This is a genomic window from Saccharopolyspora sp. NPDC050389 (assembly GCF_040655595.1).
Lineage (GTDB): Bacteria > Actinomycetota > Actinomycetes > Mycobacteriales > Pseudonocardiaceae > Saccharopolyspora.
Map to the genome: position 1 here is coordinate 1 of NZ_JBFAKG010000086.1, position 41,878 is coordinate 41,878.

Sequence of the window (41,878 nt, forward strand, 5' to 3'; positions counted from 1 at the left end):
CCTCTGCCGCGCGGCGCTCGGCCGGCGCGCGGCCTAGCGTTGCGGCCCCGACACCCCCCACACCAATTCCTCACGGCCCCGTGCTTACAGGAACGCTGCCGCTCCGGCCCCGTGCTTACAGGAACGCTGCCGCTCCGGCCCGGTTGCGTCAGTTGACGCAGGGGATTCCGCCGTCGGAGGTGATCGGCTGCTGGGCGTGCGCGGTGCCGTCCAAGCGCAGCCGGGCCGTCGGCGCCAGGCGCGGCGGAGCCGGGACGGTCAGCTGGCCGAAGAAGTTCTGCGCCGCCGCCGGATCGATGTTGATGATGTACTGCCCGCGGTCGTCCCGGGTGCCCGTGTCGGACACCGGCAGCGTCATGAACGTGACCCGCCCGGCGGCCAGTTCCTGCATCTGCTGCACGAAACCCAGCGGTTCCCAGCCCTCGTCGAGCACCACCGCGCGGCGGGTGGCCTGCACCAGGTCGTTGATCATCCCCGGGTCGGTGAGGGTGCCGGTGGACAGCACCTTGTTCGCCAGCCCGGCCATGAACACCTGCTGCCGCACGATCCGGTCCAGGTCGCCGCGCGGCAGGCCGTGCCGCTGCCGGACGAACGCCAGCGCGTCGCCGCCGGTGATGGTGTGCCGTCCGGCGGCGAAGTCGGCGCCGGAATCCTTGTCGCTGGTGGCCTGCTGCAGGCAGACGTCGACCCCGCCGACGGCCTCGGTGAGCTCGTAGAACCCGACCAGGTTGATCTCCGCGTAGTGGTCGATGCGCACCCCGGTGAGGCCTTGCACGGTCTGCACCAGCGCGCGTTGCCCGGCGAGCTGCGCGGTGTGCTCGATCTCCGCGTCCGGCACGCCGTCGCCCCGCAGCTTCTCCGCGGTGGCGCGCTTGGTCAGCCCGTAGACGGCGTTGATCTTCTCCAGGCGGCCGCCGGGCACCGCGGTGTAGGTGTCGCGCGGGATGGACACCGCGGTCGGCTGCGCGGTGTTGTGCGGGATCCGGATCACCACGAGGCTGTCGGTGTTCAGGCCGTCGGCCGCCTCGGTGCGCAGCTGCTTCAGCACTTTCTCCGGCAACGGATTGCCCTGCGCATCGTTGCGGCTGTCGCTGCCGACAAGCAGCACGTCCGTCGCGCCGTCATCGGCGGGCGGCCCCTGCGGCGCGTCCGCGAGCACCTTGGCCGAGCTGACGTCGCTGAGCCGGTCCACCACGATCCAGCCGATGGCGGTGAGGGCGAGCACGACGGCCGAGACCAGCGCGAGCAGGCTGCGCCCGGCGATGCGGATCCCGGCCCGCTGCGGACCGGCCGATGCCGCAGCTTCCGGTTCCTGTTCCGGTTCGCCCACTTCGTCTCTCCCCCAACCGTTGCCGCTACGACGAACAAGGTTAACTGCCTTGGGAACCCGTGAGTGGCAGCCAGGCGGTTAACCGTGGTCGAAACCTCGCGGGGGAGACGCGCTCACGTCGCCTTCGTGACGCCGGTCATCGCACGCAGGGCACGCCGTCCGCGGTGATCGAAGGCTCCTCGTCGGATGCCGTCTGAGCCGGCAGCGGGGCGGCCTGGCGCAATCCGTCGAGCTGGACGGTCTGGGCACCGGCGAAGTTCTGCGTGCCCGGGCCCTTGTAGTCCTTGCCCAGGTAGACCTGCACGCTGCCGGCTTTGACGCTGGAGCGCGCCTCTGTTGGCACGCCGCCGAGGGCGTCCGCGACCTGCTTCGCGGCCGCCTCTTCGCCGGCCGCGAAGTAGACGACCGAGCTGTCCATGGTTTCGGCGTTGGAGCTGCCGCCGGCCTTGAAGCCCTGTCCGGAGAGCTCGTCGAGCACCCGCCCGGCCAGACCGCTGACCCCGGAGGAGTTGTAGACGCTGACCGAGATGTCCGCCCGGGCCTGCATCGAGACCTGCTTCTGCTGCCGCTCCTGCGGCGACAGCAGCAGATCCGCGGCGAACTGCTTGAGCTCCGGGATGTTGATCGTGACGTCCTCCGAGCCCGACGAGCCGACCAGGTGCACCGGGGCGGTGAAGAACTGCACGTTGCCGCCCGAGAGGCCCTGCATCTGCTGGGCGAAACCGAGGACGTCGCTGGCCAGCGCGGGGTCCAGGATGACCGACTTCTGGACGGCGTTGACCAGGTTGGTCAGCTTGGCCGGGTTGGTCAGTGTGCCGGTGGACATGACCTTGCCGACGAGCGCGGACATGAAGACCTGCTGGCGCTTGCCGCGGTCCAGCTCGTTGATCAGGCCCTTCCGCTGGCGCACGAAGGCCAGCGCGTCGGCGCCCTCGATCGTCTGCGTGCCCTTGTGGAAATTCGCGCCGGAGTCCTTGTCCTTGGTGTCGTCGAGCAGGCAGACCTCGACGCCGCCGATGGCCTTGGTGACGTCGTAGAAGCCGAGCAGGTTGACCTCGGCGTAGTGGTCGATGCTGACGCCGGTGACGTTCTCGATGGTGGTCAGCAGCAGCTGCTTGCCGGCGAGCCGGGACTTGTCCTCGAGTTCCTTCGGGTCGGTGACGCCTTCCTTCCTCAGCTTCGCCATCTCGGCGTGCTTGCCGCGGTTCATGGTCTCGGTGAGCTTGGTCTTGCCATCCCCGAGGCCGATGTCGACGAGCGTGTCGCGGGGGAAGGAGATCGCGCTGGCGCTCTGCCCGCCGTTGGGGATGCGGACCAGGATCATCGCGTCGGTGAGGTCACCGCCGTCGAAGCTGGTGCGCAGCTCGCGCAGCACGTTCTCGGGCAGCGGATTGCCGTAGGCGTCGGTGCGGCTGTCGTTGCCGATCAGCAGGATGTCGGTGGCGCCGTCCGGGGCGCTGAGGCCCTTGCCGATGACGTCGGCGGTGGAGGTGCCCCCGGCCCCGGGCCGGAACATCGCCCAGCCGAACCCGGTGGTGCTCAGCACCAGCACGGACAGCAGCGCGAACAGCACGCGGCCGAAGGTGCGCGCGCCCCGGCGGTTGTGCCGCCGCTGCCAGACGTCGCCATCCGGGGGAACCTCCGCATTCCCCGAACGGGTGGAAGAACGGCGTCGTGCGTCACTCTGAGCAGGCCTGCGGCCGGGGCCGCCGGGTGGTGGCGCCGCTCCGCCGCGACGGCTGCTCGACGGGGTGCCGCCGGCTCCGGGCCGGCCCTGGCCGCCGGGTCCGCGGGGCGTAGCGGATCTGCCGGGCTGACCCTGCGGGCCGCCTGGCCACCTCGGCCGGTCCTCCACGAATCCTCCTTGGCCTGCCGGCGAGCGTTACACGTTGGCGAAGTGATTTTGCTCGTGTTCCGGTTGCAGGCTAGCGGTGAACCTGGGGCGGTTGGGCAGGTCCCAGTAACAGGGGTGATATCACTCATAAGGGTGAAGCCAGTTTGTAACGCTGCGTAGCGAGGGATCCTGCTTCGTAGCGCGGCGTGTCATGCCAGACTGCGGACACGGGCCTGCTGCGGGCCGCGGTAAACCCGGCGAGGAAGGGCGCAATGCGGATTCTGGTCACCGGTGGGGCCGGCTTCATCGGCTCGCACTACGTTCGGCAGCTCCTCAGCGGCGCGTATCCCGCGTTCTCCGACGCCGACGTGATCGTGCTCGACAAACTCACCTACGCGGGCAACGAGGCGAACCTGGCACCGGTCGCGGACAACCCGCGGCTGAAGTTCGTCCGCGGTGACATCTGCGACCGCGAGCTGGTCGGCGGCCTGCTCACCGACGTGGACGTGGTCGTGCACTTCGCCGCCGAAAGCCACGTGGACCGGTCGATCACCGGCTCGGACGCCTTCGTGGTCACCAACGTCGTCGGCACGAACGTGCTGCTGCAGGCCGCGCTCGACGCCGGTGTCGGCAAGTTCGTGCACGTGTCGACCGACGAGGTCTACGGCTCCATCGACGAAGGCTCCTGGCCCGAAAACCACGCGCTGGAGCCGAATTCGCCGTACTCGGCGGCGAAAGCGGGCTCGGACCTGCTGGTCCGCGCCTACCACCGCACGCACGGCCTGCCGGTGTGCATCACGCGCTGCTCCAACAACTACGGGCCCTACCAGTTCCCGGAGAAGGTGCTGCCGCTGTTCATCACGAACCTGATGGACGGCGTCCAGGTGCCGCTCTACGGCGACGGGCTCAACGTGCGGGACTGGCTGCACGTCAGCGACCACTGCCGGGGAATCCAGCTGGTGGCCGAGTCCGGGCGGCCGGGCGAGATCTACAACATCGGCGGCGGCACCGAGCTGACCAACAAGGAGCTGACCGAGCGGCTGCTGGCCGAGCTGGGCGTGGACTGGTCGATGGTGCGACCGGTGGCGGACCGCAAGGGCCACGACCGCCGCTACTCGGTGGATCACGGCAAGATCGTCCAGGAATTGGGGTACGAGCCGCAGGTCGACTTCGAGACCGGGCTGCGCGAGACGGTCCGCTGGTACCAGGAGAACCGCGACTGGTGGGAGCCGCTGAAGGCCCGCGCGGAGGCGGCGAAGTGAGCCGCCTCGCCGTGCTGGTCCCGGGCGGCCGCGGCCAACTGGGCTCGGAGCTGGCCCGCATCCTCACCGCGCGGTCCGGCGCGCTGGTGCACGCGCCCGGCTCCAAGGAACTGGACATCACCGACGCCGAGGAGATCGCCGACGCGGTGGGTTCGTTCGCGGAGACGGCGAAGGACGCCGAGCTGGAGCCGGTGGTGATCAACGCGGCGGCCTACACGGGAGTGGACGCGGCCGAGTCCGACCCGGATCGCGCGGCCCGGATCAACGCCGAAGGCGCCGCCGACCTGGCGAAGGCCTGCCGGACCAGCGGCCTGCCCCTGCTGCACGTGTCAACGGATTACGTGTTCCCGGGCGACGGGACCAGGCCGTACGAGCCGACGGACCCGACCGGCCCGCGCTCGGTGTACGGGCGCACGAAGCTCGAAGGCGAACGGGCGGTGCTGGAATCCGGCGCGCGCGCCTGGGTGGTGCGCACGGCGTGGGTGTACGGCGCGCGCGGCGGGAACTTCGTGAAGACGATGATCCGCCTGTCCGGCGAGCGCGACTCGCTGTCCGTTGTGGACGATCAGATCGGCTCGCCGACCTGGGCGGCGGACCTGGCGAACGGCCTGCTGGAACTGGCCGAGCGGGTCGCCGACCGCCAGGACCCGAAGCAGAAGGTGTTGCACTGCACCAATTCGGGCCAGGCGAGCTGGTGCGAGTTCGCCCGGGCGATCTTCGCGGAACTAGGAGCGGACGAGAACCGGGTTAACCCGTGCACGACGGCGGACTACCCGCTCCCGGCGCCCCGGCCGGCCTACTCGGTCCTATCCGACGCGGCCTGGCGAGAGGCGGGCCTGACGCCGATTCGCCCCTGGCGAGAAGCCCTGAAGGCGGCGTTCGAAGCAGACGGCGAAGCCCTCCGAGGCAGGTGACGAAGTCACCTGAGCCGGTGAAGTCGACCTTGAACGCCTGCTCCAGTGGCTTATCGGCTGGTGAGGGCTTCGTCCCTGTGCGTAATGAGTATTGCTGAGCCCCGTGGAGGCGAGGAAGGAAGGCCAGGTGGCCCGGGGCATTACCGGGAGCCTGGCCTGGCGCATTTCTGGGGTGCGTTCAGGTCGTTGCGCGTTGGTATGCCGTGATCGTGGCTTCCGCACAGGTTCGCCAGGTGAAGGTTCTTGCTCGGGCGCGGCCGTTTTCCGCGTTCGGCGGGTCGGTCAGGGCTCGGTGCAGGGCTTCGTTCAGGGTCGCCGGGTCGCCGTGGGGGACGAGGATCGCTTGGCTCGCCGTGACTTCGCGGAGGGCCGGGATGTCCGAGCACACCACCGGGGTTCCGCAGGCCATGGCTTCCAGCGCCGGTAGGCCGAATCCCTCGTCGCGGGAGGGCAATACGAGCGCGCTCGCGCCGGCGACCAGGCGGCGCAGGTGCTCGTCGGGGAGGTAACCGGTGCGGATCACGCCGTTGCGGCTGCCCGCCTCGCCGGGGCCCGCGATGACCAGCGGCGGCAGGTCGGGGCCGTGGGCTTCGAGCAATCCCGGCAGTCCCTTGCGAGGGCCTTCGGCGCCGACGAACAGCAGGTAGTCCGAAGGCATTCCATAGTGAACTCGAAGATCGGAATCCATTGGTGTCGCGGAGAACCACTCGGGATCGACGCCGAGCGGAGTGACCACGATCTTCTCGGGAGGAACTTCGAGGCGCGCGCTGACTGCGTCGGCTACCGCGGCCGTCGGCGTGCACACCACCCGCGCCCGCCGCGCGGAACTCAGCACGAGTTCGGGCAAGTCGGGTTCGGCCAGCGACGGATCGTCCAGGAACGCCAAGTCGTGCACGGTCACCACACCGCCCGCTCGAATCGACGGCGGCAGCACGAAGTTCGTGCCGTGCACCACCTGCGCCGACCCGGCGAGCAGTTCGACGGGCGGGAAAGCGCCGCGCTGCCAAAGCTTCCGCAGGATCCGCGCCGGGATCGGCGGCCCCACCGCGCGCGTTCCGGCCGGTGCCAGCGAACGCAGCTCCCGCCAGCCGCGGGTGGTGAACCCGATCAGCCGAACGTCCACAAGGGACGCGAGCTCGCCGACCAGGGACGTGGTGTAGCGCCCGATTCCGGTGCGCCGGCCGAGCAGCGGCGTGCCGTCCAGCAGGACGCGCAGGTCAGCGGCCACGGAACCGCTCGCCGGCGATCCGCCGGAGCCGCCCGGTCGCCCGCTTCGCGACCTCCAGCGGGCCGCCCGCGTCGAGGTATTCGCGCAGCAGCGCGATGTCGCGGCGCGCCGTCTCGACGCGGTTCAGCTGCGGGCTGCGCACGAGCGGCGCGCTCGCCTTGAGCCGGTCGGCGGCCGGGCGCGGGTCGCGGCAGAACTCGGTCAGCGACGCCAGCACGGATTCCCAGGTGAACCGCTCGCGGACCGGGGCGATCCGGCGGCGGCACTCGGCGGCGAACTCCTCGTCGTAGAGCACCTTTTCCAGCGCGGCGGCCAGCGCGTCCGGATCCTCGGCCGGGACCACGACCCCGATGCCCTCCTCGCGCACCAGGTCGGCGAACGAGTCGCCGTCGGTGGTCACCACCGGCAGCCCGGACCACAGGTAGTCCAGCACGCGGGTGCGGAACGCGAACGTCGTCTCCACGTGCTCGAAGTGCGTGGTGACGCCGCAGTCCGCGTCGAGCAGGTAGTTCTGCCGCTCGCCGTAGGGCACCCACGTCTCGTTGAAGAACACGAACTTGTCGGTCAGTCCGAGCCGGCGGGCCAGGCCGCGGGTCTGCTCGGCCATGCCCATCTCCGGCACGTCCGGATTCGGGTGCTTCATGCCGAGGAAGAACAGCCGGACGTCGTTGTGCTGGTGGGAAAGCCGGTGCACCGCGTGCAGCAACGTCAGCGGGTCGAACCAGCTGTAGACGCCGCCGGCCCACAGCACGACCTTGTCCTCGGCCGCGATGCCGGACCGGTTGCCCTTGATCGCCGGGCCGGTGCGGCGCGGCGCCACCGACGGCAGGCCGAACGGCACGACCGAGAGCAGCGAGCGGACCGTCGGGTCGTTGTCGTACAGGCCCGGGGTCAACCGGCCCAGCGATGCGAGGTGGCCCAGCCAGAAGTGCCGCTGCCGTTCCGACGCGCAGAGGAAGAAGTCGCCGCGCTGCAGTTGGGTATTGAGCACCTTGGTGACCCCGGCCAGGTCCTTCGCGCGGCGCTCGTCGTCGGTGTCGCGACCCTGCTCCAGCAGTTCCAGGTGCATCGGGTCGTAGACGTCGCACACCACGATCTTGGTGGAGTCGACGTGCTTGAGCGCCGGCACCATCTCCAGCACATGGCCCTGCAGCACCACGACGTCCGCCCAGTCGACGTGGGCGCCGAGCTCGCGCGGTTTCGCCGCGATCACGGCGAAATCCGACTCCGGCGGGCTGACGAGCGCGTTGACGCTGACCAGCCGCACCTCGTGCTCGGCGGAGAGCACCTCGGCCATGTGCCACGCGCGGATCGCCGGGCCGGCCATCCGCTCGGTGACCGCGTCGCCGGTGATCACCACGACCTTCCGGGGGCGGCCGAAGACCTCGTCCAGCCCGAACGCGTCGACCAGCGCGTCGTGCGCGGCGAGGTAGCGCGGCAGCGGGTAGGCGGGCTCCATCGCCTTGCGCATCAACGGCACCAGGTCGGCGTCGGTGCGCACCCGCGCCTGCTGCTCCTCTTCGCGGGACTGCTTCAGCGACGGCAGCAGCTCGACGAACTGGTCGATCGCCAGCATCCCGGCCAGCGCGGATCGGTCGATCGGAACCGGGCTGTCGTCCTCGCGGTCGCCGCGCCGGGTGATCTCCAGCTGCGTCGGGTCGATCTCGCCGCGCGCGGTGGCCCGCCGCACGGCCAGCGCCATCGCGGCAGGCAGCGCCTTCGCCAGCGTCTCGTCGGAGACGTTCTTGTACAGCGCGGCGAGCGCGTTGCGCTCCAGCAGGTAGTACTCGCGGGCCGAGGACACCTCGGCCATCGAGGCGTGGTGACGGTGGAACGTCAGCGAACCCGGTTCGTAGCGGACCCGCCAGCCGCGCAGGTTCAGCCGCCAGCCGAGGTCGACGTCCTCGTAGAACATGAAGAAGCGCTCGTCGAAGCCATCGAGCGCGGCGAACAGCTCGGCCCGCACGAACAGCGCCGAACCGGTGCCGAACAGCACGTCCCGGGCAGCGTCGTGCGAGCCGTCGTCGACCTCGCCAGCGTGGCGCTTGTAGCCCATCCCGAACCAGGTCAGCCCGCCGTCGACGAAGTCGATGTGGCGGCCCTCCCAGTCCAGGACCTTGCTGGCGACCGCGCCCACCGTCGGCTCCGACCGCAGCACCGCGACGGCCGCGCGCACCCAGGCGCGATCCGGTTTGGCGTCGTTGTTGAGGAAGGCCAGCACCTGGCCGGTGGCGTTGCGGGCGGCGAGGTTGCAGCCACCGGCGAAACCGAGGTTGGTGTCCGACTCGATCAACCGCACCTCCGGAGCGGCGGCGCGGATCCGCTCGGCGCTGCCGTCGCCGGAGGCGTTGTCGACGCAGATCACCTCCAGCCGGTCGGCCGGATAGTCGAGCTCGTCGCGGAGCGCGCGCAGGCAGGTGATGGTGTCGTCCGCGCCGCGGTAGTTGACCACGATCACCGACACCACGGGCAGGTTGCTGCGGTCGGACAATTCAGCCACGCCCTAAAGCGTGCACCATCACCCGGCGCAGCCTGCGGGGTGTTCGGGAAAACGCGGCCGACCCGACACCTGCGGCAGCCCGGCGCTGGGCGACCGACACACCGGGGCGAGCCGGTGTGGGTGGGTGTGGTGGGTGGAGTGAACGGCCTGTCGACTCCGTCTAGCGAGGTGAACGGGCCGTTCGCCTCCCCCAACAACGCGGTGGCGCTCGCGCAGGTGGCTCGGATCGCACCTGTCCCAACGTCCGGTGGGACCCGGACACGCCGGGGCGCGTCGGTGCCGTTCGGTGTGGTGGGTGGAGTGAACGGCCTGTTGACTCCGTCTAGCGAGGTCAACGGGCCGTTCGCTCCAACCCGCCTGCCGGCAGGAACTCGGGTGCGGGATTCAGGCTCCTGCCCAGGTCTCCCACACTTCGCTCCGCGGAACCCGCGCAGTTCGGCCGATCTGCCGCCGGGTGCGGAGCGCCGCCGGTAGACCGGCCACGACCTCGCCCAGCACGCGGAGCCGCAAGGCGACGTGGAAGTTCGCCGCGTCGGGAACGGAACTCGCCCGCGCCGCCCGGCGCAACGGCAAGGCGAGGGTGATCGCGGCGAAGCGGGCGAGCTCTCGCGCCGCGACCAGGGCGGGAGCGCAGCGAAGCAGAGTGAGCAGGCGGTTCCGCTCGTTCCAGCGGTGGAACAACGCCGAACCCGGCAACGTCGTCGCACCGTGCAGGTGAGACGCGCCGGCGTCGGCTGCCGGGACGATCCGGTGCCCTGCGAGGCGGAGCCGCCACGCGGTGTCGGTGTCCTCGTAGTAGCAGAAGAAGTGAGCCGGAACACCACCGACGGAACGGAGGTGCGCGGTGCGCAGCAGCACTGCGCCGCCGCAGAAGCCGAACACGCCGCCGGAGGCATCAGGCGCGTCAGCGCCGTGGCCGTCGGCCGTGAGGCGAACGCCGACGGACTGCACCCGGCCGTCCGGCGTGCGGAGCACGGAGGACGCCGCAGCGGCGGAGCCGTCCGCGTCGAGCGCGGCTTCGAGCGCCGCGAGCCAGCCGGAGGATGGCGCAGCGTCGTCGTTGAGCCACGCGACGTAAGGAGTGTGGATTCGGTCGAGCGCAGCGGTGATCCCGCCGGCGTAGCCGGTGTTGCGGCGCAGCCGCAGCACTTCCGGCGCCGATGGGTGCGCGGCGATCAGGGCGGCCGTGCCGTCGTCGGAGGCGTTGTCGACCACCAGTGTCCGATGTGGATGGTCTTGGGCCGCCAGTGCGTCCAGGCATGCCTCGATGTGGTCCCGCCCTCGCCAGGTCACCACGATCACGGTGCTGCGCACCCGTTCCGACGCCGTCACGCCCGAAGACGTTACGCACCAGCGGCCTCGGGGCGCTCGCAGTACCCCGCTGAGCCGGCACCATCCCGCTCGCGCTCCTCGCACAGCCTTGGCTACCTGCGGTAACGCGCCGTTCGGCGCCTCGCTGAACGCCGCCGTTCGGCGAGGCGTGCCGGTGCGGGAAGCTGGTCGGGTGCCCGAGCTAGTCACGATCGCCGAGCAGCTGCTCGCACCGGTTCCCGGCGGAACCGGCCGCTACACGCGGGAGCTGCTGCGCGCGATGGCCGAGACCGCGCCGAGCGGGTGGGAGCTGAGCAGCGTGATCAGCCGCGGCGGCGATCCCGAGGCCGCGCGAGTTCCCGGCGTGCCCGGGCCTCGGGTGCTGCCGCTGCCGCGTCGCGCGCTGATCGCCGCCTGGGAACGCGGTCTCCCGTTCTGGCCGGGCGGTGACTCGGTGCACGCCATGACGCCGCTCGCGCCGCCCGCGAAGCGCGGGCGCGGCCTGGTGGTGACGGTGCACGACACGGTTCCGTGGACGCATCCGGAAACCCTGACGCCGCGCGGAGTTTCCTGGCACCGGCGGGCGATCGGCCGGGCCGCGCGGCACGCCGATGCGCTGGTCGTGCCCACCGCCGCGGTGGCCGCCGACCTCGCGAAGCGCATCCCGATCAACGCGAGGCTGGAGGTCATCGGTGAAGGCGTCACGCCGACACTGCTGGCCGAACCCGATCCGGCCATCGCCGCGCGGCTGGCGCTGCCCGAGCGGTACGTGCTGGCGATAGGCACGATCGAGCCGCGCAAGGGCTACGAACACCTGGTGCGGGCGATGGCCGAGCCCGCCGCCCCGGACGTGCCGCTGCTGATCGTCGGCCGCCGCGGATGGGGCGACGTCGACGTGCTGCGGATCGCCGCCGAGTGCGGTGTGGAGCACGTGCGGGTGCTGGAGTCGGTGTCCGACGCCGAACTCGCGGCCCTGCTGCGGAACGCGACGGCGCTGGCCGCGCCGAGCCTCGCGGAAGGCTTCGGCCTCCCGCTGGTCGAGGCGATGGCGCTCGGCGTGCCGATCGTGCATTCCGACGCACCGGCTCTGGTGGAGGTCGCGGGCGGGGCAGGCGTGACGGTGCCGCGGGCCGACCCGGCAGCGCTCGCCGCCGCCCTGCGCTCCGTCGTCGACGATCCCGTGCGCCGGGCCGAACTGATCGCCGCGGGTACTCGGCGGGTCGCGAATTTCACTTGGTCACAAGCGGCGCGGCAGGTTTGGCGACAGCACCTCGACATCGCCGCCTGATCCGGGCGGCCCAGCGGCGCGAGCCGGCACGCGCACGGGGCGAAGCAGGACAGAACACATTTTCGTCGACTCGACGCAGGTTCGGGCATCCGCACCGTAATCTGCTCAGGTGCACAGAGGCGAGCCGCACATTCTCATCGACGCCACCGCGGTACCAGCGGATCGAGGCGGCGTCGGCCGATACGTCGACTCCCTGCTGGCTGCCCTGGACGTGGACGGCGCCCGGCTCACCGTCACCTGCCAGCCTCGCGACGCGGAGCTGTACGCGGCCATCGCGCCGCACACCGACGTGGTGCCCGCCACCGACGCCGTCGCCACCCGCACCGCCCGGCTGACCTGGGAGCAGGCCACCCTGCCGCTGCTGGTGCGCCGGCTCGGGATCGACGTGCTGCACTCGCCGCACTACACGACGCCACTGGCCAACCCGGCCGCATCGGTGGTCACCCTGCACGATGCGACGTTCTTCACCAATCCCGCGGTGCACTCGCCGGTCAAGGCCAGGTTCTTCCGCGCGTGGACGCGCACCGCGCTGCGCCGCGCGACGCTGTGCATCGTGCCGAGCAAGGCGACCGCGGCCGAGTTAGCCCGCTCCGTCGGTGCCGACCGCGCCCGGATGCCGGTCATGTACCACGGCGTGGACCCGGACCGGTTCCACCCGCCGACGCCGGAGGAGATCAGGGAGGTGCGCGAGCGGCTGAGCCTGCACGACCAGCCCTACGTGGCCTTCCTCGGCGCGCTGGAACCGCGCAAGAACGTGCCCGCGCTGATCCGCGGCTTCATGATCGCCTGCCAGGGCCGCGCCGACTCGCCGGCGCTGGTGCTGGCCGGCCAGCCGGGCTGGGACACGCGCGTCGAACGGGCGCTGGAGGCCGTGCCGCACCGGATTCGGGTGATCCGGGCCGGCTACCTGCCGTTCAAGCAGCTGGCCGGTTTCCTCGGTGGCGCGCACCTGGTCGCCTACCCGAGCATCGGTGAAGGCTTCGGCTTACCCGTGCTGGAGGCGATGGCCTGCGGTGCCGCGGTGCTCACCACGCGGCGGCTGAGCCTCCCGGAAGTCGGCGGCGACGCCGTCGCCTACTGCGGGGTGGGGGCCGGCGAGATCGCGAACGGCCTGACCGAATTGCTGGACGACCCGGCCCGCCGAGCGGCGCTCGCCGCGGCGGCCCAGCTCCGGGCGAAGGAGTTCACCTGGGCGGCCTGCGCGACCCAGCACCGCGAGACCTTCGCCAGGGCCCACCACATCCACGCCCGAACCCGCTGACCGCTCCAGGCTCGTTCTGCTTGGCGGTGCGGGCGGCGGAACCTCAGAAAGCAAACCGGCCTCCACGACAGCCGCCTCAAGTACTTACGAGCGTTGACCAGTGGAAACGGAGCCCCCGCAGCTTCGCTGGCGGCAGTCTCCGCCGGAACTCAGGTCGGGTGGCTGTCCGGTCTGCGCCGTTCGGCAGAATGTGTTGATGTGACCGACGCGCGCACCTACGGCGATGAAGTCGCCGTTGTCACCGTGACCTACTCCCCGGGCGAGACCCTGGAGCGGTTCCTCGACACCTTGAACAAGGCGACGGAGCGCTCGACCCGGGTGATCCTCGCCGACAACACCTCCACCGACGGCGCACCCGAACGGGCCGCCGCGGAACGCGCGAACGTCGACTTCGTGCCCACCGGCGGCAACCTCGGCTACGGCGGCGCGGCCAACCGCGGAGTCGCCGAGCTCGGCGACGAATTCGGCTGGGTCGTGGTCGCCAACCCGGACCTGGAGTGGCAGCCGGGTTCGCTCGACGAACTGCTGGCCGCGGCCAAGCGCTGGCCGCGCGGCGGATCGTTCGGCCCGCTGATCAAGGAGCCCAACGGCGAGGTCTACCCGTCGGCGCGGTTGCTGCCGTCGATCGGCCGCGGCGCCGGGCACGCGCTGCTCGGCAAGGTCTGGCCGAAGAACCCGTGGTCCAGCGCCTACCGCCAGTCCGAGGCGACGATCACCGAGCGGCCGGCCGGCTGGCTGTCCGGATCGTGCCTGCTGCTGCGCCGCGAGGCGTTCGACTCCATCGACGGCTTCGACCCGCGCTACTTCATGTACTTCGAAGACGTCGACCTCGGCGACCGGCTCGGGAAGAAGGGCTGGCTGAACGTCTTCGTGCCGAGCGCGGAGATCATGCACATCGGCGGGCACTCCACCTCGGGCGCCTCCAAGCGGATGCTCGTCGAGCACCACCGCAGCGCCTACCGCTACCTCGCCGACCGCTACCCGGGGCCGGCCTGGGCCCCGCTGCGGCTCGCCCTGCGCGCGGCGCTGACCGCCCGCGCCCGCATCGCAACCCGCTGACGACTGTTCTCGAAAATGGCTTGCGTGGCGGTGCGGGTAGCTGTGAGATCCCCGACATCATGAATGTCGATCCAAGCTGGGAGAACCCCAGCGGGGTGGGCACCGTGAACCCGCGGAGTCCCGCACTTCAAGCGGCTTGCAGAACAGCCCTAGTACTGGGGGTAGTGCTGGCCGGCCTGCGAACCAAGCGGCCCGAACTCGTGCGGGGCGCGCTGCGCGTGGTACGGGTTCGGCGGGAGATTCTGCTGGCCCTGCTCGTAATCCTCGGTCGGCCAGCCGCCGTGCTGGGGCTCGTGCCGCTGCGGCTGCTGCCGGGGGTGACCGCCGGGCAGCACCTGCGTGGTGTCCGGCGAGTCGGCCTGGTTGACGACATCGCGCGGGATGCGCACGGTGCTCGCGGCATCCATCGGCGAGGTGGCATTGTCGGGGGTGACGACGAACGCGCCGCGTGCCCGCGCGCGAGCAAGTGCTTCGTCGGCTCGGAGGCGCGGGTCCATGGGGATGCCCTCTCAGTCGTTCGCAGTCGGTGGTCCGCGTTGGCGGGCGTCGAACTGGGCGACCGCTGCGGGCGGGCCCGGTGTTCATTATGCCGTTGCCCCTGCCAGAGTATTCCCCCCAATGGGTTTTCGTCACTGAAGTCCATCAGGTAGAGGAGGATCAACGCCGATGTCCGCGGATGCGCAGGATCCGGCCGAGTCGCCGACGGCGGAAGCGGTCGTGCTGGTAGGTGGTCAGGGCGTGCGGCTGCGGCCGCTGACCCTGTCGGCGCCCAAGCCGATGCTGCCGACCGCCGGGGTCCCGTTCCTGAGCCACCTGCTGTCCCGGATCCGGGCGGCCGGCATCGAGCACGTGGTGCTCGGCACGTCCTACAAGGCGGAGGTGTTCGCCGAGCACTTCGGCGACGGATCCGACCTCGGCCTGCGGCTGGAGTACGTCGTCGAGCCGGAGCCGCTGGACACCGCCGGCGCGATCCGCAACGTCGCGGACCGGCTCAGCGCCGACGACGTGCTGGTGTTCAACGGCGACATCCTCTCCGGCGTGGATCTGACGGAGCTGCTGGAAACGCACCGCAGCGCCGCGGCGGACGTGACGCTGCACCTGGTGAAGGTCGCCGATCCGCGCCGCTTCGGCTGCGTGCCCACCGACGCGGACGGGCGCGTCACGGCGTTCCTGGAAAAGACCGAGAACCCGCCGGTCGACCAGATCAACGCGGGCTGCTACGTGTTCCGCCGCGAGGTGATCGACACGATCCCGGCGGGGCGGCCGGTGTCGGTGGAGCGCGAGACGTTCCCGGAGCTGCTCGCCTCGGGCGCGCGCGTGCAGGGCCACGTCGACACCTCGTACTGGCTGGACATGGGAACGCCGGAGGCGTTCGTGCGGGCTTCCGCGGATCTGGTTCTCGGTGTGGCGCCGTCGAACGCGTTGCCCGGCGAGCGCGGCGAAGCGCTGTTGCTGGACGGCGCGACGGTCGCCGCCGACGCGGAAGTTTGCGCGGGAAGTACGGTCGGCGCGGGCAGCGTGGTGGAATCCGGTGCGCGCGTTGCGGAATCGGTGCTCTTCGAAGGCGTGCGCATCGAGCCCAACGCGGTGGTCGAGCGGTGCGTGATCGGCAACGACGCGACGATCGGGGCGGGCGCGGTGCTGCGCGACGCGATCATCGGCGACGGCGCGCGGATCGGTGCCGACTGCGAGCTGCTGGGCGGGGCACGGGTCTGGCCCGGCGTCGAGCTGCCGGCCTGCGGTGTCCGCTTCTCCGCGGACTGAGCCGGCGTACCGTCGGGAGAACATGAGCGATGCCCTGACCCGAACCTGGCGCCCGCCGCATCCGCTGGATCTGCCGCGGGTGCTGGCCCCACTGCGCCGGGGGAGCGGTGATCCGACCACGCGCGTGGAGGCGTCGGGCGAGGTGTGGTGGGCCACCACAACCTCAACAGGCCCGACGACGCTGCGGTTGCAGAAGGACAGCACCGGAACCGTGACCGCGACGGCGTGGGGTCAGGGCTCGCGCTTCGTGCTGGACAACGCGCCGGATCTGCTCGGCGCTTCCGACGACGACACCGGTTTCGTTGCGGTGCACGACGTTGTGGAGCGCGGTCGGCGCGCCTCGCGGGGCGTGCGGTTGTGCGCTTCGGGCCGGGTCTGGGACGTCCTGGTCGCCGCGGTGCTGGAGCAGAAGGTCACCAACCGGGAGGCGTGGCGGTCCTGGCGGGAGCTCTGCCGGCGCTTCGGCAGCCGCGCACCGGGACCGGCCGGCGAGCTCTGGGCGGCGCCGGATCCCTTGCAACTGCGCGGAATCCGGGATTGGGAGTGGCATCGAGCGGGCATCGACGGAGCCCGGCGCCGCACGCTGATCGCCGCCGCATCGGTGGCAGGGAGGCTGGAGCGCGCGGTCGAGCTGCGGGGCGTCGCGGGACGGGAGCTGCTGCAGAAGGTGCCGGGCATCGGCCCGTGGACGGCGGCCGAGGTCGCGCAGCGCGCCTGGGGCGACCCGGACGCGGTCAGCGTCGGCGACTTCCACCTGCCGACGATCGTAGGAACGGCCCTGGTCGGCCGCCCCCTGGACGACGACGGAATGCTGGAAGCCCTGGCCTCGTACGAGGGGCACCGCCACCGAGCGGTCCGCTACCTCGGAGCGGCGGGTGTCCAACGCCCCCGCTACGCCCCGAGAATGCCGGTCCGCAACTACCGCACCATGTGACGACTTCCCCCTCAGCGCTCGCCGCTGTCCGATCCTGGCCGGAACGGCGCGTGCGGTGGCTCGATCGCGGAATCCGCCTGAGCTATCGGCGGGCGCGGGCCGCGGCCATCAGGGGGCCGATGTCGGAGCCTCCGGGTAGGGCGTCCAGCGGCCACCAGCGCAGGTCCAGGGACTCGTCGCTGCGGGCCGGCTCGGCTCCTTCCGGGGCTCGCACGATGAAGCGCACGTCGAAGTGGCGGGTCGGCTTGCCCAGCGAGCAGGTGATCGGGTGCACGTCCAGGTGCACCGGCTCCGGCTCCACGACCAGACCGTCCACACCGGACTCCTCGGTCGCCTCGCGCAACGCGGCTCCCGCCAGTGACGTGTCCGCCGGCTCGCAGTGGCCGCCGAGCTGCAGCCACATCCCCACCCGGGGGTGCAGGGTGAGCAGCACGTTCTCGCCCGCCGCGTCGAGCAGCACGGCCGACGCTGTCACGTGGCCCGGTTCGCACGCCCGCAGGCAGGCGTCCGCGCGGACGTCCAGCAAGGTCAGGAAGGCGTGGCGCAATGCGTCCTGCTGCGGATCGGCCGGGCGCCAATCGCCGAGCACGCGCAACGCGTCCGCGTGCGGCCCGCTCACAGCTCCACCAATCCGCCGTCGAGCTCCCGCGGTTCCCGCGGCCCGTCGACCGCCTCCACGGGATGGCCTACGGCCACCGCGCCCAGCGGCTCCCACGAGTCGGGCAGATCCAGCGCTGCCCGGACGACCTCCGGGCAGAACAGCGTCGAAGACACCCAGCACGAGCCGAGTTCCTCGGCCGCCAACGCGACCAGCAGGCCCTGCACCGCCGCGCCGCCCGCGACGGTGAACATCTGCCGCTCCGCCTCGGCGCGCACCGCGTCTGGGTAGTCGTGCGCGCCCTCGCGAACCAGGAACGGCAGCACCAGTTCCGGCGCGGCGTAGAGCAGGTCGCCGCGGCTGACCCGGCGCTGCGCGGCATCTTCGGAGAGCCCGTCGGCGCGCAGGTCGGTCAGCCAGGCGGAACGCATCGCGTCCAGCAGCTTCGTCCGAAGTGGACGATCGTGCAGCCAGACGAACCGGACCGGGCGGGTGTGGTGCGGCGCGGGAGCGGTCAGCGCGGCACCGACGGCGCGGCGCACCGCATCGGCGTCGACCGGGGCGTCGGCGAACGCCCGCACGGAGCGGCGCATTAGCACCGCCTCGCGGCGGCCCTGCGCCAACGCCTCCGCGGTGCCCATCCGGAACAGGTCCTCGTCGACGGGCCGCACCAGGTCGTGGGCGCTCGACCCGTCGTCGGCGGTCGCCAGCCCACGCACCACGGCGACCGGAACCGCCCCGAGCTTGCCCTTGACCAGGTCGGCCGCCCCGGCGATCTCGTCGGCCACCGCGACCTCGGTCACCGCCAGCTCGTTGCCCTGCGAATCGGTGGCGCCCGCGTAGCGGTGCAGCACCCGCAGGCCGGCGGAGCCGATCGCCACGTCGGTCTGGCCGACCCGCCAGGCGCGGCCCATCGTGTCGGTCACCACCACGGCGACCTGCACGCCGAGCCGCTCGGCGAGCCCGGCCCGCAGCTTGCGCGCGGAAGCGTCCGGGTCGTCCGGCAGCAGCGCGATCTGGTCCAGCGCCACGTTCGAGGCGTCGACGCCCGAGGCCGCCTGCACGATGCCCAGCTTGTTCTGGGTGATCATGAACCGCTCGCGGCGCGCCAGCACGTGGGTGGCCTCGGCCAGCACCAGCTCGCGGCGCAGCTTCTCGCGCAGCTCCGGGTCGCGCGGCGTGGACACCATGCGGCCCTCGACCTTCGACACCACCTTGCTGGTGACCACCACGACGTCGCCGTCGCTGAGCCAGGGCGCGGCGGCCGCGATCGACGCGGCCAGGTCGTCGCCGGGGCCGAACTCGGGCAGCCCGCCCACCGCGAACAGCTGCAACCCGCCCGCGGCCGCGTGATCCTTCATCGCCCCTCCCGGGCCAGGTCGAACGCCGCCTGCGCCATCGCGGCGGTGGCGTCCACATCGGACATCAGCAGCGGCACGGCGCGAACCCGCACCCCGGGCACCTCGGCGCTGTCGCCGGTGTGCACCAACCAGCCGTCCAGGATGCCCTCGGCGTCCTGCCGGGAACCGTAGTGCCGGCCGACCGCCTCGGCGGTGCTGTCCACTCCGATCGCGGTCAGGCAGGCGTCCGCCATGCCGCGCAGCGGCCGGCCGCCGACGATCGGCGACAGCCCCACCACCGGCGCGGACGTCTTCCGCAGCGCGGCGCGGAAACCCGGCACCGCGAGCAGCGTCCCGATGCTGACCACCGGGTTCGACGGCGCCAGCAGCACCACGTCGGCCTGCTCGATCGCATCCAGCACGGCCGGCGTCGGCTTCGCCTCGTCGGCGCCCACCGGCACGATCGCGTGCGCCTTCGGCTCCGCGCGGTACCGCACCCACCACTCCTGGAAGTGCACCGCCCGCTGGTCGCCGTGCTCCGGATCGTCGATCGCGACGTGCGTCTCGACCCGTTCGTCGGTGACCGGCAGCAGCCGCACGCCCGGGCGCCACCGGTCGCACAGCGCCTCGGTCACCGCCGACAGCGAGTAGCCCGCGCGCAGCATCCGGGACCGAACCAGGTGGGTGGCGATGTCGCGGTCGCCGAGCCCGAACCAGGTCGGTTCGGCGCCGTAGGCGGCCAGCTCCTCCTTGACCGACCAGGTCTCGTCGACCCGGCCCCAGCCCTTCTCGGTGTCGATGCCGTCGCCGAGGGTGTACATGCAGGTGTCGAGGTCCGGGCAGACCCGCAACCCGTGCATCCACACGTCGTCACCCACGTTGACCACCGCGGTGATCTCGTGCTCGGACTGCTGCTGCGGTTCGCCGATCGCGGGCAGTCCCAACGCCGCTTTGACCCCAAGCAGGAAACGCGCGCCGCCGACTCCGCCGACCAGAACTACGACCTTCACGGCCCCGATCCTCGCACGCCCGGGCGTGAACCTGACGACCGTCCGGTCATCGGAGTCATCACAGGAAACCGAAGATGCTGCGGAACATGCTCTGCCCCAGGTAGCCGTGCACCGCGTCGCCCCCGACGAGGTCGAACACGAAGTAGGCGAGCCCGAAGAACGCCTGGCCGACGAACGGCACCCCGATCAGCAGCAGGAACAGCACCAGCGGCGCCCACGGCCGCGCCTTCTCGCCGAACCGGCGGGCCGGACCGGACAGCCACGGCTCGATCGCGCCGTACCCGTCCAGGCCGGGGATCGGCAGGATGTTCAGCACGAACGCGATCACCTGCAGGAAGGCCAGGTAGGACAGCCCCGCCGACAGTCCGATCGGCATCGGCACGATCGCGACGGCGGTGCTGATCAGCAGGCCCAGCACCAGGTTCATCAGCGGCCCGGCCAGCGACACCATCGACTCGGTGCGCCGGGACCGCAACGCGTGGTGGTTGATCCACACCGCGCCGCCCGGCAGCGGGATGCCCCCGAGCGCCACGAAGATCAGCGGCAGCACGATGCTCAGGACCGGGTCGGTGTAGCGCCGGGGATCCAGCGTCAGGTAGCCCTTGGCCCGCACCGACCAGTCGCCGCCGCGGAACGCGGTGATCGCGTGCCCGAACTCGTGCAGGCACAACGAGGTCGCCCAGCCGCCGAGCACGATCAGCACCACGCCGCCGACCCGGGCGGCGTTGTTCTCGAGCGTGGCGAGCACGCCGCCCAGCACGGTCAGCCCGACCAGGCCGAGGAACAGGGGACTTACTCGAACCGCGGAGTTGCTCACGCCTCCAGTGTCCATGAACGACTCGGTGGCGGTCCGCGCCTGCACGGCGGCGCAGTCGGCCACGCGGTGGTATCCATGATCATGGGGCTTGCCGATGCTGCACGCGGAGTACCGGCGATGCGCCGAACGCGCCCATTGGGCGGCCTGCGCGGGATGTCCCCCTACGGATGGTCTCCGCTTGACCGCAAGGAGCTACACGGGTGTAATCACAGCAGTGTCATTCGTCGCTGAAATGATCGTTCTTCGGGTGGAAGCCGGTTGGATGGTCGCAGGCGGCGGCCGACCGGGTGCGGGAGACCCGGTCGGGCACGGGTCGATCGAAGCGCTGCCGGCGGTGAGAGGCGGGCGGCGCGGTCGGTCGGCGACGGCGCCGCCGCCGTCGAAGCGCGGGGCTCCCGGCCAACGGAGCCCGGGCGACCTGCGATCAGGAGTGCGCCCTGTTCCGGCCCTGGGGAGGGCCGGCGGGAACGGGAGAAATCGGGGGAAACCAAACGATGTGGGAATCAGGAGATAGCCGCCTCGCGGAGCGTGGGGACGCCACCGCGGCGGAACTCGACGTCCTGGCCGAGCTGTTCGAGATGGGCGACGACGAACAGGAATGGCAGGAGCGCGCGCTGTGCGCCCAGACCGACCCTGAGGCGTTCTTCCCGGAGAAGGGCGGCTCGACGCGGGAGGCGAAGCGCATCTGCGCGGGCTGTGAGGTGCGCTCCGAATGCCTGGAGTACGCGTTGCAGCACGACGAGCGCTTCGGCATCTGGGGCGGTCTGTCCGAACGAGAGCGCCGCAAGCTCAAGCGCCGCGCGGTCTGATCGGCCGGAGTTCGTTTCGAGGGGGTTTTCTTCCGCTCCTGGTGCATTACCGTTCAGCGGTAGTGGATCAGGTTAGCGGGAGGGCACTTTGGTCGCGCCGGTGCTGGCGGTGTTGGTCTGTCACGACGGCGATTCGTGGCTGCCGGAGGTTCTCGCAGCGCTGGGCGACCTGACGGAAAAGCCGCGGCACGTGGTGGCCGTCGACACCGGTTCGACCGACCGCACCGCGGAACTCCTGGCGCGGGCGCGCGCGGATCGAGTCGTCGACGACGTGCTCACGATGCCGCGCGACACCAGGTTCGGCGCCGCAGTCGCGGAGGCGTTGGCGCACGGGACCAAGCAGTGGGCCGATCCGGGGCGCTGGTTGTGGCTGCTGCACGACGATTCCGCACCCGAGCAGGAATGCCTGGAGCGCTTGCTGCGCGCCGCCGAGCAGGATTCGGCCGCGGCGCTGCTCGGCCCGCTCGGGTTGGACTGGGCGGATCCCCGGCTGGTGGTGGATGCGGGCCTGAGCACCGATGCCGCCGGGCACCGGCAGACCGGCATCGGACCGTCCGAACTGGACCCGGAGCTGGTCGCCGAAGCGCCACCGGCGTCCGGTGTGCTGGCGGTGACCACGGCCGGTGCGTTGGTGCGGCGCGATGCCTTCGAGCAACTCGGCGGTTTCGACGCGGATCTCGGCGGCAGCGCGGACGTCGACCTGGGATGGCGGATCAACCTGGACGGGCACGGCGTCCGATGGGTTCCCGGGGCGCGGATGCGGCATGCGGCCGCGAAGCGCGGTTCCAGGACGGGGGAACGGGCCGATCAGGTTCGCACGTTCTTGGTGAATGCGCCGGTGTGGGCGTTTCTGCTCGGCCTGCCACGGATGTTCTGCCTGGCGTTGTTGCGGATGTGCGGTTTCGCGGCGCTGCGGCGGTGGGACGAGGCGGGCGCGGAGTTCGCGGCGCTGCGCGGTTTGCTCGGCGGGCGGTTGAAGCTGCTGGCCGGCCGGGCTTCGCGCGCCACGACGATTCCGGTCCGGCACAGCGTCCGAGGGCTGTTCACGAGTCGGCCGGCTCGGTTGCGGAACTGGGCGCGCACCGCGTTCGAGGGCCTGGTCCGGGAGCGGGTGCGGCGGGATCTGGCCTTGGGGCGGGAGCTGGCGGGCTGGCTCATCAAGGCCGATCCCGAAGCGCCGCGGCCCGACAAGCCGGGCCGGTCGGGGCTGGTCGTGGTGCCGGTGCCGGACATCGGGGCGCCGAAGCCGTCGCCGTTGAAGCGGGACGCGATGCGGCGGGACCTGCTGCTCGTGCCGGTCGATCGCTGGCGGGTGCTGCGTGAACTGCTGCTGACGCCGCCCGTGGTGCTGACGGTGCTGCTCGCGTTGTTCGCGCTCGTCACCAATGGACTGCTCGCCGACCGGTTCGGGGCCGGTCTGCAAGGCGGCCGGATGCTGCCGGTGGCCGACCTGGCGACGACTTGGCGCGACTACTTGGCCGCCTGGCATCCGGTGAACGGCGGTACCGGCGCGTCGGCTTCGCCGTCGCTGCTGGTGCTCGCACTGTTCGGCACTGTCCTAGGTGGACCGTCGGTGGTGGCGTCGGTGCTGCTGCTGTTCGGTGCTCCGCTGGCGGGCCTCAGCGGTTACCTCGCGACCCGCGCGCTTCCGGTGTCGCGGCTGCGGCGAGCCTTCGCGGCCGGTGCATACGCCTTGCTGCCTGCGGCTTCGCTTTCCGCCGGGCAGGGGCGGCTGGACGTCGTGGTCGCGCACATCCTGGTTCCGCTGCTGCTGGCCGGGATCGTCTCCGTGGTCGGGCGGTCCGACGGGAAGCGGTTGGGAACGGCGTGTCTGACCGCCCTGGGCCTCGCGGTGCTGGGTGCCTTCGCTCCGTTGCTGCACATCGCGTTGATCGTGCTGGCCCTGCTCGCTTTCGTCGTGCTGCCGAGCGCGGGTTCGCGTGATCGGCGCCGGGTGGCCGGGCTGGTGGCGGTGGCGCTGCTGTCCGTCGCGTGCCTGCTGCCGTGGCCTGCCGTGCTGCTGCACCACCCGCAGATGTTGTTGCACGGGCTCGGCGCGCGGATCATCGAGACTCCGGCGGGCGCCTGGCTGCTGGCGTTGAGCCCGGACGGGTCGCCGGCGAGCCTGGTCGGCGCGGTGTTCGCGCTCGCTGCGATCGCCGCGCTGGTCACCGCTTGGTCGCCGCGGATGTTGCCGGGCGCGGCCGTCGCGATCTTCGGTTGGGCGCTGGCCGCGATGGTGGACAACCTCGCCGCCGAACCGATCACCGGCGGCCCGAGCACGACCGGCTGGACCGGCGGACCGCTGGTGATCGCCGCGGCCGGGTGCGGGTGGATCGTGCTGGTGGCGCGGAAGCCGCGCGTGCCCGGCAAGATCCTGGTGCCGTTGCTGGCGGTCGGCTTGCTGGGGCTGGCGTCCGCTGCCGCGTTCGCCACGATCGACGGGCCGCTGCGCGCTCAGCAGACGATCGCGGCGGATCTGCCCGGTTCGCTGCTGATCCTCGACCCCGGGCCGCAACCCGCGCGGCTCGTGGACGGCACCGCGCCCCGCTTCGGCGACGACGACCTCGCGCCGGTCGGCACGGCGGTCGACTGGCTCCGCCGGGTCGACGACGACCTGCAGTCCGGCGATCCCGCGCGGGCGCGCGCTGCGCTCGCGGCGACGGCGGCTCGCGGTGTCGGCTTCATCGCGGTACCGGACGATTCGCGACTACCGGAAGTCGCTGCGGGGCTGGTCGCCGAGCACGAGCGGTTGCCCGACGGGCGGCGCGTTCTGAAGTTGCTGTTGCCGAGCAGCCCGGTCGAGCTGCTCGGGCCCGACCTCGCGCGGCAGGCGCGCACCGAGCCCGCCCCGACACCGGAGGCGAGGCCGTTGCCGGTGGCCGCCGAGCTACCGCTGTTCACGGTCCGGATGTCCGAGGGCGGCGCCGGCCGGGCGCTGGTCCTCGGCGCGGAGAACGAGCCCGGCTGGTACGCCCGGATCGACGGCCGGACGTTCCCGCTGGCCACGGCCTGGGGCCACCAGGTGGCGATCCCGCTGCCGGAGAACGCGGCCGAGGTCCAGGTCGGCTATACGGAGGTTCCGCGTACCGCGCTCCTGGGTCTGCAGCTGGCGTTCAGCCTGTTCACCCTCGTCGCGGCGCTCCCCGAACGCCGCCGTGCGAAACCCCGGAGCGCCTGAGCCGTGGGATCGGCAGGCGAGGAGTTTTTCCCGTTATTGCCGGAAATCCTGGCGTCGCGGCACCGGGCGCCGATTCGTCAGGCGGCGGTGCGCTCGTCGGTGCCCGGGACCTTGGCCGTGCTGAGCGCGATGCGGTTCCAGGTGTTGATGGTGAAGATCAGCGCGAGCAGCCGGGCCAGCTCCGGCTCCGCGAAGTGCTCCTCGGCGCGGGCGTAGACGTCGGCCGGCACGCCGCCTCGGGACACCAGCGTGACGGCCTCGGTCAGCTCCAACGCCGCCAGCTCCGCCTCGGTGAAGAAGCCGGTGGCGTCCCGCCACACCTGCACCATGTGCAGCCGCTCCTCGCTCTCCCCGGCTTTGCGGGCGTCCGAGGTGTGCATGTGCAGGCAGTACGCGCAGCCGTTGAGCTGGGACGCGCGGATCTGGACGAGTTCGACCAGCGCGGGGTCGAGGTCCTCCCGCGCCGCGGCGTCGAACCCGATCAGGGCCTTGAACGCCTTCGGTGCGGACTTCGCGAAGTTGAGCCGCTTCGTGTCGTTGTTCGTCATGGTCACCACGCTAGGACGAGAATCGACCGGTCGTAGAGTGCATTTCCGTGTCAGATTCTTGGGTCAATTCGGCCGAACAGACCGGCAGCGACCTGCACCTGGACCTGTCGGGCCCGGGGAGTCGCCGGTCGGTGCTCATGAGCGCTCTGAGGGAGGCGATCCGATCCGGGCGGCTGACGCCGGGCACCCGGCTGCCGCCGTACCGATCGCTGGCCGCGGACCTGGGCCTCGCCCGCAACACCGTCGCCGCCGCCTACGCCGAGCTCATCGCGGAGGGCTGGCTGACCGCCCGCCAAGGCTCCGGCACCCGTGTCGCGCAGCGCGCCGAACCCCGCAAACCAGCCCGTGCGCCGAAAGAGACGCGGAGCGTCGCCGCGCCGGTCCACAACCTGCGGCAGGGCCAGCCGGACGCCGCGTCGTTCCCACGCACCGCCTGGCTGGCCGCAGCCCGGCGTGCCATCAACGCCGCGCCGAACGAGGCCTTCGGCCCCGGCGACCCGCAGGGCAGGCCCGAGCTGCGGCGAGCGCTGGCCGACTACCTGTCACGGGCCCGCGGCGTGCGAGCGCGACCGGACCAGATCGTGATCTGCTCCGGCTTCGCGCATGCCCTGCGCCTGCTGTTCCCGGGCGTCCTGCGCGGTCCGCTCGCCGTGGAGTCCTACGGCCTCCCCTTCCACCGCGAGTTGCTGCACCAGGCGTCGATCAGGACCGTCCCGCTCGAACTCGACGAGCACGGGCCCCGCGTCGACGAACTGCCGTCCCGCAAGGGAGTGCGCGCGGTGTTGCTGACGCCCGCGCACCAGTTCCCGACCGGCGGCCCGCTGCACCCGGCCAGGCGAGCCGCCGTCGTCGACTGGGCCAGGGCCCGCGACGGGCTGGTCCTGGAGGACGACTACGACGGCGAGTTCCGCTACGACCGCGAACCGGTGGGCGCGGTGCAGGGCCTGGACCCGGACCGGGTGCTGTACATCGGCTCGGTCAGCAAGAGCCTGTCGCCGGCGGTTCGGCTGGGCTGGATGGTGCTGCCCGAGCACCTGGTCGACGACGTGCTGGCGGTGAAGGGCGAACGGGAGGCCTGGGCGAGTGTCCTCGACCAGCTCGCCCTCGCCGACTTCGTCGACTCAGGGCACTACGACCGCCACGTCCGCCGCATGCGCCAGCGCTATCGCCGCCGCCGCGACCAGCTCGTCGCGAGGCTCCTCGAACGTGCTCCGCACGTCACCGCGACCGGCGTCGCCGCGGGCTTGCACGCGGTGCTCCGCCTGCCGCCCGGCTCCGAGCGCTCCGCTGTCGCGGCCGCGGCCCGGCGGGGCATCGCCCTCGACGGGCTCGCCGGCTTCCGCCACCCGGACGCCACGATGCCCGCGATGGACGGGCTGGTCGTCGGCTACGCCACTCCGCCCGAACACGCGTACGCCTCGGCGTTGGACGCGCTGGCGGAGGCGTTGAGCGGTGTGGAGGTGCGGCCGTGAGTCACTGGCCTTCGATGACGTCGGGGTCCAGCCCGAGGTAGGTCGCGACCTGCTCGACGAGCACGTCGTGCAGCAGGTCTGCCATGTCCGTGCCGTCGCGGGCCCGCGCTTCCAGCGGTCGCCGGTACAGCACGATGCGCGCCCGGGTCGGCAGGCCGCGCCGGTCCACGCCCGCCGGGACGAGCCGGGCCAGCGGCACGTTGGCGTCGACCACCACGTCGTCGTCCCAGACCAGCTTCTCCGGGGTGGTGCTGGTGATCTCGGGCACCTCGTCGACGGCCACGTCGAGCTGCGTCAGTTCGGCGTGCCAGCGCTGCTCGATCGGTTCGAGGGCCTCCAGTACCAGCGCGTCGAACCGCTGCGAGCGGCTGCGCGACACCGGAACCGAGGACGGGTACAGCGGTCCGCGCAGGCCACGGCCCCGCCGGTCCCGGCGGAAGCGGCTTCGACGCCGAGATCCACGTGCGGTCACCACGGGCCGAGGGTACGCCTTCGGCGGTCAAGGTCGGGACAAGCGTCGGGAGGATTCGCGTTCCGCCACCCGCCGGGCCCCGGACGGCGCACGACCTTGACCGGCGGCGGCCCCTTCCAGCAGGACAACCTGCGCAAAACGACCGTCGCGCCGCTTGCTGTTCGCGCAGAGCTGACCCGGAAACCGGTGCTCGCGCGGCCTGTCGCGAGCGGTTTCCGCGTGCCTGCGCCGCGCGCCGGAGCGAGGGCGCTATCGTGCGTGTCGTGCGGAGCGTGAGGCGTTGCTCGCGGACCGGGTGTACCAACCCGGCCGTCGCCACGCTCACTTATGCCTACGCGGACTCCACCGCGGTCGTCGGCCCGCTCGCCACCTACGCCGAACCGCACAGCTACGACCTGTGCGAAGCGCACGCGCTTCGGCTCACCGTGCCGAAGGGCTGGGAGGTCGTGCGGCACGAAGGCGAATTCGCGCCACCGGAACCCTCCGACGACGACCTGACCGCGTTAGCGGAGGCCGTGCGGGAGGCCGGTCGCTCGGACCGGCCGGTCGAGGCCCAGGGCCTGACCCCGGGCGGCAGCCGGCGCGGACATCTGCGGGCGCTGCCCGATCCGATCGACGAGTGAATAGATCGTGACGAACAGCTCGCGTGGGCCAAGCTGACGCCACCGCGCCCTCGATCGCCGGTAGGCTTCGAGCCACGTCGTCGGACGCGAAACGGGGAGGGTGCAGCGTGCGGGACCTGTCGGGGATCGTCAAGGCCTACGACATCCGCGGGGTGGTTGGTGACGGCCTGGACGCCGACGTGGTGCGGGAGATCGGCGCCGCCTTCACCCGGCTCGTGGGTGGCCCGGCGGTGGTCATCGGGCACGACATGCGGGAATCCTCGCCGGGACTGGCCGCGGCGTTCGCCGAAGGCGTCACCGGTCAGGGCGTCGATGTGATCAACATCGGCCTGGCCAGCACCGACATGCTGTACTTCGCATCCGGGCGGCTCGATCTGCCCGGCGCGATGTTCACCGCCAGCCACAACCCGGCCCGCTACAACGGCATCAAGCTGTGCCGCGCCGGTGCCGCCCCGGTCGGCCAGGACAGCGGCCTGTCCGAGATCCAGGAGCTGGTCGCGCACGGCGTGCCGGAGTTCCTGGGCGCGAAGGGCACCGCCACGCACCGCGACCTCGTCGACGAGTACGCCGCCTTCCTGCGCTCGCTGGTCGACATCAGCGGCATCCGCCCGCTGAAGATCGTGGTCGACGCCGGCAACGGGATGGGCGGGCACACGGTGCCGACCGTCTTCGACGGCCTGCCGATCGAGCTGGTGCCGATGTACTTCGAACTGGACGGCAGCTTCCCCAACCACGAGGCCAATCCGCTCGACCCGGCGAACCTGGTCGACCTGCAGGCCAAGGTCCGCGAGGTCGGCGCCGACGCCGGGCTGGCCTTCGACGGCGACGCCGACCGCTGCTTCGTGGTCGACGAGCGCGCCGAACCGGTCGCGCCGAGCGCGATCACCGCGCTGGTCGCGGTGCGCGAGCTGGCCAAGGAGCCCGGCGGGACGGTCATCCACAACCTGATCACCTCCAAGGCCGTGCCCGAGATCGTCGCCGAGCACGGCGGAAAGCCGGTGCGCACCCGCGTCGGGCACTCGTTCATCAAGCAGACGATGGCCGAGACCGGGGCGATCTTCGGCGGCGAGCACTCCGCGCACTACTACTTCCGCGATTTCTGGCGCGCCGACTCCGGCATGCTCGCCGCGTTGCACGTGCTAGCCGCGCTCGGCGGCCAGGACCAGCCGCTGTCGGAACTGATGACCGACTACTCGCGGTACGCCGCCTCCGGCGAGATCAACTCGACGGTCGACGACCAGCAGGCCCGGATGCGCGCCGTGGCCGCGGCCTTCGGTGACCGCAATGGCGCTCGTGTGGACGAGCTCGACGGGCTTACCGTGGAGCTGTCGGACGGCTCCTGGTTCAACCTGCGCCCGTCCAACACCGAACCGCTGCTCCGGCTCAACGTGGAGGCAAGGGACACTGACGCGATGACCGCGCTGCGCGATGAGGTGCTGGCAGTCGTCCGAGGATGACGTCCCGGTGTCGCCGCGATGGTCGCCAGTGTGTGCCCGCGAGGTCGGCGCGGGTGAGTTTGGGAGGAAAAGTGGCCGTTGACCTGCAACCACAGCTGTTGGAGATCCTGGCATGCCCGTGCCCGCAGCACGGACCGTTGCGTCCAGGGCTCGGCGATGACGCGCAGGCCGACTACCTGACGTGCACCTCCTGCGGCCGCGGTTTCCCGGTCCGGGACGGAATTCCGGTGCTCCTGCTGGACGAGGCGGTCGGGGGGCCGGCCCCCGGCGCGGCCGGGGAGGGGTGACGTTCGTGCTGGACGACAGTCTCTTCGACGACCCGGCCAGGCTGGCCGACGTGGATTCCGGCGGCTTGCTGCGGCTCGCCGCGCTCTCCGGGGCGCAGGTCCGAGCCGCGGTGGAGGCCGCGGGCGAAGTGGACCTGGCCGAGCTCGGCGACGGGCGCCCGCGTGCCGTGGTGCTGCTGGCGAGGCCGGGCGTCGGCCCGGCGGTCTGCGGCCTGCTGGCGGCCCTGGCCGGGCCGCGGTGCCCGGTTCCGCTGGTGGTCGCCGAAACGGTCCCGGCGTGGGTCGGCGCGTTGGACGTCGTCTTCGCGCACACCGACGACGTCGGCGACGCGGTGCTGGCCGAAGCGGTCTCGGTGGCCTGCCGCCGCGGTGCGACGGTCGTGCTCGCAGCTCCGGCGGACGGCCCGGTCGCGGCCGCCGGTGCGGGCCGCGCCAAACTGCTCCCGCCGCGCATCCCGGTGCCACCGGCGCTGTCGTTCGCGCACGTCTTCGCGGCCGGGCTCAGCACGCTCGGCGCCCTCGGCCTGCTGCGCTTCGACGCCGAGAACCTGGCCGACGTGCTCGACCGGGAAGCCGAACGCGCGCACCCGAGCCACGAATCGCTGGTCAACCCCGCGAAGTCGCTGGCACTGCGGCTGGCCGACCGCGCCCCGCTGCTCTGGGGCCTCGACCCGGTGTCCACGGCGGTTGCGGCGCACGGCGCGTTCGCGCTCGGCTGCCACGCCGGCGTGCCCTGCGACGTCGCCGACTACCCGCAGGCGGTCACCGAGCGGGCGCTGCACCGTGCCGCCGCCTCGGTCGGCTCCGAGGCGGACCTGTTCGCCGACCCCGAGGACAACCCCGGCGCACTGCTGCGCGTGTTCCTGGTCAGCGCGCGGTACGACGAGCAGGGGGAGGCCTTCGAACGCGCCGCGACGCGGGACTTGCCAAGCGCGGACCTGGTCACGCCCGGCGAGTCGGTGGGCGACGACGCCGTGCTGCGGTCCGCGGCGCTGGCCGCCCGGTTCGATCTGGCCGCCGTGTACCTGGGGCTTGCCGCCGGCACCTTGAACGGGCCCGGCTGGCCGGCGATGGCGATGCACTGAGGGAAAGTTCAGGGGATGCCCCCGATGCCGCCCGCCGGTCCGGCGCGGTGTGCTGTGCTGGGCGTCGTGCACGAGCAGACGCGAGGACGAGGAAGCGAGAAACGACTGTGGAGCTACTGCGGAACGCGGTGCGCCCCTATGCGTGGGGCTCGCGTACCGCTATTGCTGATCTGCTCGGTCGGCCCGTTCCCACGCCGCACCCGGAAGCCGAGCTGTGGATGGGCGCCCACCCGGGCGACCCGTCGCGGGTGGTCCGGTCCGGCGGGGAAGAGGTGTCGCTGCTGTCCCTGCTGGACAGCGACCCGGCGCACCACCTTGGCCCGGCGTGCGTGGACCGCTGGGGCGGCCGGTTGCCGTTCCTGCTCAAGGTGCTCGCGGCCGACGAGCCGCTGAGCCTGCAGGCGCATCCGTCTGCGGCGCAGGCGGCCGAGGGCTTCCATCGGGAGGAGGGAGCGGGCATCGCCCGCAACGCCCCCAACCGCAACTACCCGGACCCCACCGCGAAGCCCGAGCTGATCTGCGCGCTGACCGAGTTCCACGCGCTGGCCGGGTTCCGCGACGCGCAGCGAACCGTGCGCCTGCTGGACGAGCTCGCCGTCCCGAGCCTGCGCGCCCACCGCGAACTGCTGGCCGCGCAACCCGATGCCGACGGCCTGCGCGCCCTGTTCACCACCTGGATCACGCTCCCCGAGCACTACCTGCGCGAGGTGCTGCCGGACCTGCTGGACGCCTGCGTGGCCCACGTGCGCGAGCACGGCGAGTTCGCGCTGGAGTGCCGGACGGTGCTCGAGCTCGGCGAGGCCTACCCGAACGACGCCGGAGTGCTGGCCAGCCTGCTGCTGAACCGGATCGTGCTCCAGCCCGGCGAGGCGATCTTCCTGCCCGCCGGGAACCTGCACGCCTACCTGCACGGCACCGGCATCGAGATCCTGGCCAACTCGGACAACATCCTGCGCTGTGGCTTGACCCCCAAGCACGTCGACGTCCCCGAACTGCTGCGGGTCCTCGACTTCGCCTGCGGCGACATGCGGGTGCTCAAGGGCGAGTCGCTGGACGCCAACCTGACCGCCTACCGGACGCCGGCCGACGAGTTCGAGCTGTCCAGGCTGGACTGGACGCCGGCCGAGGGCGGCGCGGTCCGGCTGGACTCGCCAGGGCCGCAGATACTGCTGTGCACCAGGGGAAGCGTCCGGCTGACCAGCGGCGCGCACCGCGGCAACGGGTCGTTGCCGCGCGAGCTGGTGCTGGAGCGCGGCCACTCGGTGTGGCTGGCGGCATCCGATCCGGCGGTGGAGGTGCACCCGGTCGACCTCGACGCCGACGGCAACGCGCAGGTCTTCCGCGCCGCCGCGGGCGCGTTCTGAAACCGCGGTCCGATTTCGCGCGTTCTGCGGACCTGATCCCCCGGCGGGGAGCCAACGGGTAGATTTCTCCCGTCATCGGGCCGGGCACCGGCCTCCCCGCACACCGAATCGGGAGATACATCGTGTCAGCAGGAGGCGGAACCAAGGCCATTCTGGCCGCGCTGGCCGCGAACGCGGGCATCGCCGTGGCCAAGTTCGGCGGGTTCCTGTTCACCGGCTCCTCGTCGATGCTGGCGGAAGCGGTGCACTCGGTCGCCGACACCTCGAACCAGGGCCTGCTGCTGCTCGGGCAGAAGACCTCGCAGCGCAAACCCACCCCGGAGCATCCCTTCGGGTACGGCCGGGACCGCTACTTCTACTCGTTCGTCGTCGCGCTGCTGCTGTTCAGCCTGGGCTCGATGTTCGCGCTTTACGAAGGCATCCACAAGATCCAGCACCCCGAGCCGCTGAAGTCGGCGTGGGTGGCGGTGGTCATCCTGGTGATCGCGATCGGCCTGGAGACCTTCAGCTTCATCACCGCGATCAAGGAATCGAAGGCGATCAAGGGCGAGCAGACCTGGTGGCAGTTCATCCGGCAGGCCAAGACCCCGGAGCTGCCGGTGGTGCTGCTGGAGGACTTCGGCGCGCTGATCGGCCTGGTGCTCGCGCTCGGCGGCGTCGGGCTCACCGTGCTGACCGGCGACCCGGTGTGGGACGGCATCGGCACCGCGTGCATCGGCGTGCTGCTGGGGGCGATCGCGATCGTGCTGATCATCGAGACCAAGAGCCTGCTCATTGGCGAGGGCGCCACCCGCGACGTGCTGGACGAGATCGTGGCCCAGCTGGAGTCCGAGCGCGTGGAGAAGGTGATCCACATCCGCACCCAGTACCTCGGCCCGGACGAGCTGCTGATCGCCGCCAAGATCGGTCTCGCCCCGTCGCTGTCGGTGGCCGAGGTGGCGGCCGAGATCGACGGCGCCGAGGCGCGGGTCCGGGCGAAGGTGCCCGCGGCCCGGCTGATCTACCTCGAACCGGATCTGGAGCGGGGCCGCGCCGTGACCCAGTGACCGTCCCGCGGCGGAACGCCAGGTGCTGCCCCGGTCCGGGATCCCCGACATCATGTGCCTGTGCGACGTCGGGGCGGTTCCCGAACGATCACCGTACGTAGGTGACAACGGGCAGATATCCCGCTTCAGGGTGTAGTGGCGATGCATGTTTGCATTACAAGGAGTTAACGAAACGGGTGGCGGACTCAAGCAAGCGAGTTCCGGTCGAGATACTCCCGCGTTAGGGTGCGGACCCACCATTTGGGCTTAATGAGGGAGGCGACAGTGCCAGGCACTGGGCTGTGGCGAACCAAATCGGTCGAACAATCGATCTTGGATACCGACGAACCGGACACCAAGCTACGAAAGAACCTCGGTACCCGAGACCTGATCGTCTTCGGGGTGTCCGTGGTGATCGGGGCCGGCATCTTCACGCTCGCCGCGCGAACCGCGGGTGATGTCACCGGTCCTTCGGTGTCGCTGGCGTTCGTGCTCGCGGCGATCGCCTGCGGGCTGGCGGCGCTGTGCTACGCCGAGTTCGCCTCCACCGTTCCGGTCGCGGGCAGCGCGTACACCTACTCCTACGCGACGTTCGGCGAGTTCGTCGCCTGGATCATCGGCTGGGACCTGATCCTGGAGTTCGCCGTCGCGGCGGCCGCGGTGGCCAAGGGCTGGTCGATCTACCTGGAGCAGGTGCTCAAGCTGATCGGCCTGGAGGCGCCCACGGTCCTGCCGATGGGCCCGCTGCAGTTCGATTGGGGCGCCGTGCTGCTCACGGTGGTGCTGTGCACGCTGCTCGCCCTCGGCACGAAGCTGTCGGCCCGCGTCAGCCTGGTGATCACGCTGATCAAGGTGGCCGTGGTGCTGCTGGTCATCGTGGTCGGCCTGGCCTACGTCAACTCGGCCAACTACTCGCCGTTCATCCCGCCGGCGCAGCCCAGCAGTGAGGACACCCCGAAGCTGGAGCAGTCCCTGCTGTCGCTGATCCTCGGCGGCGAGACCAGCACGTACGGCGTCTTCGGCCTGCTGGCCGCGGCGTCGCTGGTGTTCTTCGCCTTCATCGGCTTCGACATCGTGGCCACCACGGCGGAAGAGACCAAGAACCCGCAGAAGATGGCGCCGCGCGGCATCCTCGGCAGCCTCGCGATCGTCACCGTGCTCTACGTCGCGGTCGCGCTGGTGGTCACCGGCATGGTGCCCTACACCGACCTGGCCACCGCCGAGGACGGCACCCGTTCCACGCTGGCCACGGCGTTCGCCCAGCACGGCGTGAACTGGGCGGCGGCGATCATCTCGGTCGGCGCCCTGGCCGGTCTGACCACGGTCGTCATGGTGCTGCTGCTGGGGCAGACCCGCGTGCTGTTCGCGATGTCCCGCGACGGCCTGGTGCCGCGCGGCCTGGCCAAGACCGACCCGAAGCACGGCACTCCGGTCCGCGCCACCGTGCTGGTCGGCGCGGTCGTGGTCGTCGCGTCCGGTTTCTTCCCGGCGGACAAGCTGGAAGAGATGGTCAACGTCGGCACGCTGTTCGCCTTCGTGCTCGTCTCGCTCGGTGTGATCGTGCTCCGCAGGACCCGGCCCGATCTGCCTCGCGGCTTCCGGGCCCCGCTGGTGCCGCTGGTGCCGATCCTGGCGATCCTCGCCTGCTTCTGGCTGATGCTGAACCTGACCGCCCTGACCTGGGTCCGGTTCGCGGTCTGGATGGCCGCCGGCGTGGTGATCTACTTCCTGTACGGCCGCAGCCACTCGCGGCTGGCCCAGCGCCAGGCCGGCGAGGTGGCCGCAGGAGGTGCGCTGCCCCAGGGCGGGGATTCCAAGGACTAGCCGGGCGACTGGCTGACCGATCGAAGCGGCGCCGCCCTCGGAGGGCGGCGCCGCTTCTTTGTCCCCTTATTCGAACAAATGTTCACCTGGCTGAGTGATGATCTCCGGCTTCCGGCTCCGGATCATGGAGGCATGACACGGAAAACAGCTGGAACCGGGAACGGTCATCGCGACGTACGTCCCCGCGACGAGGCGTACGGACTTGGGGATAGGAGGGAGCCTCTGCCGGTGGCGTTTGTGCACGCCGGCGTCGTCGGAGAGGTGCGATCTTCGGGTGCGCCTCCACCGCGCCGGAGGTCGGCGCTCGGCGCACGCGTGGAGCGCGCCATGTCGCCTTGGTATGCCCCGGGCTGGCTTTCTATACCCGGGTCACGTGCTGTTGCTCAGCGCTCGGAGGCGCGTAGCGCCATGCCGCGTTCCCACGGGGCGCTGCGCCCGCGAGGCTCGGTGATCTCTGGAAGCACCGACGGCTCCGGGCGGGGCTTCGCATCCTGCTGCCGCGGCACTACCGCCGTGGTCCGCTCCCGTTCGTCGCTCTGGGCGGTTTCGGACTCGTCGGAGTCGGTCTGCGGGCGGGTCAACCCCTCGACGGTCTCGGGGAGGGATCCGCCATCGCCGCCCTGCGCCGTCAGGTGAGGCGTCTTCGGTGCGCTCGTCGTGGCCGGAACCTGCGCCGGGGTCGGGGTCTGAGGCCGCAGCGGGAGCGCGGCACCGCGGACCGGGGTCTCCAGGCCTGCGGCCATCGCGACGGCGCGGTCCCACTCCGGGTCGCCGCTGTAGTCGGTGTGCCCGAGCACGCCGGGCACCCAGCGCCGGCAGGAGAACGGGCCGCGCTGCGGGTCGGGGAGCCAGTGGTCGCCGCCGAGTACCAGGGCGCCGGTGGGTCCACGGGTGGCGGCGGGCAGCGGCCCCTCGGTGCCGTCGGCCCGCAGCCCGACCCCGATCAGCATGCCGTCGTAGACCTGCCTGTTCCAGGTGGTCACGGCGCCGCCGATCGGGTCGGTGCCGCGGCACAGCGAGCGCCAGCGGCCGCCGAGCGCACCGGCGAGGTCGCGCAGCGAAGCGTGGGGCACCACGCCGGGGAACGCCCGCGGGTACGCCCACTGGAGCTGCGAGCCCGCGGTCACCAGGCCGACCCGTTCGCGGTCGGCCTCCGGCAGGGATTCCAGCAGCCGGGCGGTCGCGACGGCGGCGAGCAGGCTGCCCTGGCTGTGCCCGACGAGGACGACGCGGGTGTTCGGGTCGGCGAGGTGCTCGGTGGCGCGGGCGGCGAGTTCGGGGATCACCTTCAGCGCGTAGCACGGCGGCACCACGGGGTGCGCTTCGCGAGGCCAGAACAGCGCCAGGTCGCAGAGCACGCCGAGGTAGCGGGCGGTGTCCCGCTTGGTGGCGGCCAGGTACACCATCCGAAGCAACCCGACGGCGAGCGTCGCGAGCGCGGCGACCCCGACCCCGATCAGCCAGGTGAAGCCCGGCAGGTCGGCGACCCGGGCCACCAGGGTCAACGCGGTGCTGACGGCCAGCACACCAGCGATCACGAGGAGGACGAGATGTGAGTAGCGGCGCTGCAGGTCCGCCCACTTCCAGGCGTTGGCCGCGGCGCGCTGATCCGCCGGCCGCCCGGCGTGCAGCAAGGCGACCTCGTCGGGGATCGAGTCGTCGGTGCCCACGGAGCTGTTCGAGCTGTCCGCGCCATCGCCATCGCGACGTCCGGCGCGCCACCGCTTCAGCAGCATCCACGGGGTGCCGATGATCCCGGCGGCGATCAGCAGCACGGCGGTCGCGCCCCAGAAGATCGTCACGTCGTCGTAGGCGGTGGGCAGCTTGAGCACCGGCGCGCCCGGCTCCTGCGAGGCGCCCAGTGCCCGGGCCACGCTCAGGCCGAGGCCCGCGCCGAAACCGTTGCCGAGCATGCAGGCGACCATCAGCGCGGGGGCGGCCATCCAGCCGCCGGCCCACGGGCGGAGCCTGGGCGGGCAGGTCTTCCAGCCGGGACGGGCGAGCAGTGCGGCGGGCGCGAGCAGGGCGGCCACCGCGAGGCAGGTGATCACCAAGGCGCCGATGATCGCGTCGATCGTGGCGCCCGAGCCGGGCAGCTGGTCGGCCAGCTGCCCGGGGAAGAGGGCGACCGAGCACAGCAGTAGCGCGGCCACGGTCAGCAGCGCGCGGCGTGGAGTGCGCCCGAGAGTGATCCGCGGTGCCTTTTCCTTGCCGTTGGGGTGCATTCCGGCCGGGTCATCGAGCGCGACGGTTCCGACCAAGGCGAAGACGAGCAGGGCCGAGGCGACCAGCCAGCGCGGATCGGCGCTGATCGCGAACGGCCCGCCGAGCGCGATCAGCGCCACAGTGGACAGTGCGGCGATGACGTGCAGGGCGCGCAGCACCGGAGTGTCCGGGTCCGCGACGACGTTCGCGCCGGGCAGCATCGGTGCCCGCGCCGAGTGCTGCGGTTTGTCGGTCTTCGGCGCGGAGACCTGCCAGGACACAGTGGACAAGCGATGCATGAGGAGGATCACGAGAGCAACGGGCAGCAGAGCGGCCGAGGCACGCAGGATGTCGATGTGCCGGACGGCATCCGGGACGAACTCCATGCACTGCACGCCGGGCTGGAGGCACTGCGCGGCGACCAGGTCCAGAGTGACCACGGTCAGCTGCGCGACGAACAGCATCGTCAGCAGCAGGGCCGAAATCCGGAGCAGCACGCGCAGCACGGAGGAGAGCGCGGTGCTGATCGGGTTGCCGGTCCGGGCCGGTGGCAGCATCCAGTGCGCCATGTTGGCCAGTGCGAACGGGAACAGCAGGGCCCAGGTCGCCTTGGCCAGGCCGCCGGAGGTCATGCCGCCCCAGACGTAGCCTTCGACGATGCGGGGCACCGAGCGGTCTCCGGCCGACAGCATCGGTCCGGGAACCGGTCGGCGAAGCCGGTCGGCCGGGCGCATGATGCGTCCGATGCCATCGCCGGCGACGTCCACCGAGGCGACCGAATCGGTCAGCTCGTCGCCGGTGGTGCCGAGGATGCCGTGTACCCGCAGCTCGACGACGCGGGTGTCGGGCCCGGGTATTTGCACTGGATCCTCCCGTGCGGTTGTTGATCGTCGAAACGCCGGTGGCGATTCTCCACGGCAGATCGACATCTGGCGAGCTCTGCCCCTCCGATTGTGATCGTCCGGGGCACCTCATGTCCTGCGTTCCTCGCAGGTTTCCCGGCGCGATTTGCGCGACGGCGCGTCTCGCGGCCCGTGGGAGCCGCGCGGCGCGGCGACCGCGGAGGGCGTGGTCGGCAGGCGGCGAAGCAGGGGGTGCTGCGCGGACCAGCGGCTGGGCCGCGCCGGGCGGGCGCGGAGCGGCTGGAGCGGCGCTTGCGCGGCACTGGCCAGATGCTATCGCCAGGAGTGATCACACGAACACCGACGGTAGTCTCGGTGCGGGGTCGGCTGCCGAATCCGCGCCCTGACCAGGCCGCATCTTCCAGAGGGGCCGAAAGATGAGTGTCGAGAAGCTGCAGACCCGCAACGGTGTCGAATTCGCCGTCGCGGATCTGGCGCTGGCCGCCGACGGCCGGAACCAGATCCGGTTGGCCGAGCACGAGATGCCCGGGCTGATGGCGCTGCGCCGCGAGTACGCCGAGGTGCATCCGTTGAAGGGCGCCCGCATCTCGGGCTCCCTGCACATGACGGTGCAGACCGCCGTGCTGATCGAAACTCTGGTGTCGCTGGGTGCCGAGGTGCGCTGGGCTTCCTGCAACATCTTCTCCACCGACGACGCGGCGGCCGCCGCTGCGGTGGTCGGCCCGTACGGGACTCCGGCGGAGCCCGCGGGCGTCCCGGTGTTCGCGTGGAAGGGTGAGACGCCGGCGAAGTACTGGTGGTGCACCGAGCGGATGCTGACCTGGCCCGGCGACCGGGGGCCGAACATGATCCTGGACGACGGCGGCGACGCGACCCTGCTGGTCCACAAGGGCGCGCAATGCGAAAAGGCGGGTGTGGTGCCGAATCCGGCGGACGACGATCCGGACGAGCTCAAGGTGATCTTGGATTCGTTGCGCGCGTCGCTGGCCGCCGACCCGACCAGGTGGACTCGCACGGCGGCGGGCGTCCGGGGCGTCACCGAGGAGACCACGACCGGCGTGAACCGCCTCTACCGGCTCGCCGCGCGCGGCGAGCTGCTGTTCCCGGCGATCAACGTCAACGACTCGGTGACCAAGTCGAAGTTCGACAACAAGTACGGCATCCGGCACTCGCTGATCGACGGCATCAACCGCGGCACCGATGTGCTCGTCGGCGGCAAGGTCGCGGTGGTGTGCGGATACGGGGACGTCGGCAAGGGTTCGGCGGAGTCGCTGCGCGGCCAGCGGGCGCGCGTGATCATCACCGAGATCGATCCGATCAACGCGTTGCAGGCGATGCTGGACGGCTACCAGGTGGCCCGGCTGGAGAGCGTCATCGACCAGGCCGACATTGTGATCACCACGACCGGGAACAAGGACATCGTCACCGTCGACCACATGCGGCGGATGAAGCACCAGGCGATCCTCGGCAACGTCGGCCACTTCGACGACGAGATCGACATGACAGGCCTGCGTCGCGCCGCCGACGCGCGCCGGGTGCGGATCAAGCCGCAGGTCGACGAGTGGGTGTTCGACGGCGGCAAGTCGATCATCGTGCTGTCGGAGGGGCGCCTGCTGAACCTGGGCAACGCCACCGGGCATCCCAGCTTCGTGATGTCGACGTCGTTCGCCAATCAGACGATCGCCCAGATCGAGCTGTTCACCAAGCACGAGGAGTACGACAACGAGGTCTACCGGCTGCCCAAGATCCTCGACGAGAAGGTCGCCCGCATCCACGTGGCGGCCCTCGGCGGCGAGCTGACGAAGCTCTCCAAGGACCAGGCCGAATACATAGACGTCGACGTCGAAGGCCCCTACAAACCGGACCACTACCGGTACTGAACGCCTGTTCTGCGTGGCGGGTGGCGGAACCTCAGCGGCCTGCTCGGCTGCGGCGGCAGCCCGATGTCACTGCGCGATGTGGATCTCCGGTTCGTGGCGGACCGGTAAGTTGACCGAGTTGGCGATGAAGCACTTGCGGTGCGCCTGCTCGTGCAGCTTTTCGGCGGTCGGCAGCATCGCCGCGTCGGTGATCGTCACCTGCGGTCGGAGCACGACCTCGGTGAAGTGCCCGCCGGTGTCGGGGTCCTCCAGCATGGCGCCGCTCGCGTCGTCGCGGTAGGAGGTGACGACGATGCCGGAGGTGCTGCACAGCGCGAGGTACCACAGCATGTGGCACTCGGACAGCGATGCGACCAGGAGGTCTTCCGGGTTGTGGAGGCCGGGATCGCCGCGGAAGGCGGGGTCGGCCGACGCGGTCAGCGGTGGCTTTCCGTCGACGTCCACGACGTGTTCGCGGCTGTAACCGCGGTACGAGGCGGTGCCATCGCCGGTGTTGCCGGTCCACGTAACGGTCGCGCGATAGGAGTGATTCTTTGGCATACCGACTGTATACAACAGAACAGGTTGCGGCGAAAGCGGATTCACGCACCGGGACGACCGGTCGAGGGCGTCCGGATCGCGGCGCGACGGCTGGACTACCGTCGTCGGTGTGGGTCGACTAATCGTCATCGAGGGACTGGACGGTGCCGGCAAGCGCACGCTCGCCAACGGCATCGCGGCGGAACTCACCGCCCGCGGCCACTCCGTGGCCCGCTCGGCGTTCCCGCGCTACGCCGACGACGTCCACGCCGAGCTCGTCGCCGAGGCGCTCCGCGGTCGCCACGGCGACCTCGGCGACTCCGTCCACGGCATGGCCGTCCTCTACGCGCTCGACCGCCGCGCCGCGGCGGACGCGCTGCGCGCGGACCTCCGCGCGCACGACGTCGTCCTCCTCGACCGCTACGTCGCCTCGAACGCCGCCTACGGCGCCGCTCGGCTCCACCAGGACAGCCACGGCGACTTCGTCGCCTGGGTCCGCGAGCTGGAGGTGACGCGCTTCGCGCTGCCGAAGCCGGATCTGCAGATCCTGCTGCAGGTGCCGTCGGAGGTGGCCGCCGCCCGCGCCGAGCACCGGGAACGGACCGAAGTGGACCGTCAGCGGGACAACTTCGAGTCCGATGCCCCGTTGCAGCAGCGTTGCGGCAAGGTCTACCAGCAGCTCGCCGCCGAGAGCTGGTGGTCGCCGTGGGTCGTGGTGGACGGCGTGAACCACGTGGACTTCGGAGCGCTCGTCGACCAGCACGTCCTCGCGCGGTAAGCGATCGACGGCCCGGCGAGGAGCCGCACTGTCCGAAGTGCACACTCGTCCAGATGGCCCAAGCCGTTGCTACGCAACGTGAGTCGATCGACACTCGGCGTCTAACTGGATCGGTGTGCGAAACCACTGAATTCGATGCTCCATTCGGCGGTATTCGCTGGGCCGAATCGGTTGCCGCGCCGCGACCTGCGGCGACGATCAGCGGGTGGATGTACGGCGGCGGGGCGACAAGTGCAACCATGTTGGCCATGAAGGCACGCGTGCTCGTGGTGGACGACGATCCGGCCCTGGCCGAAATGCTGACCATCGTGCTCCGGGGTGAGGGGTTCGAGACCGCCGTCGTCAGCGACGGCACCAAGGCGCTGCCTGCCTTGCGCGAGCTCAAGCCCGACCTGGTCCTGCTGGATCTGATGCTGCCCGGGATGAACGGCATCGACGTCTGCAAGGCCATCCGCACCGAGTCCGTCGTGCCGATCGTGATGTTGACCGCCAAGAGCGACACGGTCGACGTGGTGCTGGGCCTGGAGTCCGGCGCCGACGACTACATGGTCAAGCCGTTCAAGCCGAAGGAGCTGGTCGCCCGGCTGCGGGCCCGGCTGCGCCGGACCGATGCCGAGCCGGCCGAGGTGCTCACCATCGGCGACGTGACCATCGACGTGCCCGGTCACGAGGTGACGCGCGACGGCCAGCCGATCGCGTTGACGCCGCTGGAGTTCGACCTGCTGGTGGCGCTGGCCCGCAAGCCGCGCCAGGTGTTCACCCGCGAGGTCCTGCTGGAGCAGGTGTGGGGCTACCGGCACGCCGCCGACACCCGTCTGGTCAATGTGCACGTCCAGCGCCTGCGGTCCAAGGTGGAGCGCGACCCGGAGCGCCCCGAGGTCGTGCTGACGGTCCGCGGCGTCGGTTACAAAGCCGGCCCCCCGTGATGTCCTGATCGAACCGGGGCGCCTGCTCGCGAGCAGGCGCCCCGGGGGGAAAACGCCGGGACCAACGATCCCGGGCCCGGACGCGCTGCGGGCCAGCGCGCGGCCGGCGC

At 71.3% G+C, this 41,878-nt stretch carries 34 protein-coding genes; 20 read left to right on the forward strand and 14 right to left on the reverse strand.

Features of this window, described 5'->3' with window-relative positions; all coding sequences use genetic code 11:
* Nucleotides 1-148: 148 nt before the first annotated feature.
* Nucleotides 149-1,330 (reverse strand): LCP family protein, encoded by a 1,182-nt coding sequence (locus AB0I53_RS38370; RefSeq protein WP_358613956.1) that lies wholly within the window; start codon nt 1,328-1,330, stop codon nt 149-151.
* Between the two features lie 136 nt (nt 1,331-1,466).
* Nucleotides 1,467-2,903, reverse strand: a complete 1,437-nt coding sequence (locus AB0I53_RS38375; protein ID WP_358613957.1) for an LCP family protein — start codon at nt 2,901-2,903, stop codon at nt 1,467-1,469.
* Between the two features lie 533 nt (nt 2,904-3,436).
* Here AB0I53_RS38375 and rfbB point away from each other — a divergent pair.
* Both rfbB and rfbD read left to right on the forward strand, forming a co-directional pair.
* Nucleotides 3,437-4,426, forward strand: coding sequence for a dTDP-glucose 4,6-dehydratase (rfbB, locus tag AB0I53_RS38380; protein ID WP_358613958.1), 990 nt, complete (start codon nt 3,437-3,439; stop codon nt 4,424-4,426).
* On the forward strand, nt 4,423-5,340 hold the full coding sequence (rfbD, locus tag AB0I53_RS38385; RefSeq protein ID WP_358613959.1) for a dTDP-4-dehydrorhamnose reductase: 918 nt from the start codon (nt 4,423-4,425) through the stop codon (nt 5,338-5,340). The genes rfbB and rfbD overlap by 4 nt, the downstream gene beginning before the upstream one ends.
* A gap of 178 nt (nt 5,341-5,518) precedes the next feature.
* On the opposite strand, the gene AB0I53_RS38390 is transcribed toward rfbD, so the two are convergent.
* The 3 genes from AB0I53_RS38390 to AB0I53_RS38400 form a co-directional block, all read right to left on the reverse strand.
* Nucleotides 5,519-6,568: a glycosyltransferase family 1 protein gene (locus AB0I53_RS38390; protein WP_358613960.1), complete on the reverse strand. Its 1,050-nt coding sequence runs from the start codon at nt 6,566-6,568 to the stop codon at nt 5,519-5,521.
* Nucleotides 6,558-9,068, reverse strand: a complete 2,511-nt coding sequence (locus AB0I53_RS38395) for a glycosyltransferase (protein ID WP_358613961.1) — start codon at nt 9,066-9,068, stop codon at nt 6,558-6,560. The genes AB0I53_RS38390 and AB0I53_RS38395 overlap by 11 nt, the downstream gene beginning before the upstream one ends.
* A 384-nt stretch (nt 9,069-9,452) precedes the next feature.
* Nucleotides 9,453-10,400, reverse strand: a complete 948-nt coding sequence (locus tag AB0I53_RS38400) for a glycosyltransferase family 2 protein (protein WP_358613962.1) — start codon at nt 10,398-10,400, stop codon at nt 9,453-9,455.
* Nucleotides 10,401-10,572: 172 nt separating this feature from the next.
* Here AB0I53_RS38400 and AB0I53_RS38405 point away from each other — a divergent pair, with 172 nt between their 5' ends.
* The 3 genes from AB0I53_RS38405 (at nt 10,573) to AB0I53_RS38415 (ending at nt 13,987) form a co-directional block, all read left to right on the forward strand.
* The gene (locus AB0I53_RS38405; RefSeq protein WP_358613963.1) at nt 10,573-11,667 is read left to right on the forward strand and encodes a glycosyltransferase family 1 protein; all 1,095 of its coding nucleotides are present in this window, start codon (nt 10,573-10,575) and stop codon (nt 11,665-11,667) included.
* 130 nt (nt 11,668-11,797) lie between these two features.
* Entirely contained in the window at nt 11,798-12,928 is a 1,131-nt protein-coding gene (locus tag AB0I53_RS38410) for a glycosyltransferase family 1 protein (protein ID WP_358613986.1), read from the forward strand.
* 198 nt (nt 12,929-13,126) lie between these two features.
* Nucleotides 13,127-13,987 carry a glycosyltransferase family 2 protein gene (locus AB0I53_RS38415; RefSeq protein WP_358613964.1) on the forward strand — a complete coding sequence of 287 codons (861 nt, stop codon included), beginning with the start codon at nt 13,127-13,129 and terminating at the stop codon, nt 13,985-13,987.
* Between the two features lie 149 nt (nt 13,988-14,136).
* Here the strand turns inward: AB0I53_RS38415 and AB0I53_RS38420 are convergent, their stop codons facing one another.
* The gene (locus AB0I53_RS38420; RefSeq protein WP_358613965.1) at nt 14,137-14,484 is read right to left on the reverse strand and encodes a hypothetical protein; all 348 of its coding nucleotides are present in this window, start codon (nt 14,482-14,484) and stop codon (nt 14,137-14,139) included.
* 169 nt (nt 14,485-14,653) lie between these two features.
* Between AB0I53_RS38420 and AB0I53_RS38425 the strand changes: the two genes are divergently transcribed.
* Together AB0I53_RS38425 and AB0I53_RS38430 are read left to right on the forward strand one after the other, a co-directional pair.
* Nucleotides 14,654-15,751, forward strand: a complete 1,098-nt coding sequence (locus tag AB0I53_RS38425; protein WP_358613966.1) for an NDP-sugar synthase — start codon at nt 14,654-14,656, stop codon at nt 15,749-15,751.
* Nucleotides 15,752-15,773: 22 nt separating this feature from the next.
* Nucleotides 15,774-16,685, forward strand: a complete 912-nt coding sequence (locus AB0I53_RS38430; RefSeq protein WP_358613967.1) for a DNA-3-methyladenine glycosylase 2 family protein — start codon at nt 15,774-15,776, stop codon at nt 16,683-16,685.
* A gap of 82 nt (nt 16,686-16,767) precedes the next feature.
* Here AB0I53_RS38430 and AB0I53_RS38435 read toward each other — a convergent pair whose 3' ends face one another.
* Genes AB0I53_RS38435 through AB0I53_RS38450 form a run of 4 tightly spaced genes read right to left on the reverse strand, consistent with a single transcriptional unit; the run spans nt 16,768 to nt 20,450 of the window.
* Entirely contained in the window at nt 16,768-17,304 is a 537-nt protein-coding gene (locus tag AB0I53_RS38435) for an NUDIX hydrolase (protein WP_358613968.1), read from the reverse strand.
* Nucleotides 17,301-18,644: a coenzyme F420-0:L-glutamate ligase gene (locus AB0I53_RS38440; protein ID WP_358613969.1), complete on the reverse strand. Its 1,344-nt coding sequence runs from the start codon at nt 18,642-18,644 to the stop codon at nt 17,301-17,303. Before AB0I53_RS38440 ends, AB0I53_RS38435 begins: the two co-directional genes overlap by 4 nt.
* A complete protein-coding gene (cofD, locus tag AB0I53_RS38445; protein ID WP_358613970.1) occupies nt 18,641-19,633 on the reverse strand; it encodes a 2-phospho-L-lactate transferase in 993 nt (330 codons plus the stop codon). Before cofD ends, AB0I53_RS38440 begins: the two co-directional genes overlap by 4 nt.
* Before the next feature lie 58 nt (nt 19,634-19,691).
* On the reverse strand, nt 19,692-20,450 hold the full coding sequence (locus AB0I53_RS38450) for a site-2 protease family protein (protein ID WP_358613987.1): 759 nt from the start codon (nt 20,448-20,450) through the stop codon (nt 19,692-19,694).
* A gap of 578 nt (nt 20,451-21,028) precedes the next feature.
* Between AB0I53_RS38450 and AB0I53_RS38455 the strand changes: the two genes are divergently transcribed.
* Both AB0I53_RS38455 and AB0I53_RS38460 read left to right on the forward strand, forming a co-directional pair.
* Complete coding sequence (locus tag AB0I53_RS38455) at nt 21,029-21,259, forward strand: WhiB family transcriptional regulator (protein WP_165968123.1); 231 nt, start codon at nt 21,029-21,031, stop codon at nt 21,257-21,259.
* Nucleotides 21,260-21,347: 88 nt separating this feature from the next.
* Entirely contained in the window at nt 21,348-24,440 is a 3,093-nt protein-coding gene (locus AB0I53_RS38460; RefSeq protein ID WP_358613971.1) for a glycosyltransferase family 2 protein, read from the forward strand.
* A gap of 77 nt (nt 24,441-24,517) precedes the next feature.
* On the opposite strand, the gene AB0I53_RS38465 is transcribed toward AB0I53_RS38460, so the two are convergent.
* On the reverse strand, nt 24,518-24,988 hold the full coding sequence (locus AB0I53_RS38465) for a carboxymuconolactone decarboxylase family protein (protein ID WP_358613972.1): 471 nt from the start codon (nt 24,986-24,988) through the stop codon (nt 24,518-24,520).
* Between the two features lie 47 nt (nt 24,989-25,035).
* Between AB0I53_RS38465 and AB0I53_RS38470 the strand changes: the two genes are divergently transcribed.
* The gene (locus AB0I53_RS38470; RefSeq protein ID WP_358613973.1) at nt 25,036-26,460 is read left to right on the forward strand and encodes a PLP-dependent aminotransferase family protein; all 1,425 of its coding nucleotides are present in this window, start codon (nt 25,036-25,038) and stop codon (nt 26,458-26,460) included.
* A gap of 1 nt (nt 26,461) precedes the next feature.
* Here AB0I53_RS38470 and AB0I53_RS38475 read toward each other — a convergent pair whose 3' ends face one another.
* Nucleotides 26,462-26,935: a metallopeptidase family protein gene (locus AB0I53_RS38475; RefSeq protein WP_177226553.1), complete on the reverse strand. Its 474-nt coding sequence runs from the start codon at nt 26,933-26,935 to the stop codon at nt 26,462-26,464.
* A gap of 260 nt (nt 26,936-27,195) precedes the next feature.
* On the opposite strand from AB0I53_RS38475, the gene AB0I53_RS38480 reads away from it, so the two are divergent.
* The 7 genes from AB0I53_RS38480 to AB0I53_RS38510 all read left to right on the forward strand — a co-directional run bounded on the left by AB0I53_RS38480 (nt 27,196) and on the right by AB0I53_RS38510 (nt 34,597).
* Entirely contained in the window at nt 27,196-27,555 is a 360-nt protein-coding gene (locus tag AB0I53_RS38480) for a DUF3499 domain-containing protein (RefSeq protein WP_358613974.1), read from the forward strand.
* A gap of 107 nt (nt 27,556-27,662) precedes the next feature.
* Entirely contained in the window at nt 27,663-29,012 is a 1,350-nt protein-coding gene (locus tag AB0I53_RS38485; protein ID WP_358613975.1) for a phosphomannomutase/phosphoglucomutase, read from the forward strand.
* Nucleotides 29,013-29,083: 71 nt separating this feature from the next.
* Entirely contained in the window at nt 29,084-29,299 is a 216-nt protein-coding gene (locus AB0I53_RS38490) for a Trm112 family protein (protein WP_358613976.1), read from the forward strand.
* 5 nt (nt 29,300-29,304) lie between these two features.
* Complete coding sequence (locus AB0I53_RS38495) at nt 29,305-30,384, forward strand: hypothetical protein (RefSeq protein WP_358613977.1); 1,080 nt, start codon at nt 29,305-29,307, stop codon at nt 30,382-30,384.
* A 107-nt stretch (nt 30,385-30,491) separates the two neighbouring features.
* A complete protein-coding gene (manA, locus tag AB0I53_RS38500; protein WP_358613978.1) occupies nt 30,492-31,748 on the forward strand; it encodes a mannose-6-phosphate isomerase, class I in 1,257 nt (418 codons plus the stop codon).
* A gap of 122 nt (nt 31,749-31,870) precedes the next feature.
* Nucleotides 31,871-32,794 carry a cation diffusion facilitator family transporter gene (locus tag AB0I53_RS38505; RefSeq protein ID WP_358613979.1) on the forward strand — a complete coding sequence of 308 codons (924 nt, stop codon included), beginning with the start codon at nt 31,871-31,873 and terminating at the stop codon, nt 32,792-32,794.
* Between the two features lie 264 nt (nt 32,795-33,058).
* Complete coding sequence (locus AB0I53_RS38510; protein WP_358613980.1) at nt 33,059-34,597, forward strand: amino acid permease; 1,539 nt, start codon at nt 33,059-33,061, stop codon at nt 34,595-34,597.
* A 383-nt stretch (nt 34,598-34,980) separates the two neighbouring features.
* Here the strand turns inward: AB0I53_RS38510 and AB0I53_RS38515 are convergent, their stop codons facing one another.
* Entirely contained in the window at nt 34,981-37,665 is a 2,685-nt protein-coding gene (locus AB0I53_RS38515) for a hypothetical protein (protein ID WP_358613981.1), read from the reverse strand.
* Between the two features lie 416 nt (nt 37,666-38,081).
* Between AB0I53_RS38515 and ahcY the strand changes: the two genes are divergently transcribed.
* On the forward strand, nt 38,082-39,545 hold the full coding sequence (gene ahcY, locus AB0I53_RS38520) for an adenosylhomocysteinase (RefSeq protein ID WP_358613982.1): 1,464 nt from the start codon (nt 38,082-38,084) through the stop codon (nt 39,543-39,545).
* 66 nt (nt 39,546-39,611) lie between these two features.
* On the opposite strand, the gene AB0I53_RS38525 is transcribed toward ahcY, so the two are convergent.
* Nucleotides 39,612-40,085 (reverse strand): OsmC family protein, encoded by a 474-nt coding sequence (locus tag AB0I53_RS38525; protein ID WP_358613983.1) that lies wholly within the window; start codon nt 40,083-40,085, stop codon nt 39,612-39,614.
* Between the two features lie 109 nt (nt 40,086-40,194).
* Here AB0I53_RS38525 and AB0I53_RS38530 point away from each other — a divergent pair, with 109 nt between their 5' ends.
* The gene (locus tag AB0I53_RS38530; RefSeq protein WP_358613984.1) at nt 40,195-40,842 is read left to right on the forward strand and encodes a dTMP kinase; all 648 of its coding nucleotides are present in this window, start codon (nt 40,195-40,197) and stop codon (nt 40,840-40,842) included.
* A gap of 248 nt (nt 40,843-41,090) precedes the next feature.
* The gene (mtrA, locus tag AB0I53_RS38535; protein ID WP_358613985.1) at nt 41,091-41,768 is read left to right on the forward strand and encodes an MtrAB system response regulator MtrA; all 678 of its coding nucleotides are present in this window, start codon (nt 41,091-41,093) and stop codon (nt 41,766-41,768) included.
* The last annotated feature ends 110 nt before the right edge of the window (nt 41,769-41,878 follow it).

What these genes read in the sequence shown, in the direction of transcription:
- rfbB (WP_358613958.1), top strand. Translation starts at nt 3,437, where the DNA reads ATGCGGATTCTGGTCACCGGTGGGGCCGGCTTCATCGGCTCGCACTAC.
- AB0I53_RS38420 (WP_358613965.1), bottom strand. Translation starts at nt 14,484, where the DNA reads ATGGACCCGCGCCTCCGAGCCGACGAAGCACTTGCTCGCGCGCGGGCA.
- AB0I53_RS38425 (WP_358613966.1), top strand. Translation starts at nt 14,654, where the DNA reads ATGTCCGCGGATGCGCAGGATCCGGCCGAGTCGCCGACGGCGGAAGCG.
- AB0I53_RS38430 (WP_358613967.1), top strand. Translation starts at nt 15,774, where the DNA reads ATGAGCGATGCCCTGACCCGAACCTGGCGCCCGCCGCATCCGCTGGAT.
- AB0I53_RS38440 (WP_358613969.1), bottom strand. Translation starts at nt 18,644, where the DNA reads ATGAAGGATCACGCGGCCGCGGGCGGGTTGCAGCTGTTCGCGGTGGGC.
- AB0I53_RS38455 (WP_165968123.1), top strand. Translation starts at nt 21,029, where the DNA reads ATGGGCGACGACGAACAGGAATGGCAGGAGCGCGCGCTGTGCGCCCAG.
- AB0I53_RS38465 (WP_358613972.1), bottom strand. Translation starts at nt 24,988, where the DNA reads ATGACGAACAACGACACGAAGCGGCTCAACTTCGCGAAGTCCGCACCG.
- ahcY (WP_358613982.1), top strand. Translation starts at nt 38,082, where the DNA reads ATGAGTGTCGAGAAGCTGCAGACCCGCAACGGTGTCGAATTCGCCGTC.
- AB0I53_RS38525 (WP_358613983.1), bottom strand. Translation starts at nt 40,085, where the DNA reads ATGCCAAAGAATCACTCCTATCGCGCGACCGTTACGTGGACCGGCAAC.
- mtrA (WP_358613985.1), top strand. Translation starts at nt 41,091, where the DNA reads ATGAAGGCACGCGTGCTCGTGGTGGACGACGATCCGGCCCTGGCCGAA.